Source organism: Agrobacterium tumefaciens (genome assembly GCF_009649785.1).
In the GTDB taxonomy this organism is placed as follows: domain Bacteria; phylum Pseudomonadota; class Alphaproteobacteria; order Rhizobiales; family Rhizobiaceae; genus Agrobacterium; species Agrobacterium tumefaciens.
On record NZ_WJOK01000002.1, the window covers coordinates 1 to 57,671 of the forward strand.

The window sequence follows — 57,671 nt, forward strand, 5'->3', positions numbered from 1 at the left end:
ACGATTAATAATTCATTTACCGTAAAAAGTCATCCGAAATGTAATCGTTTTTGCGCAAATAGCAATCTACGGTTAACGTGGATGCACGCATATGTTGCAAACACAAGCGCGATCTCCGCTTTTGGCTGCGTTGGTTGCCCATTCGGTGTAATCAAGTCTTTGGAAAATTGAGTATTTGCGGGAAAGGCGACAGGATCGTTGCCTGCCCATCGCTTGCCGGGTAACCGGCGAGCCGATTACCCAAAAGGCAATTAATTTCCCATCAGAATATCAAGAAGGGTCGTCTGCTTCGGCCCGGAAGTTGCCGGCGCCCGGCCGCCGATATCGGCTGGCGGCACAGGTCCATTGTCGGCTGAATAGCCGGGTTCGATATCGCGGGAAGGGATGTTTCCAGGCGGCATGGGAACGCCCGGCTGACCAGCGTTTGGCGAAACGGGCGCTTCGGGATAGGCTCGAGTGTTTGTCGTTCCGCCGCCGCCGAGAGCATTGGAAATGATGTCGCCGATGGAGGAAGGCGCGCTCTCGGGCGCCGGTTGCTGTATTTCCCCAAGCGGCGGCACGCCGCCTGCGCCGAGACCGAAGAGCGGCGAGGGCGAGAGCCCGGAATGGGCGGCGGTCATGAAATCTTTCCAGGCCTTCGCAGGCAAGCCACCGCCGGTGACCTTTTTCATCGATGTGCCGTCGTCATTGCCGAACCAGACGCCCGTTGTCAGATTGCTTGTGTAGCCGACAAAAAGCGCGTCGCGGAAAGACTGTGTCGTACCGGATTTTCCCGCTGCCTGCCAACCCTGAAGGCGAGCGGCTTTCCCTGTTCCTTCGGTGATGACGCGCGACAACATGCCGTTCATCGTCGCGGCGATCTCCTCGCTCAGCACGCGCGGCGGGTTGTCGTATCTGTTTTCATAAAGCACCTTGCCGTCAGCATCGGAGATGCGTTTGACGATATGCGGCGTCGCCTTGTAGCCGCCATTCATGAAGGGAGCGTAGGAGGCGGTCAGCTCCATCAGTGACACTTCCGAGGTGCCGAGTGCGATGGAGGCGTTGTTCTGAAGCTCCGATTCGATACCCATGCGATGCGCCACCTGCGTCACCCGCTCAGGACCGACTTCCATCACCAGCTGCGCGGCGATCGTGTTCAGAGAATTGGCAAGCGCAGTGGCAAGCGTCACTTCGCCACGATATTTCTTCTCGTAATTTTCCGGTGTCCAGTTTCCGATGCGGACCGGCCCGTCATTGCGAATGGTACTGGGGGTCAGACCCGATTCGAGCGCGGCGACGTATACGAAGGGTTTGAACGCCGATCCGGGTTGCCGTTTCGCCTTGGCGGCCCGGTTGAACTGGCTTTCGGCATAATCCGCCCCGCCGACCACGGCCCGGATTGCGCCTGTGCCATCGATGGAAACGAGAGCCGCTTGCGAAGCGCCCTGCTTTTTACCATCACCCTGCAGAACATGGGTCAGTGCTTTTTCGGCGTCGCGTTCAAGATTGGGGTCGATGGTCGTATCGACGACGATGTCCTGCTTGACGTCGCCAATCAGGCCACGAACTTCCTCCATCACCATATCGGCAGCGTAATGTTCGGCACCGGACCAGAAACGTTTGGCCTTGGTCGGCGGCTGCGACATCGCGGTCTTGATCTCGTCATCGGTGATGAACCCGACATCGCGCATGGATCTCAGAACGACCTGCGCCCGCTCCTCCGCTGCCTGCGGGTCGCGCGCCGGTGAAAGGCGCGAGGGGGCCTTGAGAAGTCCGGCAAGCGTTGCCGCCTCGCCAAGATTGACGTCGCGCGCGGATTTGTTGAAGTAGCGTCTGGAAGCGGCTTCGACGCCAAAGGCGTTGGAACCGAAATAAACGCGGTTGAGATACATCGCGAGGATCTGGTCCTTGGTGTATTTATGCTCCAGCCAGAAGGCCAGCAGCACTTCCTGTACCTTGCGCTCCAGCGTCCGGTCCTGTGAGAGGAACAGGTTTTTTGCCAGCTGCTGCGTCAGCGTCGAGCCGCCCTGCACTGTTCGTCCCGTCATCACATTGGTCACGATGGCGCGGGCCAGGCCGAGCGGATCCACACCGAAATGGGAATAGAACCGCCGGTCTTCGATCGCCATGACCGCTTGTGGAAGGTAGGGCGACATGTCTTCAAGCGCGAGAGCCTCGCCACCCGTGGTGCCGCGATTGGCAAGCACGCCGCCGTTCACCGAAACGATCTTCACATTCGGAGGGCGTTCGGGAATGGTCCAGCTGCTGGCACTCGGCATGCGCGCGCCGTAATAAAGGACAAGACCGGCAACGCCGATACCGCCCCAGATGCCGAGCACGATGCACCAGTAAACGAGGGACCGGATAAAGCCTGTTGCGCCACCGCCGGAACTGCGTGTGCGCTTTTCCTTTTTTTGCGGTTTGGCGCGGCCGGATGTGGACTTCGGTTTTCTGGCGGGCTGCTTTGCGGTTCCGCCAATGCGCTCGCTGGCATCAAGACGCAGATCGTCACCGGATTCGTGGAAATCCCCGAAGGAAGGCTCTACCCGATCGCGTGATTTACCCTTGCCTGCCATCCAGCCGAAGTCGCTCCTTATATTCGCGAAACCGTTCGCACTTCAAGCCTCTATGCCTGCGCGATCCTTAATCCAGGATGAAGAGTTTAAATGCGGCAATTTAAGGCGGGGTTAAGTCCTTGCCGGATCAAATCGGCGTCATTGGCAGACGTCGACCCATTCCGCTCCCGTCAGTCGCGCCATCATGTCAGGCGAAATCCTTACCGCCGCATTGGTGGCACCCGCTGCCGGAACCACCTCGGGATAGTTTTTCAGGGATATGTCGCAAAACACCGGAAGGGGAGAAGGCAATCCGAAAGGACACACGCCACCGATGGGATGGCTGGTCACCGCAACGACTTCTTCCGCCCCCAGCATGCGCGGCTTGGCGCCGAAATGATCGCGGAATTTACGATTGTCTAGCCGCTTCGTGCCGGCGGCAACGACGAGGAGAATTGTGTCGCCCGCCTTCAGGCAGATCGTTTTGGCAATCTGGTCAGGATCGACGCCGTGCGCTTCGGCAGCCAAAGCGACTGTCGCCGAACTCGTTTCCGTTTCGATAACGGTCACTTCGGGGGAATTCTCGGTGAAAAACGCTCTGACGGATTCGATGGTCATGCGTATTTATTAGGCGGTATGCCAAGAGGCTTCAAGGTGTGCGAAATAGCTATGCATTTTATGCAATGCTGCGCTGCGATGAAACGTCTGTTTTTTGAGCGGAAATCCTGTATCTTCAAATCATCGAAGCGACGCACTCCTCCTCCCAGCGTCGCCCGATTGGACTGACAATACTCCTCCTCCCAATTGTCAGTCAGTTTCAAGAACCCGGCGCACCTCCTCCCGCGCCGGGTTTTTGCTGTTTAAGGCCTTGTTTCCCGCGACTTTCATTTGCCGACGCTTCACAAAAATCGCCGGGCTTTTTCAAAGAAACTTGACTTTCAGGCCCTTCCAACCTAGGTGTTCGCGCATCGATATTTGTTTGACGACCAGAGCTTCGGCGCCTTTTCTAAGGTGCACACGACGATCTTTCCTTCAAATTCGACCCAAGACCGCACTGCGCGCAGTGCAAATACAATTTGCCAACGGAAGGAAATCGTTATGGCGACTGGTACAGTAAAGTGGTTCAACGCAACCAAGGGCTACGGCTTCATTCAGCCTGACGACGGTTCGCAGGACGTATTCGTTCACATCTCCGCCGTTGAGCGCGCTGGTATGACCTCCCTCAACGACGGTCAGAAGCTCTCCTACGAGCTGACGCAGGACCGCCGCTCGGGCAAGATGTCTGCAGGCGAGCTCGTCGCTTCCTGATAAGCGGCTTGGCCTGAACGGGTCATTCGTATGAATATGAAAGGCCGGAGTTTTCCGGCCTTTTTTCTTTTGGAAGGTGTACCGGGTCCGGCCGCTCTTGAAAAAGCTGGAGTGCATAACAATATAGGGTTCAACAGTGCTCCGCACGGAATTGTCAGGCTGGTGCTTTTAAAGTGCCGCTGTTGTTGCGTTAACCAAAGATTAACCAAAGCAGCCGATCCTGATCGTGAAAAGCAGCGTCGACTTTGTTGGCGCGCTCTGGAGCATCGGACCGTTTGAACGCTTTGACCACGGATGTACTGGCACTGACGAAAAACGGATGGAAAGGTCGGGCTTGCCCGGCCTTTTTGTTTTGAACCACCAAAATATAAGAGAACGGGGAGGCATCGGGTAACCGGCGCCTCCTTTCTTTTTGACTACTTCGCGGCCAGGGCGTCTAGAATGCGGATCCAGGAGCGGATGCCCTTGTGGAACGACTGCAGGTCATATTTTTCATTCGGCGAATGAATGCGGTCATCGGTAAGGCCGAAACCGACGAGCAGCGAATCCATGCCCAGCATCTTCTGGAAATCGCCGACGATGGGGATCGAGCCCCCCATGCCGATCACGACCGCAGGTTTGGGCCACTCTTCCGAAAGCGCGTTTTTCGCCTTCGTTAGCACTGGCGAATCATAGGAAAGCTGGATAGCCGGCGATGCACCATGCTCGTGAAATTCCACCGAGCAATCGGCTGGAATTTTGGAGCGGACATAGTTCCGGAAGCTCTCGCGAACCGCTTTCGGGTCTTGCTCTCCGACGAGACGGAAGGACACTTTAGCAGAGGCTTTTGCGGCGATAACCGTCTTGAAGCCGTCGCCGGTATAGCCGCCGATGATGCCGTTGACTTCCGCCGTTGGCCGCGCCCAGGTCTGCTCCAGCACGGAGCGTCCCTTTTCGCCCGATGGAATCGAAAGGCCGACTTCGCCGAGGAAGGCTTCGGCGGTGCGGCCCAACGTTTCCCAGGAAGCCTTGATGTTGGCGGGGGTTTCTTCCACGCCGTCATAGAAGCCGGCAAGTGTCACCCGGCCGGTCTCATCATGCAGGCCGGCGAGAATATCGGTCAGGATGTGAATGGGATTTGCGGCCGCACCACCGAAAAGGCCCGAATGCAGGTCGCGGTCGGCCGCCGTGATTGTGATTTCCTCGCCGACCAGGCCGCGAAGGGCGGCGGCGATGGCGGGCGTATCGCGGTCCCACATGCTGGTATCGCATACCAGTGCATAATCGGCTTTCAGCTCATCGGCATTGGCATCAAGGAACGGCTTCAGCGAGGGCGAACCGGATTCTTCCTCGCCCTCGAAAAGAATGGTGACGCGCACGGGCAGACTGCCATTGACTGCCTTATAGGCCCGGCAGGCTTCCACGAAGGTCATCAGCTGACCCTTGTCATCAGCCGTTCCACGCCCGGTGATCACCTGCCGGCCGCCGCCGATATCTTTCACGGCCGGTTCGAACGGATCGTTTTCCCAGAGATTGAGCGGATCGACCGGCTGCACATCGTAATGGCCGTAGAAAAGCACATGCGGCGCGTCTTTTGTCGCGGCGTCGTGATGCGCCACCACCATTGGATGACCGGCCGTGTCGCGAACGGAAGCCGCAAAGCCCAGTGATTCAAGCGTTCTGACCAGCCATTCCGCCGCCTTGCGGCACTCCGCCTTGTAGGCGGGGTCCGTGGAAATGGACGGGATGCGCACCAGTTCGAACAATCGCTCGAGGCTGGAGGTGAGGTTGTCGTCGGCCGTGGAAAGAATGGGGGAAACGTCTGTCATCGCTGATCCTGTCATGTCTGTCGTAACCCGGCGATGGACGAAACATCCTGGTATCGCGCATCGCGTAGGAACAAGGGGCTGACGTGTCGTTGAATCGGCAAGCGCGCAGCCGCCGGAACGATAGAGCAGTTCAGGAAAAGTGCGAAGTGGTTTTCCGTCCTAAACTGCGCGGAAACAAAACCTTGGAGGCTGCAGGCGATAGAAGGCCAGGAGCAAAGAAAGCGTTCGAGTTGTAAATGCTATTTCGCTTTTTTGGCGCGGTCGATCGCCCGGCGCATATATTCCAGCAGAAGCTGCTTTTCGAAACGGCGGAAATCCGCCAGCAGCGTATCTTCCGTGGCTTCGGAAGCGGCAATGGCGTTCGCCTCGAGATCCCTGCCGCGCTGGGTCAGTTCGATGATCTGCGCGCGGCGGTCGCTTGGGTGGGATTTGCGCACGATCAGCCCGTCGCGCTCCATGCGGGACAGCGTATTGGCAAGCGTCGCCTGCTCCACGTCGATTCTATCCAGCAATTGCCGTTGCGTCAGTCCCTCCTCATGCCACAGTTCGATGAGTATGGGGAATTGTCCAGGAGAAAACCCCAGCGCGGCAGCTCTCTTCTGGAGCGCCATGGTGAATTCCCTCGCCATTTTTGCGGCGAGATAGATCGCCGATTCGTCCCGGGAAAAACCCATTCATCAATCCGTCTGGCATATGGTCGGCGCAATCGCGCAATTTCGATAGTGGGATATATATCGCATGATATGTTTATGCCAGTCAGAAACCCGGCACAAATAAAAACCGCCATGGCCGGGAGGGGACGGCCATGGCGGTCATATAAGAGGACAAAGGCCCGGAGAGGGGGGGAAGGCCTTTGTCCGGTCTGATGCGGCGGGGGACGAGCCTACAATCAGACTACGGCGTGATCAGGCGCCGTCCCCTAAGAAATGTGTGTGCAAATGCGGCTTTTCAAGGGAAAATCTATTACAAATTCGTAAGGTTCACGCGAATTTTGCCGGTGCCTCCAGCGGCTTAGCCCCGTGCGCTTTGCGGTGCGTTGTTTGAACTTTCTGTGGACGTCAAAACGGCCCCGCGCTATCCATATCGCCATGAAAAAAGGCGATCATCTCTTCCTCGTTGACGGCTCCGGTTTCATTTTCCGGGCGTTCCATGCCATTCCCCCGCTGAACCGCAAGTCGGATGGGCTGCCGGTCAACGCCGTTTCCGGCTTCTGCAACATGTTGTGGAAGCTCCTGAAGGATGCGCGCAATACCGATGTCGGCGTCACGCCCACGCATTTCGCCGTGATTTTCGACTATTCGTCGAAAACCTTCCGCAACGAGCTGTACGATCTATACAAGGCCAACCGCACCGCACCGCCGGAAGATCTGGTGCCGCAGTTTGGCCTGATCCGCGAGGCGACACGGGCCTTCAACCTTCCCTGCATTGAGACGGAAGGCTTCGAGGCGGATGACATCATCGCCACTTACGCCCGTCAGGCGGAGGCGATTGGCGCCGATGTCACCATCATTTCTTCCGACAAAGATCTGATGCAGCTCGTCACGGCCAATGTGCATATGTACGACGCCATGAAGGACAAGCAGATCGGCGTTCCCGATGTCGTCGAAAAATGGGGCGTAGCCCCGGAAAAGATGATCGACCTTCAGGCGATGACCGGCGATTCCACCGATAATGTTCCGGGTATTCCTGGTATCGGGCCGAAAACGGCCGCGCAATTGCTGGAAGAATACGGCGATCTCGACACGCTGCTGGCGCGGGCAGGAGAAATCAAGCAGCAGAAACGCCGCGAAAACATCATCGCCAATGCGGAGCTTGCCCGCCTTTCCAGACAGCTTGTGGCGCTCAGAACCGATGTGCCGCTGGAGCAGTCTCTGGAAGAACTGGTGCTCGAACCGCAGAACGGGCCGAAACTCATCGCTTTCCTCAAGGCGATGGAGTTCACGACGCTGACGCGCCGGGTAGCTGAAGCCACCGATAGCGATGCCTCGGCCATCGAAGCCGCCAATGTGCCGGTGCAATGGGGCACTGATGCCCATGGACCAGACCTCGATGCCACGCCTGCAGTTACCGCAGCTGATGACAAGACCGCTGCGCCAGCGTCAACCACCGCTCCGGCACGGAAGGTGACAGGGGAGGGCAGTGCGCCCACCGATCTCGCCACGGCACGGCAGACGGTTTTCTCCACCGCCAAGATCGACACGACCGCCTATACGACGATCAGGGATCTGGCGGAGCTGGATCGTTGGGTTGCCGCTGCCCGCGAAACAGGTGTCGTCGCCTTCGACACGGAAACGACCTCGCTCGACCCCATGCAGGCGGAACTCGTCGGTTTTTCGCTGGCGATTGCCGATAACGGCAAGGATGCCTCAGGCACCGATATCCGCGCTGCCTATGTGCCATTGACGCACAAGACCGGCTCCGGTGGCGATCTTTTCAGCGATGGCATCAAGCTTGCTGAAGGACAGGTGCCGTTTGCCGAGGCGCTGGCACGTTTAAAGGATCTTCTTGAGGACGAAGCCGTTCTGAAAATCGCGCAGAACGTCAAATATGACTACCTGCTGATGAAGCGCCACGGCGTCGTCATGCAGAGTTTCGACGATACCATGCTGATTTCCTACGTTCTTGAGGCGGGAAAAACCACGCATGGCATGGATACGCTTTCCGAACGCTGGCTCGGCCACACGCCGATCGCCTACAAGGACGTGGCGGGATCGGGCAAGTCGAGCATCACCTTCGATTTCGTCGATATTGACAAGGCGACCGCTTACGCCGCCGAAGACGCGGATGTCACCCTGCGGCTGTGGATGGTGCTGAAGCCCCGGCTTGCCGCAGAGCGGCTGACCAGTGTGTATGAGCGGCTGGAGCGCCCTCTGGTGCCTGTACTGGCGCATATGGAGGAGCGTGGCATCACCGTGGACCGACAGATCCTGTCGCGTCTCTCCGGTGAACTCGCCCAGAAGGCGGCTGCTTTCGAAGAGGAAGTTTACCAACTGGCAGGCGAGCGTTTCAACATCGGATCGCCAAAGCAGCTCGGCGATATCCTGTTCGGCCGGATGGGTCTGCCTGGCGGCTCCAAGACCAAGACGGGCCAATGGTCCACATCGGCGCAGGTTCTCGAAGATCTGGCGGCGGAAGGTGCCGAATTACCGCGAAAGATCGTCGACTGGCGGCAGCTGACCAAGCTGAAATCGACCTATACGGATGCGCTTCCCGGATATGTCCATCCGCAGACGAAACGGGTACACACGTCCTACGCGCTGGCCTCCACCACCACGGGGCGCCTGTCGTCCTCGGAGCCGAACCTTCAGAACATTCCGGTGCGCACGGCGGAAGGCCGCAAGATCCGCACGGCCTTCATCTCCACCCCTGGACACAAGCTTCTTTCCGCCGATTACAGCCAGATCGAGCTACGTGTGCTTGCCCATGTCGCCGACATTCCGCAGCTTCGCAGCGCATTCGAAAACGGCATCGACATTCATGCGATGACCGCATCGGAAATGTTCGGGGTGCCGGTGGAAGGCATGCCGTCTGAAGTGCGCCGACGTGCCAAGGCCATCAACTTCGGCATCATCTACGGTATTTCCGCTTTCGGCCTTGCCAACCAGCTCAGCATCGCGCGCTCCGAAGCGGGCGAATATATCAAGAAATATTTCGAGCGTTTTCCTGGCATTCGCGATTACATGGAAGCGACCAAGGCTTTCGCCCGCGAGAACGGCTATGTCGAGACGATTTTCGGCCGCCGTGCGCATTATCCGGAAATCCGCTCCTCCAACCCTTCCATGAAGGCCTTCAACGAGCGTGCAGCCATCAACGCACCAATCCAGGGGTCTGCAGCCGATATCATTCGCCGTACGATGGTCCGTATCGAGCCGGTGCTGGAGGCGGAAAAGCTTTCCGCCCGCATGCTGCTGCAGGTACATGACGAACTCATCTTCGAAGTCGAGGAAGGGGAAATCGAAAAGACACTGCCCATCGTCGTCTCGGTGATGGAAAATGCAGCCATGCCGGCTATTTCCATGAGGGTTCCGCTCAAGGTGGATGCCCGCGCGGCCGACAACTGGGACGAGGCGCATTGACGGGAATTGACCGGCCATTGACCGATTGGTGTCATTGGTTTGTTGCGTGCGCAGATTAGGGGAAACGTCTCAAAAGGAGTTCCCCATGCACGCCCCGCTCGTTTCAAAAGATCTGGAATCTTTTTCCGCTGCCAGCCACGATCAGCCGCCGCGCCATTTGGGTCGCCGCTATAATACGGATGGTGAATTCCTGCTCGAGCCGGGCAATACCGTGGTTTGCCATCTCGTTGAAGGGTCGAAAACCGAAAGCGCGATCATCGGGACACGCCAGCGTCTTCTGGATATGCCCGAGGCATTGCAGCTGGCCTTCACACCGGTTTCCAGCCTGCATATGACGGTATTTCAGGGCATTATCGAATATCGCCGTGCATTTCCCTACTGGCCGGAAGACATGCGACTCGATACTCCGATCGACACGATGACGGAGTATTATTGCGATCGTCTGGCGGATTTTCCGGGCCTGCCTGGTTTCAATATGCAGGTGACTGGTCTCAAGCCGACGGGGCTGGTGCTGAAGGGGGCCACCGCCGAAGACGACCGGATCATTGCGCTGTGGCGGGATACATTTGCCGAAGCTTTCGGTTATCGGCATCCCGATCACGACACCTATCAATTCCATATTACGCTGGCTTATGTCACGCGCTGGTTCGATCCGGAGTGCCTGCCGCGATGGCAGGCGATGCTGGATGAAGAGCTGGAAAAACTGCGTGCGGCAGCGCCGATAATCGAGATGCGCGCTCCAGCTTTCTGTGAATTCAGGGACATGAACCACTTTAGGGAACTCGTGGTTTTTGATAGGAAGTGAAGCATGATTTGCAAAGGCCTGCCGCCCGTCCGTCGCAGCAAACCGGCTTAATCGGAAAAAATGCGCGTCAGGGCTGGTCAAAGCCCGTTTGGGCATGTATAAGCGCGCCAAATTTCCGATATCGAGACACCCGACATTCGGCCTTTGGTTATGGCCGGTTACGTTGTTTCGCCGCTAAAGTGGAGTAACAAAAATGGCTGTACCAAAAAGAAAAACAAGCCCGTCCAAGCGCGGCATGCGCCGCTCGGCTGACGGTCTCAAGGCTTCGACCTACGTTGAAGACAAGAACTCCGGCGAACTGCGCCGTCCGCACCATATCGATCTGAAGACCGGTATGTATCGCGGTCGTCAGGTTCTGACGCCGAAGGAAAGCGCATAAGCTTTCTGAAATAATCTTTACGGAAAACCGGCCCTCGTGGCCGGTTTTTTGTTTTCAGGTCGTTTAGCTGCTTTTTTCGGTTACTTGGAAAATCCGATCACTCCTCCTACACTCTGTTCGGGAGAGCAGGTCTGATGCCTGCAACGGGGAGGGGCGCTTCGGTGAAATATCGCTGGATTTTATTGACGCTGCTCAGCCTCGGCCTCGGTTACGGCGCCGTGACCAAGGGCAGCGGCATCATTGCGGAAAGCTATTTCGGCGAAGTCTCCGATCAGGGCCGCACCACCCTCAGGCTGGCCGTCTCGGCTCTTGGCGGGCTTTTGAGCCGTTTCGAGCCGCTGCCCGCCCTGATCGCCGATCACGACGACATTGAGGAGCTTGTCGCGCATCCGCAGGATGAGGCGATGCGCCAGCGCGCCAATATCTATCTCAAATCCATCAATACATTGCTGGAATCCTCCGACATCTACATCATCACGCTGGACGGAGTGACCATCGCCGCCAGTAACTATGATGGACCCACGAGCTTCGTCGGTGAGAATTTCAGCTACCGTCCCTATTTTCAGGATGCCGCCAAGGGCTTCCCGTCGCGTTTCTTTGCGCTAGGCACCACCTCCCACAAGCGCGGTTATTATTTTTCCGCGCCTATTCTCTTCAACGAGGAGATCAAGGGCGTCATCGTCTTCAAGGTCGATATTGAAGGCATAGAGGCGTCGTTCGGCGATGGTGAAAACCGCATTCTCGTATCGGACCCGGAAGGCATCATCTTCATGACCGGAACGCCGCAGTGGCTTTATTCCGGCCTGATGCCGCTGACACCGGAAAGGCTTGCGCGCACGGCGGCATCCCGGCGTTACGCCAATGCCGACCTGAAGGAACTGCCGCTGAAAAACGGCAATTTCGGCTCTCATCAGTTGATGACGATCAGCCAGAACGACGGTGACCGGGAATATCTCGTCCTGTCGCAGCCGATGCCCGACGCGGGCTGGACGGTCAGCGTGCTGATGGATACCGGCTCACTCAGGACGCAGGTCAAGACGGCGATGATCGCGATCATCCTCTGCCTGTGTCTTGCCGCTGCCGTGGTCGCCGCCATGCTGCAAAGACGGCGGCGCCTGCGTGAACGCCTGACCCACCAGGCCGAAGCTCAGGCGGAGCTGGAGCGGCGGGTGGAGGAGCGCACAGCCGATCTCGCGCGGGTGAACCGTGAGATCGAACACGAAATCGCCGAGCGCCGCCAGACGGAGAAACAATTGCGCAAGATGCAGAATGACCTGGTTCAGGCGGGCAAGCTTGCAGCGCTCGGACAAATGTCGGCAGCACTTTCGCACGAGTTCAACCAGCCGCTCGCAGCCGCCAAGAATTATGCGGAAAACGCCTCTCTTCTCGTGGAACGTGGACGTCTGGAAGAGGTGACGGAAAACCTCAGGCGTATTTCGGGCCTTATCGATCGCATGGCTTCTATCAGCAGGCATCTGAGAAATTTTGCCCGCAAACCCAATGAGAAAATGGCTGCGGTCGCGCTCGATGCTGTCCTTCGCGATACGCTGGAAATTGTTGGAGCACGGCTGAAGGCCGCCGATGCGGTGCTGGATGTTGATCTTGGTCCGGTGCCGCTTGCGGTGAAGGCCGGGCCGGTGCGGCTGCAGCAGGTGCTGGTCAACATCATCTCCAATGCCGCCGATGCGGTGGAAGGGCGCGAGGATCGTCGCATCGCTCTGAAGGCCGTGCTGCACGGTCAGACGGTTTCGATTTTCATTCGTGACCGAGGTCCGGGCGTTCCTCCGGCGATTTCGGAGCGCATCTTCGATCCCTTCTTCACCACCAAGGGCGTGGGCCGTGGCCTCGGTCTCGGCCTTTCCATCACCTACAACATCATCAAGGATTTTGGCGGCCAACTGCGTGTCAGAAACCATGAAGACGGCGGCGCGGAATTCGAGATCGAATTACCGGCAGCAGCCTATCGTGTGGAGGTGGCGGCGGAATGACCATGTCGCGGGTTCTGTTGATTGATGACGAGGAGGAACTGCGTTTTTCCACCGCGCAGGCGCTGGAACTTTCCGGTTTTGCGGTCACCATGCTGGCAAGCGCCGAACATGCGCTTGAACTCATCGGCTACAGCTTCGATGGCGTCGTGGTCAGCGATATCAGGATGCCCGGCATGGATGGCATGACACTGCTGCAGAAGGTGCGGGAACTTGACCCGGAAATACCTGTCATCCTGATGACGGGCCATGGCGATGTGCAGCTTGCCGTCAATGCCATGCGCAACGGTGCTTATGATTTCATCGAAAAGCCCTTCACCCCGCAATATCTCGCCGGCATCATAAAAAGAGCCAACGACCGGCGGGCGCTGGTGCTGGAAAATCGCCGCCTGAAGGCGGTGGCGGGCAAGCATGACGATCTCGAAACGCGTCTGCCCGGCAGAACCCAGGTCATGGTCGATCTGCGATACCGCATTCGCGCCATCGGTGCGACCGATGCCGATACGCTCATTGTCGGCGATACCGGTGCGGGCAAGGAAGTGGTGGCGCGCGCACTTCACGATATCAGCGCCAGAGCCAACCGGCCCTTTGTCGCCATCAATTGTGCCGCCCTTCCGCAAACGCTGATCGAAAGCGAGCTGTTCGGCCACGAGGCTGGCGCTTTTCCCGGCGCGCTGCGCCCGCGCTACGGCAAGTTCGAGCATGCCCGCGGCGGCACCATATTGCTGGACGAGATCGGCTCCATGCCCTTTGAATTGCAGGGCCGGTTCCTGCGCGTGTTGCAGGAACGGGTGATCACCCGTCTTGGCTCCAATGAAACAGTCGAGCTCGACGTCCGCTTCATCGCCACCAGCAAGGTCGATCTGGAGCAGGAAGTCGCGGCAGGGCGGTTCCGTGCCGATCTTCTTTACCGCCTGAACGTGGCGACGATTCTCGTGCCGTCCCTCTCGCAGCGCAGTGCCGACATACCGCTGCTTTTCCTCCATCTGGTGCGGGAGGCTGCTGCCCGTTACGGTCGGGAAGATATGGACGTTCCGCAGCATCTGCTCTCAGTCATTTCCCTGCGTGAATGGCCGGGCAATGTCCGGGAATTGCGCAATGCGGCGGACCGTTTCGTTCTCGGTCTGGAAAGCGATGTCTCCGAAACCTCGCTGCCATTTGAGGGCGATGGCAAGGCGGCGCTTGCCGCAAGGGTCGCCGCTTATGAAAAAAGCCTTATTGCGCGCGCGATCGCCGCCCACGGCGGAAATCTGAAATCCGTCTATGAGAGCCTCGGCATTTCACGCAAAACGCTTTACGAAAAAATGCAGAAATACGAGCTCCACCGGCACATGACAGAGGTGTGATGGGTGGATTTCCACCCATGGATGAGCCCGTATGGGTAGAAATCCACCCATTGCTGCCCATGATGGCGATAAAAGCGCGCCTTGCCGCAAGACCGCCGTTGCTGAACGGCAATCCCGGATCGCAAATGGCTTCACCCCGGTCGCCATGGAGGAGCATGCGCGGCTGAAGTGGCGAACATTTTCATCCGGGAGGAATCGATGAAAATACTGAAGACAGTTACCGGCCTTGCTGCCGCCGCTGCCGTTTCCCTTTTTGCGCTTTCTGCATCCGCTCAGAACTACCCCGAGCGCAACATCACCATGGTCGTGCCCTTTGCCGCCGGTGGCCCGACAGATACGGTCGCGCGTCTTGTCGCTGAATCCATGTCGAAGGATCTCGGCCAGCAGATCATCGTCGAAAATGTCGGCGGCGCTGGTGGCACGCTGGGCGCTGGCCGCGTGGCGGCGTCGGATCCGGACGGTTACACCGTTCTGCTGCATCACATCGGCATGGCGACGAGCGCTACGCTTTATCGCAAGCTCGCCTATGATACCCTGAACGCTTTCGAATATGTCGGTCTGGTCACGGAAGTGCCGATGACCATTCTGTCGCGCAAGACGCTCGAAACCAAGGATCTCAAGGGTTTGATCGACTACGCCAAGGCGAACAAGGACAAGGTCACCGTTGCCAATGCCGGCATCGGTGCTGCTTCGCATCTGTGCGGCATGTTGTTCATGAGCGCGATCGAGACACCGCTGGTCACTGTTCCCTACAAGGGCACAGGCCCGGCCATGACCGACCTGCTCGGCGGACAGGTCGATATCATGTGCGACCAGACCACAAACACCACCAAGCAAATCCAGGGCGGGACCGTTAAAGCCTATGCCGTAACCTCGGCCAAACGGCTCGACGTGCTGCCGGACGTACCGACAGTTGCCGAATCGGGCCTGCCGAAGCTTGAGGTGGGTATCTGGCACGGTATCTACACGCCGAAGGGTACACCGGCCGAGATCAACGAAAAGCTCTCCAAGTCGCTGCAGGTCGCGCTGAAGGACAAGAACGTAGCGGCCCGTTTTGCCGAACTCGGCACCACGCCTTCCCCGGAAGCCGATGCGACGCCCGCAGCGCTCAAGACCAAGCTTGAAAGCGAAATCGCCCGCTGGAAGCCTGTGATCGAGGGCGCCGGCCAATATGCCGACTGATGGTTGAAGCAATTGCCGGCGGCACCCTGCCGCCGGCTTCTTGCCGTCAATTTAACGCGCGGAACGGTGTGTGGCCGGCCGCAGTGGAGGGGCATCTTTCATGAAGTCGTTTTTCATTGACCCTGCCGAGGCAGCCTGTGGGGCAATTTTCATCGGTTTTGGCGCTTTTTTCGCGTTGCAGTCTTTCGGGCTGGATATCGGAACCGCCTTCCGCATGGGGCCGGGTTATTTTCCGCTTGTTCTGGCAATCGTGCTGATTTTGCTTGGCGGAGTAATATTCATTCGCGCCACCCGCGTGCAGGGCGATGCCCTCGGTGCAATTGCCTGGCGGGGGATTTTTTTCATCCTGCCCGCGCCGATCTTTTTCGGTTTCACGGTCCGGGGTCTTGGTTTCGTACCGGCGCTTTTTTTCAGCGCCCTTATCGCAGCCTTCGCCTCGCACAAGATGAGCCCGCTCATGGCCGTCATTATTTCCGCCGCCATCACGGTCTTTTCCGTTGCTGTGTTCAATTATGGTCTCGGCCTGCCATTCCAGCGCTTCGGCCCCTGGCTTAAATTTTGAGGTGCCGCAATGGAATTGCTTGATAATCTTGCTCTCGGTTTCGTCACGGCCACGTCGCTGGCAAACCTGTTTTTCTGCCTGATTGGCGTGCTGCTCGGCACGCTGATTGGCGTGCTGCCGGGCATCGGCGCAACCGCAACCATCGCCATGCTGTTGCCTATCACCTTTCAGCTTGAGCCCGTCTCATCGCTCATCATGCTCGCAGGCATCTATTACGGCGCGCAATATGGCGGCTCCACCACGGCGATCCTCATCAACATGCCGGGGGAATCCTCATCCGCCGTTACCGCCATTGACGGCTACCAGATGGCGCGCAAGGGCAAGGCGGGTGCCGCACTTGCGATTGCCGCCATCGGCTCGTTTTTCGCCGGCACGGTTTCCACCTTTCTCGTGGCAGTCTTTGCACCGCCTTTGACGGCGATTGCGCTGGAATTCGGCGCGGCGGAATATTTCTCGCTGATGGTCGTCGGCCTTGTCTCATCCATCGCGCTTGCCCATGGTTCCATCGTCAAGGCGCTGGCCATGGTCGTGCTTGGCCTGCTGCTTGGTCTGGTCGGTACGGATATCTACAGCGGCGCGCCACGCTTCACTCTCGGCATCCGTGAATATGCCGATGGGCTGAATTTCGTTGCGGTGGCGGTGGGTGTATTCGGTATCGCCGAAATCCTGCGCAATCTCGAAAACGAGCGCACGCGCTCGGTGCTGATCGCCAAGGTCAGCAGCCTGATGCCGTCAAAGGAAGACTTCAAGGCCATGGTTGGCCCGGTGCTGCGCGGTACGGTCATCGGTTCGGCACTGGGCATCCTGCCCGGCGGCGGTGCAATTCTCGCTGCCTTCGCATCCTACACCGTCGAAAAACGCGTCTCCAAGCATCCTGAGGAGTTTGGACACGGTGCCGTCGCCGGTGTTGCCGGTCCGGAATCCGCCAATAATGCCGGTGCCCAGACCTCGTTCATCCCGCTTCTGACGCTCGGTATTCCCGCAAACCCGGTGATGGCGCTGATGATCGGTGCGATGATCATTCAGGGCATCGTGCCCGGTCCGAACGTTGCGACCGAGCAGCCGGCACTGTTCTGGGGCATCATCGCCTCGATGTGGATTGGCAATCTGATGCTCGTCATCCTCAACCTGCCCCTGATCGGGCTTTGGGTGAAGCTGCTGACGGTGCCTTATTACGTGCTTTTCCCCATCATCATGGCCTTCTGCGCCATCGGGGTTTACAGCGTCAATTCCAACGTCTTCGATCTCTACGCCGTCGCCTTCTTCGGCTTCATTGGCTATGTGCTCGTGAAGCTGCGGTGCGAGCCGGCGCCGCTGCTGCTGGGCTTCGTGCTTGGGCCGCTGCTGGAGGAAAACCTGCGACGCGCCATGATCCTGTCACGTGGCGATCCGACGACCTTCGTCACCCGACCGATCAGCGCTACCCTGCTGTTTATTGCTCTGGCGGTGCTGATCATCGTCTTCCTGCCCAGCGTGAAGAAAAAGCGCGAAGAGGTTTTCGTAGAAGAAGACTGAGCAGGTCTCGAAATATTCGTAACGCCGGTGATGGAAATGTCGCCGGCGTTTCTGCGTTGATGGGATCGCTGTGAGGAATCCGGTTCACCGAAGCGGCATATGGTTGACTTGAAGCTTTTTAGGGCCAAGGAAGGGCGAGAAAGAGAGGTCGATATGACGTCGGAAACCGAAAAACGGATCATTGCGCTTGAGGAAACGATCGCGCATCAGGCCAAGACTATAGAGGAACTGTCCGACCAGCTGACGGAACAGTGGAAGGTGGTGGAACAGACCCGCGCCAAGCTCGACCGGTTGACGGAAAGGTTCCTGAGCCTTGAGGAGCAGTCGCTGGACGCACCCGCAGTCACCCGGCCGCCGCATTATTGATTGAGGGAGACCCGATGAGGAGCGATACAGCCGCACTTGCCGCCGAAATTGTGGATTTCTGGACGAAGGCAGGACCGGACAAATGGTTCGACAAGGACGCCGCCTTCGACGATCACTTTCATGACCGTTTCCGCGATGCCCATTTTGCTGCTGCAAGGCGCGAATTGGATGGCTGGCTGGACGGTGCGGAAAGCAGCCTCGCGCTGATGCTTCTGCTGGATCAGTTCCCGCGTAACTGCTTTCGCGAGACAGCGCATATGTATGCGACCGATCCGCTGGCACGCATGTTCGCCAGCGAGGCCATCCATCGCGGCCACGATCAGGCGGTGACCGAGGATTTGCGGGTCTTTTTCTATCTGCCCTTTTCCCATTCGGAAAGCATCGAGGATCAGGAGCGTGCCTGCACGCTCAACCGGCCGCTTGGCGGGCTTTATCTCCACCATGCCGAAGAGCATCGCGATATCGTCGCGCGTTTTGGCCGCTTTCCGCATCGCAACGACATATTGCTGCGGGAAACGACGCCGGAGGAACGGCAATATCTTGATGCGGGTGGTTTTACTGGCTGATTTCAACGAAAAACGCCGCCAGTCCCGAAAGACGGCGGCGCTTTTTTTGGTGGGTAACGGCCGCAGATCAGCCGTCGAAGAATTCCTTCATCCGGGCAAAGAAGCCGGTCGATTCCGGATTATTCTCCTGGGACGAGAGTTGCTCGAACTCCTGCAACAGCTCGCGCTGGCGCTTGCTGAGCTTCTGCGGTGTCTCGATCTGGATCTGGATGTAGAGATCGCCAGTCTGCGCCGAACGCAGCACCGGCATGCCCTTACCCTTCAGGCGGAACTGCTTGCCTGGCTGGGTGCCTTCCGGAACCGTGACGCGAGACTTCGTGCCGTCGAGCGTCGTGACATCGAAGGTGCCGCCAAGAGCGGCCGTCGTCATGGAGATCGGCACGGTGCAATAGAGATCGGCACCGTCGCGCTGGAAGAACTCATGCGGACGCACGGACAGGAAGATGTAGAGATCGCCCGCCGGGCCGCCACGCATGCCGGCTTCGCCTTCGCCCTGTAGGCGAATGCGGGTGCCATCCTCGATACCCGAGGGAATGTTGACCGAAAGCGAACGCTCTTCCGTCACGCGGCCCTGGCCGTGGCACTTGCTGCACGGATCGGAAATCGTCTGTCCGCGCCCGTGGCAGGTGGGGCAGGTGCGTTCTACCGAGAAGAAGCCCTGGGCTGCGCGCACGCGGCCGGAACCCTGACAGGTGCCGCAGGTTTTGGGTTGCGTGCCGGGTTTTGCGCCGGAACCGGAACAGACATCGCAGGTTATCGAGGTTGGAACCCTGATCTGCGCCGTCTTGCCGGCAAAGGCTTCTTCCAGCGTGATTTCCATGTTGTAGCGAAGGTCGGCGCCGCGCTCGCGACCGCCGGAAGAGCGGCGTGCGCGTCCGCCGCCCATCATCTCGCCGAAGATGTCTTCGAAGATATCCGAGAAGCCGCCATTGGCGAAACCGCCGCCGCCCATACCACCGCCGCCCATGCCGCCATTTTCAAAGGCGGCGTGGCCAAAACGGTCATAGGCCGCGCGTTTTTGCGGGTCCTTCAGCGTTTCATAGGCTTCGTTGATTTCCTTGAACTTCCGTTCGGAATCAGCATCATCCGGGTTCTTGTCCGGATGGTATTTCATCGCGAGTTTGCGGAAGGCGCTTTTCAGCTCTTTTTCGTCCGCGGTCTTGCTGACGCCGAGTGTTTCGTAAAAGTCTGCTTTCGCCATTAAGATAACAAGCCTCGCAAATGGATTTCCGGCTGCACTTCGGCAGCCGGATGTCTTGCATGTATCGACAGGAGACGGGAAGTCACGCGATTATGCGGACTTCTTGTCGTCCTTGATTTCCTCATAGTCGGCGTCGACGACGTCGTCCTTGCCGCCCTCTCCGTTAGCGCCGGCTTCAGCCTGCTGCGCTTCGTAGATGGCCTGACCGAGCTTCATGGAAACTTCCATGAGGGTCTGGGTCTTTGCCTGAATGTCGTCGGCATCCGGTTCGGAAGCCTCAACGGCCGTCTTCAGGCTGGCAATGGCGTCTTCGATGGCCTTGCGGTCGGTTTCGGAAACCTTGTCGCCATATTCCTTCACCGATTTCTCGGTGGAGTGAACGAGGCTTTCGGCCTGGTTCTTGGCTTCGACACCCGCACGACGCTTCTTGTCGGCTTCGGCATTGGCTTCAGCGTCCTTGACCATCTTCTCGATGTCGGCGTCGGAAAGACCACCGGAAGCCTGGATACGGATCTGCTGTTCCTTGCCGGTGCCCTTGTCTTTCGCCGAAACCTGCACGATGCCGTTGGCGTCGATATCGAAGGTCACTTCGATCTGCGGAACGCCGCGGGGTGCCGGCGGCAGGCCGACGAGGTCGAACTGGCCGAGCAGCTTGTTATCCTGTGCCATTTCGCGCTCGCCCTGCGAGACACGGATCGTCACGGCCGACTGGCTGTCTTCGGCGGTCGAGAAGGTCTGGCTCTTCTTCGTCGGGATCGTCGTGTTGCGATCGATCAGACGGGTGAAGACGCCACCCAGCGTTTCGATGCCGAGCGACAGCGGCGTCACGTCGAGAAGCAGAACGTCCTTGACGTCGCCCTGCAGAACGCCGGCCTGAATGGCGGCGCCCATGGCAACCACTTCATCAGGATTCACGCCCTTGTGCGGCTCCTTACCGAACAGCTGCTTGACGACTTCCTGTACCTTCGGCATGCGGCTCATGCCACCAACGAGAACGACTTCATCGATCTCGGCAGCGGTAACGCCGGCATCCTTGAGGGCAGCCTTGCAAGGGGCGACGGTGCGCTGCACCAGATCGTCCACCAGGCTTTCGAACTTGGCGCGGGTCAGCTTCAGCGTCAGGTGCTTCGGACCGGAAGCATCAGCCGTAATGAACGGCAGGTTGATTTCGGTCTGCTGCGAGGACGAAAGTTCGATCTTGGCCTTTTCGGCAGCTTCCTTGAGGCGCTGCAGAGCGAGCTTGTCGTTCTTCAGGTCGATGCCCTGATCCTTCTTGAACTCGCCGGCCAGATATTCGACCAGACGCATGTCGAAGTCTTCACCGCCGAGGAAGGTATCGCCGTTGGTGGACTTCACTTCGAAAACGCCGTCGCCGATTTCCAGAACGGAAATATCGAAGGTGCCGCCGCCAAGGTCGTAAACGGCGATGGTCTTGCCGTCCTTCTTGTCGAGGCCGTAAGCGAGGGCTGCTGCCGTCGGCTCGTTTATGATGCGCAGGACGTCCAGACCGGCGATGCGGCCGGCATCCTTGGTGGCCTGGCGCTGGGCGTCGTTAAAGTATGCCGGAACGGTGATGACGGCCTTCTCGACCTTTTCGCCGAGATAGGATTCAGCCGTTTCCTTCATCTTCTGAAGGATCATCGCGGAAATCTGCGAAGGGGAATAGTTCTTGTCCTGAGCCTTCACCCATGCGTCGCCATTGTCGCCCTTGACGATTTCAAAGGGAACGAGAGCCTTGTCCTTTTCGACGGTCGGGTCTTCATAACGGCGACCGATGAGGCGCTTGACCGCAAACAGGGTGTTGGTCGGGTTGGTGACCGCCTGGCGCTTGGCCGGCTGGCCGACAAGGCGTTCGCCATCGTCGGAAAATGCCACCATGGATGGCGTAGTGCGCGCGCCTTCCGCGTTTTCAATAACTTTCGTGTCCTTGCCGTCCATCACTGCAACGCAGGAATTGGTTGTGCCAAGGTCGATACCGATTACTTTTGCCATGCTCTTCTCTCCTTGAAGCGAGCTGTCGGAACCCCGTGAGGCATTCCATGGACAACTCCTTGACTTGGATTTGCAGTATTCGCTGCTGTTATGCGGCGTATATAAGGAGCGATTTTTCCTGCTGCAAGGCGCAAGAGAGGGTGAAGCGCTGCAAAAAAGCGGATGAAACCCCTGTCTGTGCAGAAGCATAGCCATCAAGGCTTGCAGAAGGGCAAAAACGTGACTTTGACTGCCACGGTCATGGCGATGCGGAGGCGCGTTTATAAAGTCATTGAGGTGAGGTGAAATGGCGGACAGGGTGGGATTCGAACCCACGGTACGCTTTCACGCACACACGCGTTCCAGGCGTGCGCCTTAAACCACTCGGCCACCTGTCCTTTTTTCAAATCTGCATGTTTTGAGGAATGCAAATCACTGGAACGGCGCGATATATACCGATGAATTCGCTGGGATCAACACGAATCTGACAGTTTTTTGAATTGTCGGCAATTTCCTGCCTTCCGATGCGATTGCAAACCGGTTTTCCCGCCTTTATCGATGCAATATATCTTTCAAAACATGGCTGTCGAAACGACGGGCCGCAACCGAGGTATCCTGATGAAAGCTTTTTTGCGGTTTTTGAGCTTTCTTCTTCTCATTGCAGCTGTTTTTCTTGGCGTACTCGATTCGATCCGCTCGGTTTCCACATCCTCGGTCAATATCACCGGCATCCTGTCCGTCTGGAACTATCTTCTTCCTGCCTCGCGCACCATGGTGGAAACGGCCTTGGCTCACTATATTCACCCTGAAGCGTGGCGCTTCATTGAAAATGCCCTGTCGGGACTGCCGGCATTTGCTTTTTTCCTCGCGCTATCCCTGCTTTGCTGGATGGCCGGTTACAGGAAGCGCAAAGTGATGAGGCGTTCGTCAGTATGAATTTATCAACTGACAGCGCGCGCGCCCCGCAGATGTGAACCCTGAGAAGCGGCATAATCGGCCGCACGGAGGACCGAATGTTCCTGTTCGATACGCTTTCAAAAAAGACGACGATGCCGACCGAAGAGACGGCTTTGCCCGGCCGTGAAGAGGCGCTTGCCGTGCCCGAGACCCATTTCGTCAATGGTCGGCCCTTGAAGGGGCCTTATCCCGATGGTTTGGAAATCATCTATCTGGGTATGGGTTGCTTCTGGGGTGCGGAGCGCCTGTTCTGGCAGACGCCGGGTGTGTGGGTGACGGCGGTGGGTTATGCCGGCGGTTTTACCCGCAATCCCACCTATCAGGAGACGACGACGGGCCAGACGGGCCACGCCGAAGTGGTCAAGGTCGTCTACGATCCGGCCGTCATCTCGCTGTCAGGGCTGCTCAAGATATTCTTCGAGGAGCATGATCCGACGCAAGGCATGCGGCAGGGAAACGATGTCGGCACGACCTATCGTTCCGCCATCTATGCCAATACCGAAGGCCAGTTGCAGCAGGCGCAGAAGGCGCACGACGCTTTTCAGCAGGCTTTGGACGAGGCGGGGCATGGCCGCGCCATCACCACCGAAATTGGACCGCTTGAAACATTTTATTACGCGGAAGACTATCACCAGCAATATCTTGCCAAGAATCCGGGCGGCTACTGCGGGCTCAGGGGAACCGGCGTAAGCTGCAATATCGACTAGATTTTTTGCACGTTGCCCAGGTGGAAAGACCAAAAAAACGCCAGAATAAAGTTTTTCCACCGGGTCAAAAAAACCGGATGAATTTTTCATTGAGCCATGCAAGGATATGAGCCAAGCACAGCCGGGATAACGGCTGGCGGTTCCGCAGACATTCCCGGTCAACGGGTTTGCGGGAGGACCCTTAAAATATCAATTGCAACAACAGGGCTGCACAATGAAAAAATCCCTTCTGACGCTTTTTGCGCTCGCCGCCATGTCGGCTTCCGCGCTTGCTGCCGATATCAAGCCGGCATTGGTTTATGGTACGGGCGGCAAGTTCGACAAGTCGTTCAACGAAGCCGCCGCGGCTGGCGCTGAAAAGTTCAAGGCAGAAACGGGCATCGAGTTCCGCGATTTTGAACCGACCAGCGATACGCAGGGTGAGCAGGCTATCCGCAACTTCGCCAGCAAGGGCTTTAACCCGGTTGTTGCCGTGTCCTTCGCCTGGACGTCGGCCATGGAAAAGGTTGCAGCCGAATTCCCTGACACCAAGTTCGTCATCGTCGATTCCGTCGTCGAGCTGCCGAATGTCCGCTCGGTCGTCTACAAGGAGCACGAAGGCTCTTATCTCGTCGGTCTTCTGGCAGGCATGGCCTCCAAGACCGGTAAGGTCGGCTTCATCGGCGGCATGGATATTCCGCTGATCCGTAAATTCGCCTGTGGTTATGCGCAGGGCGCCAAGGCTGCCAACGACAAGATCGAAGTCTTCCAGAACATGACCGGCACCACGGGTGCGGCCTGGAACGATCCGGTGCGCGGTGGCGAACTGACCAAGAACCAGATCGACCAGGGCGCTGACGTGATCTACGCGGCAGCCGGTGCGACCGGTATCGGCGTGTTGCAGACCGCTGCCGACAACAAGAAATTCTCGATCGGCGTCGATTCCAACCAGAACCACCTGCACCCCGGCTCGGTTCTGACCTCGATGGTCAAGCGCGTCGATCTGGCCGTCTACAACGCCTACAAGGATGCCAAGGACGACAAGTTCACCCCCGGCATCGTTGCTCTCGGCGTCAAGGAAGACGGCGTTGCCTATGCTCTCGATGACAACAACAAGGCCCTGATCACGCCGGAAATGACCGCCGCCGTGGACAAGGCGAAGGCCGACATCATTGCCGGCACCATCAAGGTTCATGACTATATGGCGGACAATTCCTGCCCGAAATGATATGATATGTGTCTGGGGCGCATGGTGATTTTTCACCTTGCGCCCTTTTCATATCCAGCCTTCGGAGAGGTTTCGGTTTGAGTATGGACCCAGCAATCGAACTCGTGGGCATCGATAAAAAATTCGGTGCCGTTCACGCCAATAAGAATATCAACCTGACCGTTGCCAAGGGTACGATCCACGGCATCATCGGGGAAAACGGTGCCGGAAAATCGACCCTGATGTCGATCCTCTACGGTTTTTACCAGGCAGATGCCGGTGAAATCCGGGTAAACGGCGCGCCGGTATCGATCCGCGATAGCCAGGCTGCGATCAGTGCGGGCATCGGCATGGTGCATCAGCATTTCATGCTGGTGGAAAATTTCACCGTGCTGGAAAACGTCATGCTGGGCGCGGAAGGCGGCGCATCGCTTGCCAAGGGCAGGGCGGCTGCGCGCAAGGAGTTGAAGCGCCTTGAAGACGACTACGGGCTGGAAGTCGATCCGGATGCTGTGATCGAAGAACTGCCGGTCGGCCTGCAACAGCGCGTCGAAATCCTGAAAGCCATGTATCGTGGCGCCGAAATCCTGATCCTCGACGAGCCGACCGGCGTTCTCACGCCTGCGGAAGCCGATCATCTTTTCAAGATCCTCGGTGTCCTGCGTGAGCAGGGCAAAACCGTCATCCTCATCACCCACAAGCTGCGCGAGATCATGGCGATCACGGATTCCGTCTCCGTCATGCGCCGCGGCGAAATGGTGGCGACCCGCAAAACCTCCGAAACCAGCGTTGAGGAACTGGCCGAACTGATGGTCGGCCGTCGCGTGCTGCTACGGGTGGAAAAAGGCGAGACGACGCCGGGCGAGGTTCTCCTTTCCATCCGTAATCTGACCGTCAAGGACAGCCGCGGCGTCACCATGGTCGACGATGTCTCGCTGGATGTCCGCGCCGGTGAAATCGTCGGCATCGCCGGTGTGGCCGGCAATGGCCAGTCTGAGCTCCTCGAAGCGATCGCAGGCATCCGCAAGCCTTACTCGGGCGAGATATGGGTGGCCGGGCAGAAGGTTGATCGGCCCGATCCGTCCATTCTGCGCGAACTCGGTCTCGCACATATTCCGGAAGACCGGCACCATATGGGGCTGGTGCTGAAATTCGAGGAATATGAAAATTCCATCCTCGGCTATCACCATGACGAGCGTTACGGCAAAGGCCCTTTCCTCAACCCCGAGGCCATCCGCAAGGATGCGGTCGAAAAGATCGAGAAATACGATATCCGCCCGCCGAACCCGCAGCTGAAGACCGCCAATTTTTCCGGCGGCAACCAGCAGAAGATCGTCGTTGCCCGCGAAATCGAGCGTGACCCCAAGATGCTGATCATCGGCCAGCCGACCCGCGGTGTGGATATCGGCGCCATCGAATTCATCCATCGCCGCATCATCGAAATGCGCGATGCCGGCAAGGCGATCTTGCTGGTTTCGGTCGAACTCGATGAAATCCGTTCCCTTTCGGACCGGATCATGGTCATGTTCGCCGGGCGTGTCGTTGGAGAAAAAACGGCGGAAGCCGAAGAACAGACGCTGGGCCTGATGATGGCCGGCATCGCCGCATGAGGCATGAATGAGCACCGCTTCCGTACCCCTGCCAAACTGGATCACCTACGGCCTCCTGCCGTTTTTAAATGTAGTTACCGCATTTCTGATTTCCGGCCTCGTCGTCTGGTCGATCGGTGAAAATCCGCTCGCGGCGCTTCGCCTGCTCATCGAAGGGGCGCTAGGCCGTGGCGATGCCATCGGCTTCACGCTGTTTTATACGACGAGTTTCATCTTCACCGGCCTATCTGTGGCGGTCGCCTTCCATGCCGGTCTGTTCAACATCGGTTCTGAAGGCCAGGCCTATATTGGTGGATTGGGCGCGGCGTTGGTGGCGCTGGCGCTCGACCGTTATGTGCCGTGGTATGTGACGATGCCCTTCGCCATCATCGGCGCTGCGGTTTTCGGCGCGGCCTGGGCGTTTATTCCGGCATGGCTGCAGGCAAAACGCGGTAGCCACGTCGTCATAACCACCATCATGTTCAACTTCATCGCTGCGGCGTTGATGGTCTATCTGCTGGTGAACGTGCTGATCGTGCCGGGCAAGATGGCGCCGGAAACGCGCACCTTTCTGCCAGGTGGGCAATTGCCGAAGCTCGACTGGCTGATGGCGCTGTTCGGCCTGAAGCTCGGGCCGGCGCCGTTCAACGTCTCCTTCATCATCGCACTGGTCATGTGTTTTCTCGTCTGGGTGCTGATCTGGCGCACCAAGCTCGGTTATGAGATGCGCACGCTCGGCGTCAGCCCCTCGGCCGCCGTCTATGCCGGCATTCCCTATGCGCGCACCGTTATCATCGCCATGCTCATTTCCGGCGGTCTGGCAGGTATGATGGCGCTGAACCCGGTCATGGGAGCTTCCGCCCGCTTGCAGGTGGAATTTGTCGGCGGTGCGGGTTTCGTCGGCATCGCCGTGTCGCTGATGGGGCGAAGCCACCCGCTCGGCATCCTGTTTTCGGCGCTGCTGTTCGGCATTCTCTATCAGGGTGGTGCAGACCTCTCTTTCGAGATGCCGAATATTACTCGTGAGATGATCGTCGTCATCCAGGGTCTGGTTATCCTGTTTGCCGGCGCGCTCGAATACATGTACCGGCCGGCTATCGTCCGCATCTACCAGCGCTTGGCAAAGGGGTGAGCTGATATGGATTTCTTCGATATGCTGGTCAGCATTCTCGGCTCGACCGTCCGTCTCACCATCCCGCTTCTGTTCACGGCGCTTGCCGGGCTGTTTTCCGAACGCGCGGGCGTGTTCGATATCGGCCTTGAAGGCAAGATGCTGGCGGCAGCCTTTGCTTCGGCTTGTGTCGCCTATCTCACCGCAAATCCCTGGGCCGGCCTGCTTGCGGGCATTGCCGTCTCCATCCTGTTTTCGCTGATCCACGGCTTTGCCGTCATCACAAATCGCGGCAACCAGATCGTGTCGGGCGTGGCGCTCAACTTCATTGCCGCCGGTCTGACGGTGGTTCTGGGGCAGGCGTGGTTCGGGCAGGGCGGGCGCACGCCGCAATTGCCGGGCGAAGGCCGTTTCGCACCGATCATCCTGCCCGGTGCGGATGCGATGCGCGAAGTGCCTTTCATCGGCCCGCTCTACGCCAATGTCATTTCCGGCAACAATATCCTGACCTATCTCGCCTTTCTGGCGGTGCCGCTGTCCTGGTGGGTGCTTTACCGTACCCGTTTCGGCCTTCGCCTGCGCGCGGTGGGTGAAAATCCGGGCGCGGTCGATACGGCGGGCATTTCGGTGACATGGATGCGTTACCGCGCCGTCATCGTTGCCGGCTTCCTCTGCGGTTTCTCGGGCGCCTATCTCGCCGTTGCGCAATCGGCGGCCTTCATCGCCAACATGTCGGCCGGTAAGGGCTATATCGCACTCGCCGCGCTGATCTTCGCGAAATGGAAGCCGGTGCCGGTCATGTTCGCATGCCTGCTCTTCGGTTTCCTGGACGCTTTCGCCAACTTCATGCAGGGCAAATCCGTGCCGGGTATCGGTGAAGTGCCGGTGCAGATTTTCCAGGCCATGCCCTATATTCTGACCTGCATCCTGCTTGCCGGTTTCATCGGCGTCGCCAAGCCCCCCAAGGCCGGTGGCGTTGCCTATGCGAAGGAGCGTTAAATCCATGTCCCGTGAACCAATGTCCCATCAGTTGTTCGAGGCAGCGGTGGAGGCCATGGCCTTTGCCCATGCGCCCTATTCGAAATTCCCTGTCGGTGCGGCAATCCGCGCTGAAGACGGTAAGATCTACAAGGGCGCCAATATCGAGAACCTCTCCTTCCCTCAAGGCTGGTGCGCCGAGCCTTCGGCCATCAGCGCCATGATCATGGGTGGAGCAAAGAAGATAAGCGAGATCGCCGTCATCGCGGAAAAGCTTGCTCTTTGCCCGCCCTGCGGCGGCTGCCGGCAGAAGATCGCCGAATTCGCCTCGCCAGACACCAAGGTCTATCTCTGTGACGAAACCGGTGTTCAGAAGGTCATGACCATGGATGAACTTTTGCCCTTCAGCTTCAAGACCGAGCTGCCCTGATGCCGGATACGCTGATCGATATTCTGGTGGAGCGTCTGAATGGCCTGATGCCGCGCATCGCCATCGTGCTGGGCTCAGGCCTGGGGTCGCTGGTGGACGAGGTCAGCGATGCGATCCGCGTGCCTTATGCCGAACTTCCCGGTTTCCCTGCAAGCGGCGTTTCTGGCCATGCGGGCGAGTTGGTGGCCGGATATCTCGGTGGCGAGCCGGTAATGATGCTGTCCGGCCGGGTGCACTATTACGAAAAAGGCGATCCGGCCGCCATGCGCGCGGTCATTGAGGCGCTCGCCGGTCTTGGCGTGCAGTCGCTCATCCTCACCAATTCCGCAGGCTCGGTCAGGCAGGACATACCGCCCGGCTCGGTCATGCAGATCACCGATCATATTAATTATTCCGGCATGAACCCGCTGATTGGCGAAGAGAGCGACAACCGCTTCGTCGGCATGACAACGGCTTATGATCCGGACCTGATGCTCGCCATGCGTAATGCCGCGATCCGCGCGACGGTGCCCTTGTTCGGCGGCGTCTACATGTGGTTTTCCGGCCCGAGCTTCGAAACGCCGGCGGAAATCCGCATGGCGCGGCTGCTGGGTGCGGATGCCGTCGGCATGTCCACCGTGCCGGAAGTCATCCTCGCCCGCTTTTTCGGGATGCGCGTTGCCGCCGCATCGGTTATTACCAATTACGGTGCCGGCATGACTGGCGCTGAACTGAGCCATGAGGAAACCAAGGACATGGCCCCGGTGGGCGGCAAGAGGCTTGCCGCCATCTTGAAAGAAATGATCGCAGGAGGAGCGTGACCATGGAACTCCAGCGTCCGCGCGAAGCGGCTGCCCTGACACTATCCTTGCTGGACCTGACCAACCTCAAGGAAGACTGCACGCCCGAGCAGATTGCTGCTTTGTGCCAGAGGGCTCATACCGAATACGGCAATACCGCCGCGATCTGCATCTGGCCGCGTTTCGTCGCCCAGGCACGTGCCGCTTTCGGAAAAGACCATGCGATCCGTATCGCCACGGTCGTCAATTTTCCTTCGGGCGATCTGGATGTTGCGACCGTGGTGGCGGAGACCGAGGCGGCTATCCGCGACGGTGCCGACGAAATCGATCTGGTCATCCCCTATCGTAAGTTCATAGCAGGCGATGAAACGGCTGTTTCCGAGATGGTGGCTGCCGTACGCAAGGTCTGTGTCGCACCCGTTCTTCTCAAGGTCATTCTTGAAACCGGCGAGCTGAAGGACAAGGCTCTCATTCGTCGTGCTTCCGAACTCGCCATTGCCGAAGGTGCCGATTTCATCAAGACCTCAACAGGTAAGGTCGCCATCAACGCCACGCTGGAAGCCGCCGATATCATGTTGCAGGCGATCCGCGACAGCAGGCAGAAGGTGGGCTTCAAGCCTGCCGGCGGTGTCGGCACGGTGGAAGACGCCACGCTTTATCTGCGGCTGGCGGAAACAATCATGGCGCCGGACTGGGCCATGCCGTCCACGTTCCGCTTCGGCGCTTCCGGCGTTCTCGATGATGTCCTGAACGTGCTGGCCGGCGGCGAACCGGCCAAGGCCGCCAGCGGGTATTGAGCTTGATCCCGCAGGAAATCATCCGCCGCAAACGTGATGGCCTGTCTCTTGCGCCGCAGGAGATTGCCGCTTTCATCGAGGCGCTGTCCAAGGACGGCATATCGGAAGGCCAGGCCGCTGCCTTTGCCATGGCGGTGTTTTTCCGGGGTATGAACCGCGACGAGATGGTGGCGCTGACACTCGCCATGCGCGACAGCGGTGATGTCCTGTCCTGGAACGATATTGGCAGGCCGGTGGCGGACAAGCACTCGACCGGCGGCGTCGGCGACAACGTCTCCCTGATGCTCGCCCCGATCGTTGCCGCCTGCGGTCTTGCGGTGCCGATGATTTCCGGCAGGGGTCTTGGCCATACCGGCGGCACGCTCGACAAGCTGGAAGCGATCCCCGGTTACGATGTGATGCCGGACGAAGCCCTGTTCCGCCGGACGGTCAAGACGGTCGGCTGTGCCATCATCGGCCAGACGGGCGATCTCGCCCCCGCAGACAAGCGCCTCTATGCTATCAGGGACGTGACCGCGACGGTGGATTCCATCCCGTTGATCACCGCCTCCATTCTGTCTAAGAAGCTTGCGGCCGGGCTTCAGACGCTGGTTCTGGATGTGAAGGTCGGCAACGGCGCTTTCATGCAGAGTGTGGAGGATGCCCGTAATCTCGCCCTCGCGCTGGTCGATGTGGCAAATGGCGCGGGCTTGCCGACGACGGCTCTTATAACCGACATGAACCAGCCGCTTGGCGATGCCGCAGGCAATGCGGTAGAAATCGTCAATTGCCTGGACTTTCTGGCTGGCCGTAAGGCGGGAACACGTCTCGAAAAGGTGGTTCTTGCCTTTGCTGCGGAAATGCTGGTGCAAGCGGGCAGCGCGGCCACTCTGGATGAAGGCGAGGCGCTGGCTGAGGCCGCCCTTTCCTCCGGGCGTGCCATGGGAGTCTTTGCGAAAATGGTCGCAGCACTTGGCGGGCCTGCGGACTTTGTCGATCATCCATCGCGTTACCTGCCATCGGCGCCGGTCGTTCTCCCGGTTTCGGCTGAGCGCAGCGGCTGGCTGGCATCCTGTGCGACGCGCGATCTCGGCATGGTCGTTGTCGAGCTTGGCGGCGGCAGAAGAATGCCGTCAGACAAGATTGACCCTTCGGTCGGGATCTCCGATATCCTGCCGCTCGGCACAAAAGTGGAAAAAGGCGAACCAATCGCCTGCGTCCATGCGGCCTCTAAGCAAGAAGCGGAACTTGCCGTCAAAAGGATTACGGCCTGCTATGGGGTTGCTGACACTGCGATGGAAACCAGCACTGTGGTCCTCGAGCGAATTACCTGACCAGCCTCATTTCGCCACCCGATACCTTGAATGACGATAGTTGTTTCAGGAAGCTCATGCCAACAAGCATGTTGCTCAACGCATTATCTTTCAGCACCATGGCGTCGACATTCTGAACGCGGATCGTGCCGATTTCCACCCGGTCGAGCTTCAGATAGGCCGCCATGGTCTGGCCGTTGGCGGTTGAGATCGGATATTTGAAATCGAGGCTGTTGACGCCGAAACCGAGCCGCCGGGCGATCGTCTCATTGATGGCAACCATGGAGGCGCCGGTATCGACAAGCCCGTCGAAAGATTTGCCGTTGATACGGAAAGCGGCGTTGAAGTGGCCGCGTGCGTCCGCTTTCAGATTGACGCCACCAAGCGAAACGGGCTCCGGTTTGACGGCTTCCGATTTGACTTCGGCTTTTTCCACCTTGGCTTCCGGGCGCGGCTGAAATTTTTCCACCAGCGCCGGAATCTGCGTGGCGCTGACCGAAAGACCGATAAGCAGAAAAATCGTACGCGCCAGCAAGTCGTCGCTCCTGAGAAGGCAGGGTTATCCCTATGCAGAATAGACGCAAAACGTGCTGAAATCTTAAAAGAAAAAGCCATTCGCCGCTTGTTGGTCGGCGAATGGCTCAAACGGTTAAGCGATGATGAACGGTGTTATTTCGTGCCGTACATGCGGTCGCCGGCATCGCCGAGGCCGGGAACGATATAACCCTTTTCATTCAGCTGCTTGTCGATTGCGGCAGTATAGATCGGCACATCGGGATGCGCTTCACGGAAATTCTTGATGCCTTCGGGTGCAGCCAGCAGACACAGGAAGCGGATGTTCTTCGCGCCCCGCTCTTTCAGCTTTTCAACCGCAGCGATGGAGGAATTGCCGGTCGCCAGCATTGGATCGACGACGATGATAAGGCGGGCATCGAGGCTTTCAGGAGCCTTGAAGTAATATTCGACCGCCTCCAGCGTATCGTGATCGCGATACACGCCGATATGCGCAACACGCGCCGAAGGCACGAGCTCGAGCATGCCTTCCAGAAGGCCGTTGCCGGCACGCAGGATGGAGGCGAAAACCAGCTTCTTGCCCTCCAGCACCGGAGCCTCGATGGTTTCGAGCGGCGTATCGATGGTTTCCATCGTCATTTCAAGGTCGCGCGTCACTTCATAGCAGAGCAGCGTCGAGATTTCCCTGAGCAGGCGGCGGAAGCCGGCTGTCGAGGTTTCCTTCTTGCGCATGATGGTAAGTTTGTGCCGCACCAGCGGATGTTCGATGACTGTGACGCCGTCCATGAAACTGGCCTTCCTTTTTTATCCTGTGCCCCTGTAATTCACCGAAAGCAGGCTTTTCGCAAGCCTTCTTCGCGGTTTTACCCCGCCAACCGATGCCTAGTGGCTATCGAGTTTCGCAAGCAGCCGGGCGCGTGTGACTTCATCCACAAAGGCGCTTTCCAGTGCGGTTCGGGTCATGCGGTTAATCTCGGCATCGCTGAAACCGAAAGCATCCGCAGCCAGCGCATATTCCCGGGCAAGCGAGGTAAAGAAGAATGGCGGATCGTCGGAACTGATGCAGACGCGCACCCCGGCATCGCGCAACGCCCTCAGCGGATGGCTGCCGAAATCGGGATAAACGTTGAGCGCGATATTTGATCCGGGGCAGACCTCAAGCACTGTTCCCGCCTCAACCAGCCGGGCGACGAGAGCGGCGTCTTCGATGGCGCGCACGCCATGCCCGATGCGCGACGGCTTTACGAGGTCGAGCGCATCGACGACGCTTTCCGGTCCGCAGACCTCACCCGCATGGATGGTCAGCCCAAGGCCGGCATCGCGGGCAATGTCGAAGGCGCGTGCGTAATCGGCGACGCGGCCCATGCGCTCCTCGCCCGCCATGTTGAAACCGGTCACCAGCGGGTGTTTCGTCCGTGCTGCATATTCAGCCGCCGCGATGACCCGTTCAGGACCGAAATGCCGCTCGCCGGTCACGATGATGCGGGTTTCGATACCGGTCTTTTCTTTCGCGATCCGGATGCCCTCGGCGATACCGGAGAGATAGGCGTCAGCGCCGAGCCCGATGCGGTCGCCATGATCGGGCGAGATGATGAGCTCGCTATAGATCGTATTGGCCTCGGCAAGTTCGGTCAGATAGGTTTGCGTCAGAACCGCATAGTCCTCATCGGTCTTGAACACCTGCGCCACCGCATCGTAGCACTGGATGAATTGCGCAAAATCCGACCAGACGTACTGGCCGTCGCGCAGAAAGCTACTGGTGTCTATGCCGTATTTCTCGGCCTGTTTTGCGACGAGGGCAGGGGGTGCCGCACCTTCCAGGTGGCAGTGAATTTCCGCTTTAAGCAAATGCGATGTCAAATGAAGCTCCTGCCGTGCGAACCGGCCTCGATACCTAGATGGTGGGCGATGCTTTCGCCGATGTCGGCGTAGCTTGAACGAATGCCGACATCGCGGGAGCGGATGCCCGGCCCGAATGCCATGATCGGGACTCTTTCCCGTGTATGGTCCGTGCCCCGCCATGTGGGATCGCAACCATGGTCAGCGGTAAGAATGGCGATGTCGCCCGGCGCCATTTTGCGATGGATTTCCGGAATGCGCGCATCGAAGGCTTCAAGCGCCGCCGCATAACCGGCAACATCGCGTCGATGGCCGTAGAGCATGTCGAAATCGACGAAATTGGTGAAGACAAGATCGCCGTTTTCGGCTTCGTCAATAGCGTGCAGCGTTGCATCCATCAGGGCGCTGTTGCCATTTGCCTTGATGACGCGCGAGACACCCTTGTGGGCATAGATATCGCCGATCTTGCCGATCGCGTGCACTTTCCTGCCAGCCTCCACAAGGCGGTCGAGCAATGTCTGTTCGGGCGGCGGAACTGAGAAGTCGCGGCGGTTGCCGGTGCGTTCGAAGGTTGCGACCGTCTCGCCGATGAAGGGACGGGCAATGACACGGCCGATATTCAGCGGATCGAGCAGCTTGCGCACCGTCTCGCAGAGCGTGACGAGCCGCTGCAATCCGAAATGGGCCTCGTGCGCGGCGATCTGGAACACGGAATCGGATGAGGTGTAGCAGATCGGCTTGCCGCTCCTGATATGCTCTTCGCCAAACTCCGCGATGATCTCGGTGCCGGAAGCGTGGCAATTGCCGAGAATGCCTGGAATATCCGCTTGCGTGCAGATGGCTTCCACCAGTTCGGGAGAAAAGGCGTCGCCTTCTGTCGGGAAGTAGCCCCAGTCGAAGGTGACGGGCGTGCCCGCGATCTCCCAATGGCCTGAGGGCGTATCCTTGCCCTTCGATATTTCGCTAGCGGAGCCATGCAGGCCGAAAATACGCTCCGGCGGCTCCATGCCGGCGGGAATGTCGCCGCTTGCTTGTCGTGCAATCTCCAGAAGACCAAGCGAAGACATGTTGGGCAGCTTCAGCGGACCCGCCCGAAGGCCCGGCCTGTCGGCAGCACCTGCCGCGCAGAATTCGGCGATATGACCGAGCGTATTGGCGCCGAGGTCGCCATAATGCTCCGCGTCAGGCGCACCGCCGACACCGAAGGAATCCAGAACGAGAAGAAATGCTCTTGCCATAACTCACCGAAACGAAAATGCGCCGACGGGCAATGTCAGGCCGAACTGTCGTTATAGATCAGCAAAACGTGAAGAAGGAAGTGATTTTATGAACCATCCGGTAAAACCGGCTGTTCAATCCTCTTCCCGTTTCGATTTCGGCGCGTTGAGATTGCGCAGCACGTACCATCCAGCGGCAATTACCATGGCCGCCAGAATGTACCATGTGATGGCGTAGGACAGGTGGTTGTTGGGGAAGGTGAGCATGGTCTTGCCGCCGACCGGTAGGCCACCCGGATTGGGCGTCGCATCGGCATCGACATAAAAGGGCGCCACGCCGGAAAGGCCGGATGCCTGCGATATCTGCGGGATATTGCGGGAGTACCAGCGCCGATTTGCCGGATCGTTGGTTCGAAGGAAAAGCCCGCCGGTTTCTGGCGCGCGCATCAGCCCGACGATCTCGACCTGCCCGGTTGGTTCCCCTTCGCGGCGCGAGGATGGATCGCGTTTGTCGGAAGGCACGAAGCCACGATTGACGATGATATTCGATCCGTCATCGCGTCTCAGCGGCGTCATCACCCAGTAGCCGGGCCCGAGATCACTGACCGTATAGACCTGGACCTCCTTGTCGTTGAGGAAGGTGCCTGACAGTTTTACGCGGCGATATTCATACTCTGCGGGATCGGCAAGGGCCGGCCATTCGCTGGCTGCCGGTGCATCCACAGGTGCGGCATGGGCGCGAGCTTCGACGCGTTCGATGAGATCGAGCTTCCAGAAGAGGCGTTGAACCTGCCATGTTCCAAGCGCCAGCAGGAAGCCTGTCAGTACAATAGTCAGAAGCAGGACGACGATTGCTGCGGGGCGGATGCGTCGCGTGTGCGGGGCGGTTGTCGACGGATCGGTCATGGTTTCACAGTCCTTGCAAGGCCATGCGGTTTGCTGCGGCAACACTGTCGGCTGTCGGCTGTCGGCTGTCGGCTGTCGGCATCCGGGTCTTCCAGCAAATAACCCCATAAATCGCGCCGACGATTCATGGGGTTATGCGCTGCGGGGGTCGTGTGCTGGCGCAGAAAGCGGCCCGCCGGAAATCCGGCAGGCCGTTGATCTATGGCTGCTCAGGGCAGGTTTTTCACATCCTCGATGTGCAGCGGCATCATGTTCTTGTTCATGTTGTACATGACCCAGAGTGAGCCGGAGAGCGTGATCAGCAGCACCACGACGGTGAAGATCAGCGCCATGAAGGTCCAGCCGCCTTCGGACTTGGTGTCCATGTGCAGGAAGTAGATCATGTGCACGAAGATCTGGATGACGCCGAGACCCATGATCGCGATGACCAGCAGCGTCTTGTTTTCAAGAACGTCGCCCATGACCAGCCAGAACGGGATCGCCGTCAGGATGACCGACAGGACGAAGCCGATCATATAGCTTTTGAACGTGCCGTGGCTGGCGCCATCATGGTGATGATGGTCGTCGCCATGCGCGTCGTGGTGTGCGTGTGCTTCGGAACTCATCAAAGAACTCCCATGAGATAAACGAAGGAGAAGACGCCGATCCAGATGACGTCAAGGAAGTGCCAGAACATCGACAGGCACATCAGGCGACGCTTGTTTGCGGCGATCAGACCATGTTTTGCGACCTGGAACATCAGTGTGACGAGCCAGATCACGCCGAAGGTGACGTGCAGACCGTGCGTTCCAACCAGCGCGAAGAAGGCGGAAAGGAACGCTGAACGCTGTGGACCTGCACCTTCTTCGATCAGATGATGGAACTCGTAAAGTTCCACCGCGAGGAAGGCGAGACCGAAGAGACCGGTGATGCCGAGCCAGATCAGCGTCGTCTTCACCTTCTGCTTTTCCATTTCCAGCATGGCGAAGCCATAGGTGATGGAAGAGAAAAGCAGGAAGGCCGTGTTGATCGCCACAAGCTTCAGATCGAACAGATCTGCGCCCGAAGGGCCGGCCGCGTAGTTGCGGCCGACAACGGCATAGGTGGCAAACAGCGTTGCGAAGATGAGGCAGTCGCTCATCAGATAGAGCCAGAAGCCCAGCGAGGTGCCGTTCTCCGGATGGTGGTCTTCCTTGAGGTAGAAGACCGGTGTTTCCGCGCCCGCGGCGCTTTGTGCAGGTGTATGAGCCATATTCGTTACGCCTGTTCCGCAAGCAGCTTCGTACGTTCCGCCTCGACTGTCGAAACATCGGAGGCAGGAATGTAGTATTCGCGGTTGTAGTTGAAGGTATGGGCGATCGAGACCGCGATGATTGCGAGCATGGACAGAGCCGCCAGCCACCAGATGTGCCACACCAAGGCAAAGCCAAGCACGACGCTGATGGCGCTGATGATTACGCCCGCACCGGTGTTCTTCGGCATATGGATCGGTATGAAGCCTTCCTTGGGACGGTCGTAACCGCGCTTCTTCATATCCGCCCAGGCGTCGACGTCATGCACAACCGGCGTGAAAGCGAAGTTGTAGGCAGGCGGAGGCGACGAGGTCGACCACTCCAGCGTACGCCCATGATAGGGATCGCCGGTCACGTCACGGAGCTGATCGCGCTTCAAGAAGCTGACGATGAGCTGGATGACGAAGGAAGCGATGCCGAGCGCGATCAGGAAGGCGCCGAAGGCTGCGATCAGGAACCAGATCTGGAGCGAATTGTCTTCGAACTGGCTGATACGGCGGGTCACACCCATCAGGCCGAGAATGTAGAGCGGCATGAAGGCGAAGTAGAAGCCGATGAACCAGAACCAGAAGGACAGCTTGCCCCAGAACGGATCCAGGCGGTAGCCGAAGGCCTTCGGGAACCAGTAAACGATACCCGCAAGCACACCGAACACCACGCCACCGATGATGGTGTTGTGGAAGTGGGCGATGAGGAACAGCGAGTTGTGGAGCACGAAGTCCGCCGGCGGAACAGCGAGAAGAACGCCGGTCATGCCGCCGATGACGAAGGTGATCATGAAACCGATCGTCCACAGCATCGGAACGTCGAACTTGATGCGGCCCTTGTACATGGTGAAGAGCCAGTTGAAGATCTTCGCACCGGTCGGGATCGATATGATCATCGTGGTGATGCCGAAGAAAGCGTTGACGCTTGCGCCGGAACCCATGGTGAAGAAGTGGTGCAGCCAAACGATGTAGGCGAGGATGGTGATGACACCCGTCGCATAGACCATCGAGGCATAACCGAAAAGACGCTTGTTGGAGAAGGTCGAGACGATTTCCGAGAAGACGCCGAAGGCCGGCAGCACCAGGATGTAAACTTCGGGATGGCCCCAGATCCAGATGAGGTTGACATACATCATCGGGTTGCCGCCGAGATCGTTGGTGAAGAAATTCGTGCCAACGTAACGGTCAAGGGTCAGAAGGGCGAGCGTGCCGGTGAGGATCGGGAAGGATGCCACGATCAGGATGTTCGAACACAGCGACGTCCAGACGAAGATCGGCAGGCGCATCATGGTCATGCCAGGTGCGCGCATCTTGATGATCGTGACGATCAGGTTGATACCAGAGAGCGTCGTGCCCACACCGGCGATCTGCAGACCCCAGATGTAATAATCCACACCCACGCCCGGACTTCCGTCGATGCCGGAAAGCGGCGGATAGGCAAGCCAGCCAGTCTGCGCATATTCACCGATGAATAGCGAGATCATGGTGATGACGGCGCCGGCCGTGGTCATCCAGAACGAGAAGTTGTTGAGGAAGGGGAACGAAACGTCGCGGGCGCCGATTTGCAGCGGCACGACGAAGTTCATGAGACCGGTGATCATCGGCATGGCCATGAAGAAGATCATGATGACGCCATGGGCCGTGAAAATCTGGTCGTAATGGTGCGGCGGAAGATAGCCTTCCGATCCACCAGAGGCGATCGCCTGCTGGACGCGCATCATGATGGCATCTGCGAAACCGCGCAGCAGCATGACGAGTGCCAGAATGATGTACATGATACCGATCTTCTTGTGATCGATGCTCGTGAACCATTCATTCCAGAGATAACCCCACAGCCGGAAATAGGTGAGGGCGCCGACGACGGCGATGCCGCCCAGAGCCACTGCCGCGAAGGTCGCGACGAGAATGGGCTCGTGAAGCGGGATGGACTCCCATGTCAGCTTCCCGAACAGGAATGACGTTTGATCGGAATTGACGATCATTTTTAGCCTCTTGCGATTCTAAGACATAAGATCGGCGCAGCCATTGGCCGCGCCGCATAATGCCGGGACTTATCCGTCAGCCAGCGACTTGTTTCGTTTCCGGCAGCGCCGCGGGTTCGAAAGTCAGTCCTTCGATCGCAGCCGGAGTGGATTGGGGTCCGCTGGCGACACCGTAAGGTGAAAGCGGTGTACAGACGACGGAGTTCAGCGCCTTGGCGATATCGATGCCTTCCTTGCCGCCGCCGCCCTTGGCGTCGATATGCATCATGTCACGCATGCAGAGCTTGTTGGGCTCGACGCAGCGGTTGAGGATGGCATCGTAAAGCTGCGGATCGACGGAGGCGAAATATTGCACCGGCTCACGTTCCGAGGGCTTGGCAAAGTCGAGATATTCCTGGCGACCGAAGCCTTTGCCGCCATCCTTGATCTTCGCAACCCACTGATCGAAGCCCTGTTGGCTGAGACCATGGAACTTGAAGCGCATATGCGAGAAGCCAGGGCCGGAGAAGTTGGCCGAGAAGCCGTCATAAACGCCTTCCTTGTTGATGACCGCGTGCAGCTTGGTCTGCATGCCACCCATGGCATAGATCTGGCCGGCGAGTGCCGGAACGAAGAACGAATTCATCGCGGTCGTGCCGGTGATCTTGAAGTTGATCGGAACATCGACCGGAGCTGCAAATTCATTGACGCTGCCAATGCCGAGCTCGGGGTAGAAGAACAGCCACTTCCAGTCCATGGCCACCACTTCCACCGTAAGCGGCTTGGTTTCGGCGGTAACCTGACGGTTTTCGTCGATACGCTCCAGCGGGCGGTAGGGGTCGAGACGGTGGGTGGAAATCCAGGTCACCGTGCCTAGCATCAGGATGATGGCGACCGGGGCGGACCAGATCACCATTTCAAGGCGCGTCGAGTGATGCCATTCGGGATCGTAATCCTCGGCCTTCGCCGATTCGCGATACTTCCATGCGAAGAACAGCGTCAGGGCGATAACCGGGACGATGATGAGCAGCATCAGAACCGTGGACGTGATGATGAGGTCGCGCTGCTGGATGGCGACGTCGCCCGAAGGGTTCATCACCACGAGGTTACAGCCGCTAAGCAGCAGCAGTGCCGGGATTGCCAGAAGGGCAGATGTGATTTTCTTGATCATGCGCACGTTCTTTGAACTCGTACAGTTTGGATTATGCCGCGATTAATTGCCGAACATCATTTTTGAAATGAGGTATATTGTCGCGGTGCAGCGAAACCTTCGCGATGCACCATAGGCTTAGCGGAGCCGCGTTTGAAGGCGGAGCGGCTGCATTATCGCATAGGGAGCTTGCGGGGCAAGCCTTTCTTATCAAACTTCAATTGACGTTACGTAGGGTGCGTGTGACAATCCGTCGCATCGTAACGCTAAGGAAGAGGAGCCGGCGCGTTACAGGAAATGGTTCGTCCATGACGCAGGAGGGATATTATGAGTTATACTGATGCTGCTCCATCTTTTGGGCAGGCGCCGGAAGCGAAGGGACATGGGACCGATCCGGTCAAGGTCGATCCGGATCGCATTACAATTGCTGTCATTCTTGCGAGAATGACGGAGTTTTTCGACTTTTTCATCTACGCCATCGCCTCCGCGCTCGTTTTTCCGCATGTCTTCTTTTCCTTCGTCGATCCGCTGACGGCGACGCTTTATTCCTTTGCGGTCTTCTCGCTGGCCTTCATCGCAAGGCCGATCGGTTCATTGATCTTCCTCCAGATCGACCGAAAGTTCGGCCGTGCCGTCAAGCTGATGGCGGCCCTGTTCACGCTTTGCGGTTCCACCATGGCGATCAGCTTTCTTCCGTCTTATGCGGAGGCCGGCATGCTTGCCCCCTGTCTTCTGGCGGTATTCCGTATCGGTCAGGGACTTGGTCTTGGCGGTGCCTGGGATGGTCTTGTCTCGCTCCTCGCCATGAACGCACCGCCTAAGCAGCGCGGCTGGTACGCCATGATGCCGCAAATTGGTGCGGCGATGGGCTTTGGTCTTGCCAGCGCATTCTTCATCGTGTTCGTGACGCAGCTCTCCAGCGCGGAATTCCTGGCCTGGGGCTGGCGTTTCCCGTTCTTCGTTGCACTGGCGCTCAATGTTGTCGCGCTCTTTGCCCGCCTGCGCATGATTGTCACGCCGGAATTCCAGTCCATGCTTGCACAGCATGAGCTGGAGCCGCGCCCCGTGTTCAAGATGCTGCGCTCGCAGTTTCCGGTCGTGCTGACGGGCGCTTTCGTGCCGCTGGCAAGCTTCGCGCTGTTCCATCTCGTCACGGTCTTCCCGCTGAGCTGGGTTTCCCTCAATACCACCCAGCGGGTTTCGGACTTTCTGTTCGTGCAATTCGTCAGCGCCATCATCGCCGGCGGCATGATCGTCGTTTCTGGTATTCTCGCCGACAAAATCGGCCGGCGGAAGCTGCTGGCTTTCGCCGCAGTGCTGATCGGTCTTTTCAGCCTCGTGGCGCCGCTCCTGCTGAGTTCGGGCGATATAGGGCGTTATCTTTTCGTCTTGGTCGGCTTTGCATTGCTTGGCCTGTCCTTCGGCCAGGCGGGCGGTGCGCTCGCCTCCCGCTTCAGCCGCGAATACCGTTATACCGGCGCTTCGCTCACCTCGGATATTTCCTGGCTGATCGGCGCTGGTTTTGCACCGCTCGTGGCGCTCGGATTTTCGTCCAAATTCGGACTGTTTGCGGTCGGCATTTACCTGATGTCAGGTGCAGTCTGTACACTGGTCGCACTGTGGTTCAGCCGAACGCTGGACATGCCCTCGGAGTGAACAGGGCAATATAAACATCTCTGCAGCCATCGCGCCGCGGAATCCTGTCGGATTTCGCGGCGTTTTTGTTTTTTTATTGCGTGGGACCGATTTTAATCTTGACTCGGCCCATCATGAAATATTATGTAAGCAATACTGACATAATTCAATGTGTCTCACTGCCGGAAATGCCGGCCATCAGGGAACGCAATGCGAACGATGACGATCATTATTTGCGAGAAAGCGGCCAATGCCGCCACGCCGTTTGGCGGCCGCAAAACGACCGTTCGCGCCATTAAACGCCGATAAGCAGAAAAGAAGAGGAGCAGCCAGGTCGCCTGCGGCTCCGCCCGCAGAGTGCCGGCTGACGCGCCGGGTTTGGGGAAAAGGGCGATGCCGCGCGGAATGCGCAACGAGAGGAGAGAACCTTGAGCGTGACGGAGCAAAAATTCGGCCTTTACGATGCGGCTTTTGAGAAAAGCAGCTGTGGCGTCGGTTTCATCACCCGCAAGGACGGTGTGCAGACGCATGATGTGCTGAAGCGCGGTCACGAGGCGCTCTGTGCCGTGCCGCATCGCGGCGGCATGTCGGCGGAGGGCGTGGGTGATGGTGCTGGCGTGTCGCTCGATCTTTCACTCTCATTTTTCCGGAAGCTGACGGGCAACGATTCCTTGCAAGCCGGCCGGTTCGGCGTCGGCAATTTTTTCCTGCCGCAGAACCCTGCTTTTCATGACCAGGCGATCGGCATCATCGGCAGTGCTCTGGAGGAACAGGGCTTCTCGATCCTGCTCGTCCGCAATGTACCGGTGAATGACGCAGCCATCCGCGCGGCCGCCATTTCCTATCAATTGCCGATCCGGCAATGGGTCTTTTCTGCCCCAGCAGAATGCGCAACCCTTGCCGAGTTCGACTGGCGTATTCACAAGGCATTGCTCGCTATCGAGGCGCTTGCCTATACTGCGCCGGAACTTGCCGGTTTTTATCCGCTGTCGCTCAGCGCGCGCACGCAGGTTCTGAAAGGGCGTTTGAACTCGCATGAGGTCATGCCCTATTTCTGCGACCTGACCGATCCGCGCCATGAAGTGCATACGATGTATTTCCACACGCGGTTTTCCACCAATACGGATCCGCACCCCTCCATGGCGCAGCCCTTTCGGCTGATGGCGCATAATGGCGAACTCAACACAGACAAGAAGAACCGGCTGTCGGAAGCGGCCGTGGCGCTGGCGAAAAATGCCAGCATCATCCGGCCGAAGGGCCAGTCTGACAGCTGCCGTCTGGACCAGACATTGCAGGCGCGGGTGATGGAAGACGGTCTCGACCTCGTCACCGCCGTCGTCTCGATGATGCCGCCCGCCTGGGAAAACGACGACACGCTCTCGCCCGGCGTCAAGGCGATGCTGGAATATTTCTCGCTCTACGAGGAGAAGAATGACGGCCCGGCTGCGCTGATTTTCGGCGACGGCACCGTCATCGGCGCACGGCTTGATCGCCTCGGCCTGCGCCCGCTGCGGACCGTCGAGACAGACGATTATCTCTGCGTCATGTCGGAGGCGGGGCAGATCGCCTTTCCGGCCGAAAGCGTCATTCGTCGCGGTCGCATCGAGGCCGGCGGCATGCTTTACTACGACCACGCCGAACGGCGCGCCTTTTCCACCGTCGAGGCGCTGGAGCTTCTGGCGGCGCGGCGGGACTACCCGTCGCTATTGTCTGAAGCGCGCGTCATGCTTGCGGATTTGCCGGAGGTGCCAGCCGAAAAGCAGGGATCGCCGCTTCGATACAATGGCGATCTGGAACGGCATCAGCGTTATGTCGCCTATTCGCACAATCAGGAAAGCTTCAAGTTCCTGATGGATCCGATGCTGGCGTCGGGTGCTGAAAAAATCTCGGCCATGGGTTATGGCAATGCCATCAACGCGCTCTCCGATCAGGAAGGCGGGGTCGCCAAATATTTCTCGCAACGCTTTGCGCAGGTCACCAACCCCCCGCTCGACAGCATTCGTGAGGCCGATGGCATGACGCTGCGCGTGGCGCTCGGCGCAAAGCCGAATAGCGGTGCGAAAGCGGCCCGGCAGATTGTCGTGCGCTCCCCGATCCTGACCCATCTCGACATGCTGCGCATTCGCGAGCAGTCGGAGACGCCAGTTCGTCGTTTCGAGATGCTTTATACGCCGATCTTTGATGCTGCGAGTGCCAACGAAGCGGCCTTGCGTCAGGCGATAGATGGCCTCTGCGGTGAGGTTGTGGCTTTCGCGGCCGGGGAGGGCGGTATTGCCGTCGTCACTGACCGGCACGTTTCGGCAGGTCGTGCGGCGTTGCCTATGATCATGGTCGTCTCCGCCATCAACCAGCGGCTGATCGAGGAGGGGCTTCGGCTACGCGTGTCTCTGATCGTTGAAAGTGGGCAATTTTCCTCCTCGCATCACATCGCAGCGGGCCTTGGTTTCGGGGCTTCGGCTGTCTACCCACTCGGCGTGCAGTTCCGTGCCGAGGAGAAATTCGGTGCCGATGCTGACAAGGCCTTCAAGCGTTTTGCCAAGGCGGCTGAAAAGTCGCTGATGAAGACCATGGGCAAGGTCGGGCTGTGCACGGCGGAAAGCTATATTGGAGGCGAGTTCTTCGAACCGAACTTCCTCGACACCAACGATCCTGTGCTGAAGCGTTATTTCCCCAATGTTAAGACGCCGGTCGGTGGCGTTACCTTCGCTGTCATCGCGCAGGCGGTGTCGGACTGGCATCGAAAGGCGCTGTCGGTAAAGGGTGAAAACGACATTCCGCTGCTCGGTCTCTTCAAGGAGCGCGCCGAAGGTGCGGGCCATTCCTATGGCACGACGGCGGTTCGCGGTTTCGTCGATATGACGGAAGAAAAGATCGGTTTCGACAAGGGAACCGACAACGAAGAGGCGCTACGTCTCCTGCCGCTCAACCGGCTGGAGGATGCTTTCGGCCTCAACGATGCGGCCTATTATCACAACAGCTTCGACCGGCTGACGCCCGAAGCAATCGACGCTTTCGAGGTAACGCCGGGTTACCGCGCCTTTGCACGCATGATGGCCGAAGAAAGGGCCCGCCGCCCGGCAGCCCTGCGTGATGTTCTGGAATTGCCGGCTGATGTGACCTTTGCCGGTTCGGCCGAAGAATTCCGCCGCGAGATGGGGCGCTTTTCCAGACGTGGCAACAACAGCTTCATGGTGCGCGGATTGCTCTGCGAAAGTGCGGGCGAAGGCGCGTTCCGGCTGGAATTGACCGGGCCGCACGGTCATGAGCTTGCCAGGCTTGCCGCACTCGGACAGTCGCTGCTTGATCGTTTCGGTGAGGATATTGCGGGCCATTGGCTAGAGGGCGGCGCGCTTCTGGTTCAGGCGAAGGGTGAAGCATTCACCTACCTGTCGCTGATCCGCACCGCACCTGACAGCATTGCGCTCGACGCTGTGCAAAAGGCGAGTGAGATCACCAAGACCCTCGCTTCGGGTGCGATGAGCCATGGCGCGCTGGTCGCAGCCGCCCATGAGGCGGTGGCGCATGGCACCAATATGGTTGGCGGCATGTCGAATTCGGGGGAGGGCGGCGAGCATATTTCCCGTTACGGCACCATCCGCGCCTCGCGCATCAAGCAGTTCGCCTCTGGCCGTTTTGGTGTATGGGCGGGTTATCTTGCCGACCCGATGCTGGAGGAAATAGAGATCAAGATCGGCCAAGGTGCAAAGCCCGGCGAGGGCGGGCAATTGCCGTCTCCCAAGGTAACGGTGGAAATAGCCGCGGCCCGTGGCGGCACCCCAGGCGTCGAGCTGGTTTCGCCGCCGCCGCACCATGATACCTATTCGATCGAGGATCTGGCCCAGCTAATCCACGACGCCAAGGCGGCGCGCGTGCGCGTCATCGTCAAGCTCGTCTCGTCGGAAGGCATCGGCACGATTGCAGTCGGTGTTGCGAAAGCGGGTGCGGATGTCATCAATGTTGCCGGCAATACCGGTGGCACGGGTGCGGCCGCTGTCACCAGCCTCAAATATACCGGCCGCGCGGCGGAAATCGGCATCGCCGAGGTGCATCACGCGCTTTGTGCCACAGGCCTTCGTGCCAAGGTGCTGCTACGCTGCTCCGGCGCGCACCAGACGGCGAGCGACGTGGTGAAATCGGCCCTTCTCGGCGGCGACAGTTTCGAGTTCGGCACCACGGCGCTGATGATGCTGAAATGCGTCATGGCGAAGAACTGCAACATCAAGTGCCCCGCCGGCCTCACCACCAATCAGGAAGCCTTCAACGGCGATCCACGCGCGCTGGCGCAATATCTCATGAACATCGCCCATGAAACCCGCGAGATCTTGGCCGCACTCGGGCTGCGCTCGCTGCACGAAGCTCGGGGCCGTTCCGATCTTCTTCACCTCCTCGATCATCCGGCGAGTGTCGGCCAGCTTGACCTGCGGGCGATGCTTTCGGTGGTGGAGGAAGTGAAGATCGACAGCCCGGTCTATATGGAAAAGGACTTCGCGCTGGACGATGCCTTCATTGAACTCGTGCGCTCGGCTCTGATCGACAGCAAACGGGAAAATATCGAGCTTGGCGGCAACCGCTTCCTCAACAATTGCAACAAGAGTGTTGGCGGCCAGCTCGCCGTCGATATCGAGCGCATGCTGAACCACGAACTTTCCGACGAAGAGGCGGATGCGCTTCCGGCTGTGAAGCGGGATAGCCGTGGTCGCCGTTTTCTGGAGGCGGGTTCGGTGCGCATCGACACATCAGGTTCAGCAGGGCAGTCCTTCGGCGCTTTCTGCAATGACGGCATGGTCATGGTCCATACCGGTACCTGCAATGATGGCGTCGGCAAAAGCGCCTGCGGCGGCACCATTGTAGTGCGCTCCCCCGGTGGCGGTTCGCAAGATGCTGATGGCAATGTGCTGGTCGGCAATTTTGCATTGTTCGGCGCCACCGGCGGTCGCACTTTCGTGGAAGGGCAGGCGGGCGACCGTTTCGCGGTGCGCAATTCGGGTGCGACAGCCGTTGTCGAAGGTGTGGGCGACTTCGCCTGCGAATATATGACCAATGGCGCTGTGCTTAACCTCGGCAGTTTCGGCAAGGGTTTCGGCAACGGCATGAGCGGCGGCTTCGTCTATCAATATGACCCTTACGGCGATCTGCCGAAGAAGGTGAGCCATGATTCCATCCTGCTCGGCTCCATCACCGGCGAGGACGAACAGGCATCTATCCACAATCAGGCCGTTCACCAGCTTTTGACCTGGCATGTCGACGAAACAGGGTCGGCCAAGGCCGCATGGATTCTGGAAAACTGGGAAAGCGAACAGCACAATTTCGTCTACGGCATGCCGCGCGCCCTGCTGCTTTATCAGGACAGCGACGAAATTCTGAAAGCCAAGCCCCGCAAGGAGCTGCTGGAGGAACTGGCGTCCGCGCTTGCCGCCCATCAGGTGCGGAAGTTCAAGCTGGCCTATCGCGACCGCAAGGCCGTGTTGAACGGAACCGTGCCTGGTTATGGTGAGACGGATACGGAAGACATGTATGCGCTCATCAACAACTACACGGTTTTGAGCATGGCGCAGGCCATTGCTCTCCAACGGTTGCCGATGGCATCCGGTCCTTCCGATCCCGCCATCGAAAAAGCCGTGCGCAATCTCGTCCTCACGGAGGACTATGCGCTGATGCAGCGGCTGCTGAAATATGCGCGCGAGGCGCTTTCCGATCATGATGACGAGCAGCTTGCGGTGATGATCGCCGCCAAGCGGCTCGACGATTACAAGCAGGCGCTCGCGCGCCGCAACATCTGGTCGGTGGATAGTCCCGGCACCTATGGCTGGATCATTCAGCAGGACCGCAAAAACATCGAGAAGATCGGTCGTCTGCCGGGCTTTGAGGAGCTTTTCGCGGCGCGTGCCATTCCCGACCTTGCCACCGCATCCAGCCAGAACAGGGCAGCATGATGAAGATACCTTACATTCCTCAAGATGCCCCTTTCAATGGCGACCAGCGCGCCTGGCTATCCGGCTTCCTGGCCGGGCTTCATTCCCGCGCAGCAATGGGTATGGACACATCGGTTGCCGCTGCCGCTCCCAAGGCGGCGGCCAGCGTGCTGAACATTCTCTTCGGCACCCAGACCGGCAATGCCGAGGCGCTGGCGATGGATATAGCCGACGCCGCCCGTGCCCAGGGCATGCAGCCTGTGGTGACGGCCTTGGATGATGTTTCCATGGATAGTCTGGGCGCCATGAAGCGCGTCATTGTCGTCACCTCCACCTACGGCGAAGGTGAAATGCCTGACAATGCCCAGCTTTTCTGGGAGGCCCTTTCCAAGGAGGCCGCACCCCGGCTGGATGAGATGAACTTTGCCGTGCTTGCGCTTGGCGACACCGGTTACGATGGCTTCTGCCAGGCGGGCAAGCTCATCGATACCCGCTTCGAGCAGCTTGGCGGCAAACGCATGAAGACGCGTATCGATTGCGATATCGATTTCGAAGATGTCGCCGCCAACTGGATTGGCGAGACCCTGCCACTCGCGCTCGCCATCGATGGTGGCAATAAGGCGGCGGTTGTGCCGGCGATCGCCGAGGCGCCCGCGCGGGCAAAACAGGGCTGGAGCCGCAAGAACCCCTATGCTGCGCAGGTGAGCGTCAATCGCCTTCTTTCCGGGCCTGCTTCGTCCAAGGAAATTCGCCACTACGAATTTGATCTCGGCGAAAGTGGTCTCGACTATGAGGCGGGGGATGCTCTGGGCGTCGTTCCCCTAAACGACCCGAAACTGGTGGGCGCGCTGCTCGAACGCTTCGGAGTGAGCGCGGATGGTGAAGTCGCCGGACTCGACCGTCCGGTCGGCGATGCGCTTCTCAATATGTTCGAGATATCGACACCGTCGCGTGAGTTGGTCGCGGAGATCGGCAAGCGCGCAGGTCACGATGAACTCAGCCACATCCTTGCGAATGGAGACAGGGAACAGCTTGCCGCCTTTCTCTGGAGCAAGGATATTCTCGACCTGCTTAGTCTCGGTGAAAAACCCGTATTCGACCTTGCTGAATTCGTGACGTTCCTGAAGCCGTTACAGCACCGCGCCTATTCGATCTCTTCCAGCCCTCTGGCCGCGCACAACAGCGTGCATCTGACAGTCGCCAGCGTGCGTTATCGCGCCGAAGGTCGCGAGCGTGGCGGCGTGTGCTCCACCTATCTCGCGGACCGGGTAGAAGCGGGGCAGAGTGCCGGGATTTTCGTCTCTCCGAACAAGGCGTTTCGCGTGCCTCAGGACAATGACGCACCTGTTATCATGGTGGGACCCGGCACGGGTATTGCGCCATTCCGGGCTTTTTTGCAGGAACGGCAGGCGCGGGGCGCAAAGGGCCGGAACTGGCTGTTTTTCGGCGATCAGCACCGGCAGTCGGATTTCGTCTACGAAGACGAACTTGGAAAGATGAGTCGCGATGGCGTGCTGACCCGTCTCGATCTCGCTTTCTCGAGGGATCAGGCCGAAAAGATCTATGTTCAGACCCGTATGCGCCAAAACGGCAAGGCACTCTATCAATGGCTCGAAGAGGGCGGCCATTTCTATGTTTGCGGCGACGCGACCCGCATGGCGAAGGATGTTGACGATGCCCTGCACCAGATCGTTATTGACGAGGCGGGCATCTCTGCGGAAGCGGCAAGCGACTATGTAAACCGGCTGAAGCGTGAAAAACGTTATCTGCGCGATGTTTATTAGAGCAAAGCGCTGAGGCGAATCAGCAATTGGAGCAGGTTATCTCAGCGTCGCGCTGTTTGAAGAAATAATCGCGTGCGATCGTGATCGATCTTACGCCGGACGAAGAAATATCTGGCATGAACATCAACAACTCATGCGGCACGGAAAGCTCGACGTGGATGAGGAAACTGTCCGCTACAAGCAAACGTGTGGGAACGGAGACTGGCGATCCCACCACATAGGGCCTCGCGTTTTTCTCGTTCCAGGACCAGGCGATAGTCGCCTGTTTCTGCTTGTCGATCTTGATGCCGCTGATCTTCAGCTGCAGACCCTTGGTGCTGTAAGGCGCAAAGACGGCAGCCGTTACGTCCTGCATGCTTGTCAGATAAGCCTTGTCGACGGAATTTGTTTTGGAGATCAGGTCGTTGATCGTTGCGGAGGCGCTGCTTGCCCGCTTGTAGGTGTTATAGCCGATGGTGAGTTCGAAGGACGTCAGATAAAGCGCAAGCAATATCGGGAAGACGATTGCAAATTCTACCGCACCCACGCCACGGCGATCCCTTGCGAAGCGTGCAACGAGCGCGATGAAACGAAGTCGGCCGTTCGTGATGGTGGAAACAAGACCTGCCATCATGAGCCCCCACTCGTGGTGTATTTCTCATTCATGAAAGCGTCGGTCGCGACAATGAGGAAATGCGACGGCATCGACCCGTCGGCTGGGCGTATTTTGGTAAGATATGGTCGGATGATATCTGCGACTACACGCCAGCGATAATAGACGCGCAGCATATTGATCGTGTCCGGCCCACCCGGCTTGAAGCCGAATTGCGCCGTGTCGAGATCGTAATATTCGCCGTTAGCTTTCAAGGGTATCGTAGTTGGAATATCCTTGAAGGCGGGGAAGGAGCGAAGGTCTATATAAAGCTTCTGTTCTTTTTTGAACTCATCAGCCGAGCAGGTGATAATCACCGAAACTTCGCTGCAGAAACTCTTGCGAAAATCCTCTTTGGAAATCGAACTGCTGATCTGCCCGGTGCGCAGACGCCTCGCCATTGTGTCGGTAGCATTGACGACCACTTGCTCCGCCATCAAGGCGATGAAAGTTTCGATGATCGCAAAGACGACCAGGAAATAGGGAAGCGCCAGGATCGCGAATTCGATGGCTGCTGTCCCGTCACGCGAGAGCCCGAATTTTTCCAGCAATGGCTTCAATTTGGCCAGTCGCATATGTCGGTGTCGATCTTTAGAATATGCGGCAAGCGCAACCGTTGAATTTGTTGCGGACCATAACCAGCCGGTGTTTAAATTCAGTTACCCCAACGAGTTATACTTTATCAGTTCGCAAAAATGGCACAGGCTATAAACGCAAAAAGCCCGGCATATCGCCGGGCTTTTACTTACTGGAAAAACGATAGCTTATTCCGCATCCGCTTTTGAGAGAACCTCAAGGGTGGGTGTGGAGGTGATATTGTAGCCGCAATCCACATAGTGGCACTCGCCGGTAACGCCGCGCGACATGTTGGACAGCAGATAAAGTGCCGATCCGCCGATATCGTCGATATCCGCTGTCCGCCGCAGCGGTGCGTTTTTCTGGTTCCACGCATAAATTGCGCGCGCATCGGAAATGCCGGCGCCCGCCAGTGTGCGGACCGGTCCGGCCGAGATGGCGTTGACGCGAATATCGCGCGGGCCATAGTCGGCAGCGAGATAACGCACGGACGCTTCGAGAGCTGCCTTGGCAACGCCCATGACGTTGTAGTTGGGGATGACCCGCTGCGAACCGTTATAGGTCAGCGTCAGCATGGATCCGCCATTCGTCATCAGTTCGGCGGCACGCTTGGCGATTTCCGTGAACGAGAAACAGGAGATGACCATAGTGCGGCTGAAATTCTCGCGGGTCGTATCCGCGTAAAGACCCTTCAGCTCGTTCTTGTCGGAAAAGCCGATCGCGTGCACGACGAAATCCAGCGTACCCCATTTTTCTCGGATTGCCGCAAAAAGCGCGTCAACCGAGGCGATATCCTCGACATCGCAAGGCACGATAAAGTCGGATCCGAGCTCGGCGGCGAGCGGCTTTACCCGCTTGCCGAGCGCCTCACCCTGATAGGTGAAGGCGAGCTCTGCGCCCTGCGCCGCAAGAGCCTTGGAGATACCCCAGGCGATAGAGTGATTGTTTGCGACGCCCATGATGAGGCCGCGTTTACCCTGCATGATGCCGTTCATGGCAATTATCCGTTATGACGCTGGAAGACCAGCGTGGCGTTGGTGCCGCCGAAGCCGAAGGAATTGGAAAGGATCGTGTCGATCTTGGCATTGTCGATGCGGCTGCGAACAATCGGGACGCCCGCAAATTCCGGATCGAGTTCGGAAATATGCGCGCTCTCGCCGATGAAGCGTTCCTGCATCATCAACAGGCCGTAGATCGATTCCTGAACGCCTGCAGCGCCCAGCGAGTGGCCGGTGAGGGACTTGGTCGACTGGATATGCGGGATCTTGTCGCCGAAGACTTCCCGGATCGCGCCGATTTCCTTGCTGTCGCCAACCGGCGTCGAGGTGCCGTGGGTGTTGATGTAGTCGATATCGCCCTTGACGGTGGAAAGGGCCTGACGCATGCAGCGGATCGCGCCCTCGCCGGAAGGAGCCACCATGTCGTAACCATCCGAGGTTGCGCCATAACCGACGATCTCGGCGTAAATCTTGGCGCCGCGCGCCTTTGCATGTTCCAGCTCTTCAAGAACCAGTACGCCAGCACCGCCGGCGATCACGAAACCGTCGCGGTTGACGTCATAGGCGCGGGAAGCGAGGTTTGGCGTCTCATTATATTTGGACGACATCGCGCCCATGGCGTCGAAGAGGTTGGACATGGACCAATCGAGGTCTTCATGGCCGCCAGCAAACATCACGTCCTGCTTGCCCCACTGGATCATCTCGGCGGCGTTGCCGATGCAATGCGCCGATGTGGAGCAGGCCGAAGAGATCGAATAGTTGACGCCGTGGATCTTGAACCAGGTCGCAAGTGTGGCCGATGCGGTCGAGGACATGGCCTTCGGCACGGCAAACGGGCCAATACGCTTCGGGCTGTTGTTCTTCAGCGTGATATCGGCGGCTTCGACGATGGTGCGGGTGGAAGGACCGCCCGAACCCATGATGATGCCGGTGCGCTCGTTGCCGCTGATGTCGCTTTCCTCGAGGCCGGAATCGGCAATCGCCTGCTTCATGGCAACGTGGTTCCATGCGCCGCCCTGCGAAAGGAATCGCATGGCGCGACGGTCGACCAGCTCGGTCGGATCGAGAGACGGCTTGCCCCATACCTGGCACTTGAAACCGTGTTCAGCAAAATCCGGTGAAAATGAAATGCCGGATTTGGCGTCGCGCAGTGATGCGGTGACTTCGGCGGCATCACCACCGATGGAAGAAACAATGCCGAGGCCGGTGACAACAACTCGTCTCATGAAATGGACCTTTTCTTAAGATTTCGGCTGGACGACCGAAGCCGCCCGGCGTTTGCCAGGACTATTCCGTCCGCTTCAGGCGGTCTTTTCCTTCGACAGCCCCACACGAAGGTCCGTCGCTTGATAAATGGTTTCGCCGTCTGCCTTCAGCCATCCGTCTGCGGTACCCAGGACGAGACGTCCGCGCATCACACGCTTGAAGTCTATGCCGTACTGGAGGAGCTTCGTCTCCGGGCGAACCATGCCCTTAAACTTGACTTCGCCGGTGGAGAGCGCCATGCCGCGGCCTTCTTCGCCCAGCCAGCCGAGGAAGAAGCCGGTCAGCTGCCACATGCCGTCAAGGCCGAGGCAACCCGGCATGATAGGGTTGCCCTGGAAATGGCAGGGGAAATACCAGTCGTCTGGGCTGACATCGTATTCAGCGCGGATGAAACCCTTGTCGAACGCGCCGCCGGTTTCGGAAATTTCGGTGATGCGGTGAACCATGAGCATGGGAGGCAACGGAAGCTGGGCATTTCCCGGACCGAACAATTCGCCGCGTCCGCAGGAAAGGATCTCCTCGTAATTGTAACTTGATTGCCTCGTTGCCATACCGCTTTCACTTCCTCAATCACTGGTGTTTATCGACTTCACTAGAGCAAGTTAGGTTCAAAATGAAGCGCTGCAAGGGCAGAGGCCATTATGCCCCCATTCTTTGTCTTCGAACCTTCTTTAGAGAAGTCATTACCTCAATATGCCGTCCGCATACAGGAACCATCCGGCAGGAACCAGAGGAAATTTGCAAGAATGGCCGGTTTGCAGCCATTTGCGACACTCGGCGACGCTGAAACTATTGAAAGCATTCACCGCAAAAGATATATGCTATTGCAATTGATGGGTTTCACCCCTGTGTTTGGAATGGGATTGCATGGCATTTGACGCCACATTGGATATCGGGACGAGGCTGCGGCGCTCGGGGCTGCGCCCCACGCGCCAACGCGTTGCTTTGGGCGATCTTCTTTTTGCAAAGGGTGATCGCCACCTGACGGTCGAGGAGCTGCATGACGAGGCGGTGACCGCCGGCGTGCCCGTTTCTCTCGCGACGGTATACAACACGCTGCATCAGTTTACCGAAGCCGGCCTGATCCGCGTTCTGGCCGTCGAAGGTGCGCGCACCTATTTCGACACCAACGTGTCCGATCACCATCACTTCTTCGTGGAAGGAGAGAACGAGGTTCTCGACATCCCCGTCAACAATCTCCAGATCGACAATCTGCCAGAGGCGCCCGAAGGCATGGAAATCGCCCATGTGGACGTGGTCATTCGCCTGCGTCGCAAGCGCGGTTGAAGCTTCGGCTTGATAAACAAAAAAACATGGCGCCTGTGGGCGCCATTTTTGTTTCAGGCAGCCTTCGCCGCCTCACTTCAATATATCTTCAGGCCGTCTGCCGGGCTTGCCCTTATAGGGCGGAAAGGTCCATCCGAAGATCAACGCTCCGGACCGGACACCGAAAGCCGTCAATACGCCGATGCCCGACGCGACATAAAGCGGCGCGCCGAGGAAATAAGCGCCGGTGAAGATGGAGGCCCCCAAAAGCGCGCAAGTGATGTAGATTTCCGGGCGCAGCAGCACGGAGGGTTCTCCCGCGAGAACATCGCGCAATACGCCGCCGAACGTCGCTGTCAAAACGCCTGTCACGATCGCCACGGTTGCGGAGCCGCTTGCAGCCAGACCCTTGGCGGCTCCCATGACGCAATAGGCTGAGAGGCCGACGGCATCGAGCCAGATGAGCACCCGATACCGGGATTCGAACAGGTAGGCGGTGAAGAAAAGCAGGACCGCAACCGATACGCAGACCAGAATATAGGTCGGGTTCAACACCCAGAAGACGGGCGCCCTGCCCAGCACGAGATCGCGTACCGTGCCGCCGCCGATCCCGGTCGCGGCGGCGAAAAACAGGAAGCCGATCAGGTCGAGCTGCTTGCGTGAGGCGGCCAATGCGCCGGTTGCGGCAAACACGGCAACGCCGGCATAATCGAGAAAACCCAGCAGTGTCATGGAAAAGGTCCCCCCGGAAATTTGGATGCGTTTGCGTCAGTGTCGCGCAAGCACGGAACTCTAGGCTGGCCGCCCGGATGATCGCAACATCCATAAACGAAACGGATGCAAAGGAAAATGCCGTGCGAATCGCTATCGTTGCCGCTCTTCAGGCGCTGGTCCTCTTGATGTTTCCGGTCGCGCTGGCGGCACAGCAGCAGCTGGTGAACGATCCTGAGATCTATGAGAAGGATCATTTTCGCAAGGAGTGCAAGACGGCTGGCTTCGGCGATGATTTCATCACCAGACTGGATATCAACAATGATGGCCTGATGGATGCCGTCGTCAATCACGGCGTGCTGGATTGCGATGGCGAAAAAGGCCGCAGCTGCGATGACGAAGGTTGCCCTTACAATTTTTACGTCCAGGTCAAAGAGGGCGGATATCTGATGATCGCGACGGCCCGGATTTACGGCTACGATTTCATCAAACGTTTCGGCAACATGGTCTTCGTACTGAAGATGCACCCGCGTTATTGCGATCGAACCGACAAGGAAGCCTGCCTGATGACGGTGCGGGTGCGCGGCACGAAATTCGTCACCATCTCACGCAAGTGACGACGCAGTCCGTCAGGGCGCGATGCGCCTGATCCGGACCCTTTGATTATAGCGGTGGCGAAGCGAACGCGGAATGACGAGTGTGGCGATGGCGACCGCAAAAACGGTTGCCGCAACCACCCACAGGGCATCGTACTGCAGCGTGGCGCCCAACACCGCCCCGCAGATTGCGCCGCTTATCATACCGAGCCAGGGCACGATCTGGATGCCCCAATCGAGGCTCCGCTCCCCCAGAAGATAGCGACCGATGCCACGGCCAAAACGGGAAAGGGCGCCGGTCACGTAGGTGAGGCCAATAGGCAGCCCCTCAATATGTTCGACGGCAGCGTTGACCATCCCCATGGCGAAAACGACAAGATAAAACTGCGACAGGGCGGAACCATCGCCACGCAGCAATGCGGCAATCGCCACCAGCGACCCGACGGCCACGAGAACGGCAAAGATGCTCCGGTCGAATTTATGCGCGACCACGATACCGCCAGCATTGCCCGCCACGAAAGCGATGATCGCGAAGAGTAGTTTCGCCGCATGGGAATAAACGCCAGCTTCCACCGAAATGGCCGCGCGGGTGGTGTTGCCGGTCATGAAGGAAACGAAATCGCCGGAAAGATGAAGACCCACCGCATCTGTCATTCCGGCGATGAATGAAATGGCGGCGACGAGCGCAATGCCGGTGCCGGTGCGCCTTGCCCTGATGATGTTACGGCGTCTCTGTCTGGTCATGGAAAAGCTCGATATGGAAAACAGCGGGCCGATGCGCCGGGCTGTGCTATCCTATGTCTAGAATGCCGGGCGGCTTGTTTGCAATCTTTCTGGAAGCGTTTGAGCGCCTCTATTTTGTCTAGACAAATGTAAAATCCCTGCCTAGCATGCCTCAAATAAAGCGAAAAAAATATCGCACAAAAATAAATCAAAAGGGGTTCCGATCATGAAAAAGACATGGGTTATCGCCGCAATCGCGACGCTTGTTTCATCTGCTTCCGCCTATGCCGAAACATCGGTTACAATAGGCATGTCCGGCTGGACCGGCTTTGCGCCACTGACGCTTGCCAAGCAGGCCGGCATTTTCGAAAAGAATGGCCTCAAGGTCGATATCAAGAAGATTCCGCAGGCAAGCCGGCATCTGGCGCTTGCTTCCGGTGACATCCAGTGCGCCGCCACCACGGTCGAAACATGGATCGCGTGGAATGCCAACGGCGTGAAGTCCACCCAGATTTTCCAGATGGACAAGTCGCACGGAGCCGACGGCATTGCGGTGCGCAGTGATGTTGCAAAGGTGTCGGACCTCAAAGGCAAGACGGTTGCCGCTTCTGCACCGGGCACATCCCCCTATTTCTTCCTTGCCTGGATACTGAAGGAAAACGGCCTGACCCTGAAGGACGTGAAGGTCGTCAACCTTGAGCCGGGACCGGCCGCGCAGGCATTCGTCGCCGGCCAGAATGAAGCCGCCATGACCTATGAGCCTTATCTGTCCACAGTGCGCGCCGCACCGGACAAGGGGAAAATCCTTGCGACGACGCTGGATTATCCCGCCGTCATGGACACGTTCGGCTGCACGCCGGATTTCTTGAAGGCCAATCCGCAGGCGGCAAAAGCCCTTGCGGACAGCTATTTCCAGGCGCTCGAGCTCATCAAGACGGACCCTGCAAAATCCTATGAGACCATGGGAGCGGACGTAAAACAGGCGGGCGAGGCATTCGCAGCTTCGGCGAAATTCCTGGAATGGCAGGACAAGGCCGCCAACCAGAAGTTCTTCGACGGTGAATTCAAGACATTCTCCGAAAAATCGGCTGATCTGCTTCTGGAAATCGGCGTGATAAAATCGAAACCCGATCTTTCGACACTCGCGGAGACGTCCTTCATCAAGTAACAGAAGCAAACTGCTGCTTTTCCTTCGGGGATTATTGCAGCCAGTGAGAAGCCTTACAGCGCCTGTGCGTCACGGACGACGTACGGCGCCTAGATGGTGCGGCGATAGAGTGCCGCGCCCGTTTTCCGGAC

General features: G+C 58.4%; 49 protein-coding genes and 1 tRNA gene. 27 read left to right on the forward strand and 23 right to left on the reverse strand.

The genetic code is table 11. The features are described 5' to 3' along the window. Window positions 1-251: 251 nt before the first annotated feature. A complete protein-coding gene (locus tag GH784_RS01880; protein ID WP_065703587.1) occupies window positions 252-2,555 on the reverse strand; it encodes a transglycosylase domain-containing protein in 2,304 nt (767 codons plus the stop codon). Window positions 2,556-2,693: 138 nt separating this feature from the next. Beyond that, window positions 2,694-3,152, reverse strand: coding sequence for a YbaK/EbsC family protein (locus GH784_RS01885; RefSeq protein ID WP_038489357.1), 459 nt, complete (start codon window positions 3,150-3,152; stop codon window positions 2,694-2,696). A 480-nt stretch (window positions 3,153-3,632) separates the two neighbouring features. On the opposite strand from GH784_RS01885, the gene GH784_RS01895 reads away from it, so the two are divergent. Further along, a complete protein-coding gene (locus GH784_RS01895) occupies window positions 3,633-3,842 on the forward strand; it encodes a cold-shock protein (protein WP_003514335.1) in 210 nt (69 codons plus the stop codon). Window positions 3,843-4,258: 416 nt separating this feature from the next. Here the strand turns inward: GH784_RS01895 and GH784_RS01900 are convergent, their stop codons facing one another. Both GH784_RS01900 and GH784_RS01905 read right to left on the reverse strand, forming a co-directional pair. Further along, window positions 4,259-5,650 (reverse strand): dipeptidase, encoded by a 1,392-nt coding sequence (locus GH784_RS01900; protein WP_003514337.1) that lies wholly within the window; start codon window positions 5,648-5,650, stop codon window positions 4,259-4,261. Between the two features lie 239 nt (window positions 5,651-5,889). Beyond that, entirely contained in the window at window positions 5,890-6,324 is a 435-nt protein-coding gene (locus GH784_RS01905; RefSeq protein ID WP_003514340.1) for a MarR family winged helix-turn-helix transcriptional regulator, read from the reverse strand. Window positions 6,325-6,738: 414 nt separating this feature from the next. Here GH784_RS01905 and polA point away from each other — a divergent pair, with 414 nt between their 5' ends. The 10 genes from polA (at window position 6,739) to GH784_RS01955 (ending at window position 18,432) form a co-directional block, all read left to right on the forward strand. Then, window positions 6,739-9,726 (forward strand): DNA polymerase I, encoded by a 2,988-nt coding sequence (gene polA, locus GH784_RS01910; protein WP_153793193.1) that lies wholly within the window; start codon window positions 6,739-6,741, stop codon window positions 9,724-9,726. 85 nt (window positions 9,727-9,811) lie between these two features. Continuing rightward, window positions 9,812-10,531, forward strand: coding sequence for a DUF1868 domain-containing protein (locus tag GH784_RS01915; protein WP_065703593.1), 720 nt, complete (start codon window positions 9,812-9,814; stop codon window positions 10,529-10,531). 193 nt (window positions 10,532-10,724) lie between these two features. After that, on the forward strand, window positions 10,725-10,910 hold the full coding sequence (rpmF, locus tag GH784_RS01920) for a 50S ribosomal protein L32 (RefSeq protein WP_003514347.1): 186 nt from the start codon (window positions 10,725-10,727) through the stop codon (window positions 10,908-10,910). Window positions 10,911-11,044: 134 nt separating this feature from the next. Beyond that, the gene (locus tag GH784_RS01925; RefSeq protein ID WP_083211587.1) at window positions 11,045-12,898 is read left to right on the forward strand and encodes a sensor histidine kinase; all 1,854 of its coding nucleotides are present in this window, start codon (window positions 11,045-11,047) and stop codon (window positions 12,896-12,898) included. Further along, window positions 12,895-14,241, forward strand: coding sequence for a sigma-54-dependent transcriptional regulator (locus GH784_RS01930; protein ID WP_003514350.1), 1,347 nt, complete (start codon window positions 12,895-12,897; stop codon window positions 14,239-14,241). The genes GH784_RS01925 and GH784_RS01930 overlap by 4 nt, the downstream gene beginning before the upstream one ends. A 198-nt stretch (window positions 14,242-14,439) precedes the next feature. Beyond that, the gene (locus GH784_RS01935; RefSeq protein ID WP_026330668.1) at window positions 14,440-15,423 is read left to right on the forward strand and encodes a tripartite tricarboxylate transporter substrate-binding protein; all 984 of its coding nucleotides are present in this window, start codon (window positions 14,440-14,442) and stop codon (window positions 15,421-15,423) included. A gap of 100 nt (window positions 15,424-15,523) precedes the next feature. Further along, window positions 15,524-15,985: a tripartite tricarboxylate transporter TctB family protein gene (locus GH784_RS01940; protein ID WP_003514354.1), complete on the forward strand. Its 462-nt coding sequence runs from the start codon at window positions 15,524-15,526 to the stop codon at window positions 15,983-15,985. A 9-nt stretch (window positions 15,986-15,994) separates the two neighbouring features. Beyond that, a complete protein-coding gene (locus GH784_RS01945; RefSeq protein ID WP_013635241.1) occupies window positions 15,995-17,500 on the forward strand; it encodes a tripartite tricarboxylate transporter permease in 1,506 nt (501 codons plus the stop codon). 153 nt (window positions 17,501-17,653) lie between these two features. Continuing rightward, window positions 17,654-17,866: a SlyX family protein gene (locus tag GH784_RS01950; protein ID WP_065703890.1), complete on the forward strand. Its 213-nt coding sequence runs from the start codon at window positions 17,654-17,656 to the stop codon at window positions 17,864-17,866. Window positions 17,867-17,880: 14 nt separating this feature from the next. Further along, on the forward strand, window positions 17,881-18,432 hold the full coding sequence (locus GH784_RS01955; RefSeq protein WP_025592051.1) for a DUF924 family protein: 552 nt from the start codon (window positions 17,881-17,883) through the stop codon (window positions 18,430-18,432). A gap of 67 nt (window positions 18,433-18,499) precedes the next feature. Here the strand turns inward: GH784_RS01955 and dnaJ are convergent, their stop codons facing one another. From dnaJ to GH784_RS01970, 3 genes are all read right to left on the reverse strand, one after another. Beyond that, a complete protein-coding gene (dnaJ, locus tag GH784_RS01960) occupies window positions 18,500-19,633 on the reverse strand; it encodes a molecular chaperone DnaJ (RefSeq protein ID WP_003514371.1) in 1,134 nt (377 codons plus the stop codon). 90 nt (window positions 19,634-19,723) lie between these two features. After that, window positions 19,724-21,625 (reverse strand): molecular chaperone DnaK, encoded by a 1,902-nt coding sequence (dnaK, locus tag GH784_RS01965; RefSeq protein WP_003514373.1) that lies wholly within the window; start codon window positions 21,623-21,625, stop codon window positions 19,724-19,726. A gap of 287 nt (window positions 21,626-21,912) precedes the next feature. After that, a tRNA-Ser gene (locus GH784_RS01970) sits at window positions 21,913-22,002 on the reverse strand. 220 nt (window positions 22,003-22,222) lie between these two features. Here GH784_RS01970 and GH784_RS01975 point away from each other — a divergent pair. The 10 genes from GH784_RS01975 (at window position 22,223) to deoA (ending at window position 31,451) form a co-directional block, all read left to right on the forward strand. Beyond that, entirely contained in the window at window positions 22,223-22,540 is a 318-nt protein-coding gene (locus GH784_RS01975) for a hypothetical protein (RefSeq protein WP_013635245.1), read from the forward strand. A gap of 77 nt (window positions 22,541-22,617) precedes the next feature. Beyond that, window positions 22,618-23,268: a peptide-methionine (S)-S-oxide reductase MsrA gene (gene msrA / locus GH784_RS01980; RefSeq protein WP_019564547.1), complete on the forward strand. Its 651-nt coding sequence runs from the start codon at window positions 22,618-22,620 to the stop codon at window positions 23,266-23,268. A 214-nt stretch (window positions 23,269-23,482) separates the two neighbouring features. After that, on the forward strand, window positions 23,483-24,475 hold the full coding sequence (locus tag GH784_RS01985; protein WP_003514392.1) for a BMP family lipoprotein: 993 nt from the start codon (window positions 23,483-23,485) through the stop codon (window positions 24,473-24,475). An 83-nt stretch (window positions 24,476-24,558) separates the two neighbouring features. Continuing rightward, on the forward strand, window positions 24,559-26,064 hold the full coding sequence (locus GH784_RS01990; RefSeq protein WP_003514394.1) for an ABC transporter ATP-binding protein: 1,506 nt from the start codon (window positions 24,559-24,561) through the stop codon (window positions 26,062-26,064). Window positions 26,065-26,071: 7 nt separating this feature from the next. Further along, window positions 26,072-27,175, forward strand: a complete 1,104-nt coding sequence (locus GH784_RS01995; RefSeq protein ID WP_003514397.1) for an ABC transporter permease — start codon at window positions 26,072-26,074, stop codon at window positions 27,173-27,175. 6 nt (window positions 27,176-27,181) lie between these two features. After that, on the forward strand, window positions 27,182-28,153 hold the full coding sequence (locus GH784_RS02000) for an ABC transporter permease (RefSeq protein WP_003514401.1): 972 nt from the start codon (window positions 27,182-27,184) through the stop codon (window positions 28,151-28,153). A 19-nt stretch (window positions 28,154-28,172) separates the two neighbouring features. Then, the gene (locus tag GH784_RS02005; protein ID WP_019564546.1) at window positions 28,173-28,562 is read left to right on the forward strand and encodes a cytidine deaminase; all 390 of its coding nucleotides are present in this window, start codon (window positions 28,173-28,175) and stop codon (window positions 28,560-28,562) included. Further along, window positions 28,562-29,362: a purine-nucleoside phosphorylase gene (locus GH784_RS02010; RefSeq protein WP_003514406.1), complete on the forward strand. Its 801-nt coding sequence runs from the start codon at window positions 28,562-28,564 to the stop codon at window positions 29,360-29,362. Before GH784_RS02005 ends, GH784_RS02010 begins: the two co-directional genes overlap by 1 nt. Before the next feature lie 2 nt (window positions 29,363-29,364). Continuing rightward, window positions 29,365-30,138 carry a deoxyribose-phosphate aldolase gene (deoC, locus tag GH784_RS02015; protein ID WP_003514408.1) on the forward strand — a complete coding sequence of 258 codons (774 nt, stop codon included), beginning with the start codon at window positions 29,365-29,367 and terminating at the stop codon, window positions 30,136-30,138. After that, window positions 30,135-31,451, forward strand: a complete 1,317-nt coding sequence (deoA, locus tag GH784_RS02020; RefSeq protein ID WP_083211588.1) for a thymidine phosphorylase — start codon at window positions 30,135-30,137, stop codon at window positions 31,449-31,451. Before deoC ends, deoA begins: the two co-directional genes overlap by 4 nt. Here the strand turns inward: deoA and GH784_RS02025 are convergent. The 9 genes from GH784_RS02025 to cyoA form a co-directional block, all read right to left on the reverse strand. Beyond that, window positions 31,444-31,965 (reverse strand): TIGR02281 family clan AA aspartic protease, encoded by a 522-nt coding sequence (locus GH784_RS02025; RefSeq protein ID WP_013635250.1) that lies wholly within the window; start codon window positions 31,963-31,965, stop codon window positions 31,444-31,446. The genes deoA and GH784_RS02025 overlap by 8 nt on opposite strands. A gap of 134 nt (window positions 31,966-32,099) precedes the next feature. Next, window positions 32,100-32,729 carry a uracil phosphoribosyltransferase gene (gene upp, locus GH784_RS02030; RefSeq protein ID WP_003493096.1) on the reverse strand — a complete coding sequence of 210 codons (630 nt, stop codon included), beginning with the start codon at window positions 32,727-32,729 and terminating at the stop codon, window positions 32,100-32,102. Window positions 32,730-32,825: 96 nt separating this feature from the next. Continuing rightward, a complete protein-coding gene (locus GH784_RS02035) occupies window positions 32,826-33,803 on the reverse strand; it encodes an adenosine deaminase (protein ID WP_013635251.1) in 978 nt (325 codons plus the stop codon). Further along, window positions 33,800-35,020 (reverse strand): phosphopentomutase, encoded by a 1,221-nt coding sequence (locus GH784_RS02040; RefSeq protein WP_065703597.1) that lies wholly within the window; start codon window positions 35,018-35,020, stop codon window positions 33,800-33,802. The genes GH784_RS02035 and GH784_RS02040 overlap by 4 nt, the downstream gene beginning before the upstream one ends. Before the next feature lie 114 nt (window positions 35,021-35,134). Beyond that, the gene (locus tag GH784_RS02045) at window positions 35,135-35,905 is read right to left on the reverse strand and encodes an SURF1 family protein (RefSeq protein ID WP_035251978.1); all 771 of its coding nucleotides are present in this window, start codon (window positions 35,903-35,905) and stop codon (window positions 35,135-35,137) included. A gap of 209 nt (window positions 35,906-36,114) precedes the next feature. Continuing rightward, window positions 36,115-36,510 (reverse strand): cytochrome o ubiquinol oxidase subunit IV, encoded by a 396-nt coding sequence (cyoD, locus tag GH784_RS02055; protein ID WP_003514416.1) that lies wholly within the window; start codon window positions 36,508-36,510, stop codon window positions 36,115-36,117. Next, window positions 36,510-37,136 carry a cytochrome o ubiquinol oxidase subunit III gene (gene cyoC, locus GH784_RS02060; RefSeq protein ID WP_003514417.1) on the reverse strand — a complete coding sequence of 209 codons (627 nt, stop codon included), beginning with the start codon at window positions 37,134-37,136 and terminating at the stop codon, window positions 36,510-36,512. The genes cyoD and cyoC overlap by 1 nt, the downstream gene beginning before the upstream one ends. A gap of 5 nt (window positions 37,137-37,141) precedes the next feature. After that, the gene (gene cyoB / locus GH784_RS02065) at window positions 37,142-39,145 is read right to left on the reverse strand and encodes a cytochrome o ubiquinol oxidase subunit I (protein WP_003514419.1); all 2,004 of its coding nucleotides are present in this window, start codon (window positions 39,143-39,145) and stop codon (window positions 37,142-37,144) included. Between the two features lie 76 nt (window positions 39,146-39,221). After that, window positions 39,222-40,295: a ubiquinol oxidase subunit II gene (cyoA, locus tag GH784_RS02070; protein ID WP_065703599.1), complete on the reverse strand. Its 1,074-nt coding sequence runs from the start codon at window positions 40,293-40,295 to the stop codon at window positions 39,222-39,224. 306 nt (window positions 40,296-40,601) lie between these two features. Between cyoA and GH784_RS02075 the strand changes: the two genes are divergently transcribed. The 3 genes from GH784_RS02075 (at window position 40,602) to GH784_RS02085 (ending at window position 49,605) form a co-directional block, all read left to right on the forward strand. Beyond that, complete coding sequence (locus tag GH784_RS02075) at window positions 40,602-41,930, forward strand: MFS transporter (RefSeq protein ID WP_065703601.1); 1,329 nt, start codon at window positions 40,602-40,604, stop codon at window positions 41,928-41,930. A 407-nt stretch (window positions 41,931-42,337) separates the two neighbouring features. Beyond that, a complete protein-coding gene (locus GH784_RS02080; protein WP_065703603.1) occupies window positions 42,338-47,842 on the forward strand; it encodes a glutamate synthase-related protein in 5,505 nt (1,834 codons plus the stop codon). After that, complete coding sequence (locus GH784_RS02085) at window positions 47,839-49,605, forward strand: sulfite reductase subunit alpha (protein ID WP_013635257.1); 1,767 nt, start codon at window positions 47,839-47,841, stop codon at window positions 49,603-49,605. The genes GH784_RS02080 and GH784_RS02085 overlap by 4 nt, the downstream gene beginning before the upstream one ends. Window positions 49,606-49,624: 19 nt before the next feature. Here the strand turns inward: GH784_RS02085 and GH784_RS02090 are convergent, their stop codons facing one another. The 5 genes from GH784_RS02090 to fabA form a co-directional block, all read right to left on the reverse strand. Continuing rightward, on the reverse strand, window positions 49,625-50,218 hold the full coding sequence (locus GH784_RS02090) for a TadE/TadG family type IV pilus assembly protein (protein ID WP_003514432.1): 594 nt from the start codon (window positions 50,216-50,218) through the stop codon (window positions 49,625-49,627). After that, the gene (locus GH784_RS02095; RefSeq protein WP_013635258.1) at window positions 50,215-50,811 is read right to left on the reverse strand and encodes a TadE/TadG family type IV pilus assembly protein; all 597 of its coding nucleotides are present in this window, start codon (window positions 50,809-50,811) and stop codon (window positions 50,215-50,217) included. The genes GH784_RS02090 and GH784_RS02095 overlap by 4 nt, the downstream gene beginning before the upstream one ends. 189 nt (window positions 50,812-51,000) lie before the next feature. Then, window positions 51,001-51,807, reverse strand: coding sequence for an enoyl-ACP reductase FabI (fabI, locus tag GH784_RS02100; RefSeq protein ID WP_003514436.1), 807 nt, complete (start codon window positions 51,805-51,807; stop codon window positions 51,001-51,003). A gap of 5 nt (window positions 51,808-51,812) precedes the next feature. Next, complete coding sequence (fabB, locus tag GH784_RS02105) at window positions 51,813-53,036, reverse strand: beta-ketoacyl-ACP synthase I (protein ID WP_003514438.1); 1,224 nt, start codon at window positions 53,034-53,036, stop codon at window positions 51,813-51,815. Window positions 53,037-53,111: 75 nt separating this feature from the next. Further along, window positions 53,112-53,627 (reverse strand): 3-hydroxyacyl-[acyl-carrier-protein] dehydratase FabA, encoded by a 516-nt coding sequence (fabA, locus tag GH784_RS02110; protein ID WP_003514441.1) that lies wholly within the window; start codon window positions 53,625-53,627, stop codon window positions 53,112-53,114. Window positions 53,628-53,943: 316 nt separating this feature from the next. On the opposite strand from fabA, the gene irrA reads away from it, so the two are divergent. Further along, the gene (gene irrA, locus GH784_RS02120; protein ID WP_003507276.1) at window positions 53,944-54,363 is read left to right on the forward strand and encodes an iron response transcriptional regulator IrrA; all 420 of its coding nucleotides are present in this window, start codon (window positions 53,944-53,946) and stop codon (window positions 54,361-54,363) included. Window positions 54,364-54,435: 72 nt separating this feature from the next. Here the strand turns inward: irrA and GH784_RS02125 are convergent, their stop codons facing one another. After that, a complete protein-coding gene (locus tag GH784_RS02125; protein WP_003514444.1) occupies window positions 54,436-55,074 on the reverse strand; it encodes a trimeric intracellular cation channel family protein in 639 nt (212 codons plus the stop codon). Window positions 55,075-55,151: 77 nt separating this feature from the next. Here GH784_RS02125 and GH784_RS02130 point away from each other — a divergent pair, with 77 nt between their 5' ends. Beyond that, window positions 55,152-55,670 carry a hypothetical protein gene (locus GH784_RS02130; protein ID WP_019564536.1) on the forward strand — a complete coding sequence of 173 codons (519 nt, stop codon included), beginning with the start codon at window positions 55,152-55,154 and terminating at the stop codon, window positions 55,668-55,670. Window positions 55,671-55,682: 12 nt separating this feature from the next. Here the strand turns inward: GH784_RS02130 and GH784_RS02135 are convergent, their stop codons facing one another. Further along, a complete protein-coding gene (locus tag GH784_RS02135; protein ID WP_065703604.1) occupies window positions 55,683-56,393 on the reverse strand; it encodes a YoaK family protein in 711 nt (236 codons plus the stop codon). Window positions 56,394-56,598: 205 nt separating this feature from the next. On the opposite strand from GH784_RS02135, the gene GH784_RS02140 reads away from it, so the two are divergent. Then, window positions 56,599-57,540 carry an ABC transporter substrate-binding protein gene (locus GH784_RS02140; RefSeq protein ID WP_065703606.1) on the forward strand — a complete coding sequence of 314 codons (942 nt, stop codon included), beginning with the start codon at window positions 56,599-56,601 and terminating at the stop codon, window positions 57,538-57,540. Window positions 57,541-57,671 lie beyond the last annotated feature (131 nt).

Bases quoted from the DNA above. Each gene is read 5' to 3' on its own strand.
- GH784_RS01995 (WP_003514397.1), top strand. From the start codon at position 26,072: ATGAGCACCGCTTCCGTACCCCTGCCAAACTGGATCACCTACGGCCTC.
- GH784_RS01915 (WP_065703593.1), top strand. From the start codon at position 9,812: ATGCACGCCCCGCTCGTTTCAAAAGATCTGGAATCTTTTTCCGCTGCC.
- GH784_RS01975 (WP_013635245.1), top strand. From the start codon at position 22,223: ATGAAAGCTTTTTTGCGGTTTTTGAGCTTTCTTCTTCTCATTGCAGCT.
- GH784_RS02135 (WP_065703604.1), bottom strand. From the start codon at position 56,393: ATGACCAGACAGAGACGCCGTAACATCATCAGGGCAAGGCGCACCGGC.
- GH784_RS01895 (WP_003514335.1), top strand. From the start codon at position 3,633: ATGGCGACTGGTACAGTAAAGTGGTTCAACGCAACCAAGGGCTACGGC.
- GH784_RS02000 (WP_003514401.1), top strand. From the start codon at position 27,182: ATGGATTTCTTCGATATGCTGGTCAGCATTCTCGGCTCGACCGTCCGT.
- GH784_RS01985 (WP_003514392.1), top strand. From the start codon at position 23,483: ATGAAAAAATCCCTTCTGACGCTTTTTGCGCTCGCCGCCATGTCGGCT.
- cyoA (WP_065703599.1), bottom strand. From the start codon at position 40,295: ATGATCAAGAAAATCACATCTGCCCTTCTGGCAATCCCGGCACTGCTG.
- GH784_RS02130 (WP_019564536.1), top strand. From the start codon at position 55,152: ATGATCGCAACATCCATAAACGAAACGGATGCAAAGGAAAATGCCGTG.
- GH784_RS02040 (WP_065703597.1), bottom strand. From the start codon at position 35,020: ATGGCAAGAGCATTTCTTCTCGTTCTGGATTCCTTCGGTGTCGGCGGT.
- GH784_RS01955 (WP_025592051.1), top strand. From the start codon at position 17,881: ATGAGGAGCGATACAGCCGCACTTGCCGCCGAAATTGTGGATTTCTGG.
- GH784_RS01885 (WP_038489357.1), bottom strand. From the start codon at position 3,152: ATGACCATCGAATCCGTCAGAGCGTTTTTCACCGAGAATTCCCCCGAA.
- GH784_RS01935 (WP_026330668.1), top strand. From the start codon at position 14,440: ATGAAAATACTGAAGACAGTTACCGGCCTTGCTGCCGCCGCTGCCGTT.
- GH784_RS01880 (WP_065703587.1), bottom strand. From the start codon at position 2,555: ATGGCAGGCAAGGGTAAATCACGCGATCGGGTAGAGCCTTCCTTCGGG.
- GH784_RS02125 (WP_003514444.1), bottom strand. From the start codon at position 55,074: ATGACACTGCTGGGTTTTCTCGATTATGCCGGCGTTGCCGTGTTTGCC.
- GH784_RS01925 (WP_083211587.1), top strand. From the start codon at position 11,045: ATGCCTGCAACGGGGAGGGGCGCTTCGGTGAAATATCGCTGGATTTTA.
- GH784_RS02090 (WP_003514432.1), bottom strand. From the start codon at position 50,218: ATGATGGCAGGTCTTGTTTCCACCATCACGAACGGCCGACTTCGTTTC.
- irrA (WP_003507276.1), top strand. From the start codon at position 53,944: ATGGCATTTGACGCCACATTGGATATCGGGACGAGGCTGCGGCGCTCG.
- cyoD (WP_003514416.1), bottom strand. From the start codon at position 36,510: ATGAGTTCCGAAGCACACGCACACCACGACGCGCATGGCGACGACCAT.
- GH784_RS02075 (WP_065703601.1), top strand. From the start codon at position 40,602: ATGAGTTATACTGATGCTGCTCCATCTTTTGGGCAGGCGCCGGAAGCG.
- cyoB (WP_003514419.1), bottom strand. From the start codon at position 39,145: ATGATCGTCAATTCCGATCAAACGTCATTCCTGTTCGGGAAGCTGACA.
- GH784_RS02045 (WP_035251978.1), bottom strand. From the start codon at position 35,905: ATGACCGATCCGTCGACAACCGCCCCGCACACGCGACGCATCCGCCCC.
- upp (WP_003493096.1), bottom strand. From the start codon at position 32,729: ATGGACGGCGTCACAGTCATCGAACATCCGCTGGTGCGGCACAAACTT.
- cyoC (WP_003514417.1), bottom strand. From the start codon at position 37,136: ATGGCTCATACACCTGCACAAAGCGCCGCGGGCGCGGAAACACCGGTC.
- GH784_RS02140 (WP_065703606.1), top strand. From the start codon at position 56,599: ATGAAAAAGACATGGGTTATCGCCGCAATCGCGACGCTTGTTTCATCT.
- GH784_RS01940 (WP_003514354.1), top strand. From the start codon at position 15,524: ATGAAGTCGTTTTTCATTGACCCTGCCGAGGCAGCCTGTGGGGCAATT.
- GH784_RS01900 (WP_003514337.1), bottom strand. From the start codon at position 5,650: ATGACAGACGTTTCCCCCATTCTTTCCACGGCCGACGACAACCTCACC.
- dnaK (WP_003514373.1), bottom strand. From the start codon at position 21,625: ATGGCAAAAGTAATCGGTATCGACCTTGGCACAACCAATTCCTGCGTT.
- GH784_RS01950 (WP_065703890.1), top strand. From the start codon at position 17,654: ATGACGTCGGAAACCGAAAAACGGATCATTGCGCTTGAGGAAACGATC.
- GH784_RS02010 (WP_003514406.1), top strand. From the start codon at position 28,562: ATGCCGGATACGCTGATCGATATTCTGGTGGAGCGTCTGAATGGCCTG.
- GH784_RS01990 (WP_003514394.1), top strand. From the start codon at position 24,559: ATGGACCCAGCAATCGAACTCGTGGGCATCGATAAAAAATTCGGTGCC.
- deoC (WP_003514408.1), top strand. From the start codon at position 29,365: ATGGAACTCCAGCGTCCGCGCGAAGCGGCTGCCCTGACACTATCCTTG.
- fabI (WP_003514436.1), bottom strand. From the start codon at position 51,807: ATGAACGGCATCATGCAGGGTAAACGCGGCCTCATCATGGGCGTCGCA.
- GH784_RS01945 (WP_013635241.1), top strand. From the start codon at position 15,995: ATGGAATTGCTTGATAATCTTGCTCTCGGTTTCGTCACGGCCACGTCG.
- dnaJ (WP_003514371.1), bottom strand. From the start codon at position 19,633: ATGGCGAAAGCAGACTTTTACGAAACACTCGGCGTCAGCAAGACCGCG.
- polA (WP_153793193.1), top strand. From the start codon at position 6,739: ATGAAAAAAGGCGATCATCTCTTCCTCGTTGACGGCTCCGGTTTCATT.
- GH784_RS02005 (WP_019564546.1), top strand. From the start codon at position 28,173: ATGTCCCATCAGTTGTTCGAGGCAGCGGTGGAGGCCATGGCCTTTGCC.
- GH784_RS01905 (WP_003514340.1), bottom strand. From the start codon at position 6,324: ATGGGTTTTTCCCGGGACGAATCGGCGATCTATCTCGCCGCAAAAATG.
- GH784_RS02095 (WP_013635258.1), bottom strand. From the start codon at position 50,811: ATGCGACTGGCCAAATTGAAGCCATTGCTGGAAAAATTCGGGCTCTCG.
- GH784_RS02085 (WP_013635257.1), top strand. From the start codon at position 47,839: ATGATGAAGATACCTTACATTCCTCAAGATGCCCCTTTCAATGGCGAC.
- fabB (WP_003514438.1), bottom strand. From the start codon at position 53,036: ATGAGACGAGTTGTTGTCACCGGCCTCGGCATTGTTTCTTCCATCGGT.
- msrA (WP_019564547.1), top strand. From the start codon at position 22,618: ATGTTCCTGTTCGATACGCTTTCAAAAAAGACGACGATGCCGACCGAA.
- fabA (WP_003514441.1), bottom strand. From the start codon at position 53,627: ATGGCAACGAGGCAATCAAGTTACAATTACGAGGAGATCCTTTCCTGC.
- rpmF (WP_003514347.1), top strand. From the start codon at position 10,725: ATGGCTGTACCAAAAAGAAAAACAAGCCCGTCCAAGCGCGGCATGCGC.
- GH784_RS01930 (WP_003514350.1), top strand. From the start codon at position 12,895: ATGACCATGTCGCGGGTTCTGTTGATTGATGACGAGGAGGAACTGCGT.